This is a genomic window from Burkholderia sp. JPY481 (assembly GCF_038900515.1).
Classification (GTDB): Bacteria; Pseudomonadota; Gammaproteobacteria; order Burkholderiales; family Burkholderiaceae; genus Paraburkholderia; species Paraburkholderia youngii.
Window position 1 is genome coordinate 1 of the sequence record NZ_JAYMRT010000009.1, and the last position, 55,817, is coordinate 55,817.

Sequence of the window (55,817 nt, forward strand, 5' to 3'; positions counted from 1 at the left end):
ATCGATGAGCTCCTCTGGAATCGCGGGCAGCTCAGGCGGGGGCGCAGACCCTGCTTTTGGTTTGCTTGGCATACATGCTCCTTTGGGTACATGTTATGCCTTGAACACAAAATTTCTGACAGGCTCACACAAGAACAAAAACAAAAAAGCGCCCCGCCCTGCAAAAAGGACAATCCCGCACCGTCAATGATCCACAGCGCCCGTGCCGCCAGGCACATCAGTAGCAACGACATCCACCACATCCTGCGGGCCAGCGCTCCCCCCCTCATGAGCCGTCTCAACATCGGCCCCACTCTCGAGCCGATGCAACCAGGCCAGCAACTCGGCAACAGCCTGATAAAGCTCCGGAGGAATCCGCGCATCCAGATCGACTTGCATCAACAGCGACACCATCTCGGGCGCTTCGTGCACATACAGCCCTGCTTCCTTCGCGCGCTGCACGATCATGTCGGCAAGCAGCCCATACCCCTTCGCGACCACACGCGGCGCGGGCTCCCCGCCATGAGCGTCATAAACGAGCGCAGCCGCGCTGCGACGATGGGTGCGGCTCATCAGATATCCCAATCGAAGTCGTCGCGCGGAGCGGTGCTCGCCGCCGCCGACTCGGTTACAGCCGCCGACGCCGACCGTGCATACGCGCCCGCCGCCTGCGCCCCAGCCGCCGAGGCGCCAGCCGCAGCAGCACCTGGCGCACCGCCGCCAATCTCCCGAATCGTCAATCCCTGCAACTCGATCCCGGCCGCCGCGAGCCGCTGACGAAAACCGTCCCCCTGCGTCGCGAGCCGCGCGGCGCCCCGCGGGCTCGCCTGCACGCGCGCGCTCAGCCGCGTGCCGACCAGCGTCAGCTCGGCATCGACGGTGCCGAGCGACGGCAGCGACAGCGTCAGGCGCGTGCGCCACGGCTGATCGTCCTCGCTCGCGAGGCCGCCGCCGCTGCGGTCCCATTCGTCGCCATCCTGCTCGATGGTCCAGTCCAGACGCGCGCCGGGCCACGCCTCGCCGGTCCAGCGAAACTGTCCGGTCGCAAGCAGATCGAGCTGCTGGCGCACGAGCGACGCCGTCGCCGGATGCACCGCCGCCGCCATCGCCTGCGCGCTCTGCGATGGACCGGCATCGGCCGCCTGCGACGCCGCGCCGTGCGGCGCCGTATGCGTGGACTGGCCGTTCAGATCGGACACCGAACTGGCCAGCAGCTCGCCCGCGACGAGGCGCGCGGCCTGCGCGGTCAGGATCGACGGCATCGCGTGCGAGGCAGGGTTGTTGTCGGCAGCGTTCGGCGTGCCAGCCGGTGTGCCGTTCGGTGTGCCGGTCGGCGCGCCGCGTGGCGTCGCCTCGGAGGCTCCGTTCGCCGAAGCGGACCGCGTGCTCGCATCGCCAGCGTCGGCGCTCCAGCCGGGGGGCAATTGAGAATCTGCGACGAGCTGATTCTGTGCCTCGTTCGCCAGTTGAGCCGGCGAACGCTGGCCGACCAGCCACGCCGCGAGATGCGCCTCGTAGAACAGGCCGCTGTCAGCCACTGTCTTTTGCAGCGCGGCCGCGAGCGCCGCGACCGGCACTTCGGTGGCCGCCACGCTCGCGGTGGTAGCCGCGGTTGCGTTGGCAGCAGCGTTGGGGTTGGTATTGATATTCGCGGAAGCGGCGGAATCGCCAGTAGCGGCGCCCGCATTGGTCAGCGGCAAGCTCTCGATGGCGACGTCGAGCGCCGGCGCGGCCGCCCAGATCGGCTCGCGGCCGAGCACCGCCGGTGTCGCCTCGCCGCCCGAGTGCGCGATCGCATTCAGCGTCAGCGCGACAGCCGACAGCGCGGTTTGCGCGGACGACTGCGGCGCGGGCGTCGCGTTCGCTGGCGCCGCGGGAACCTTGGTATCGACGCCGGCTGCGCCGGTCTGCGAGGTGGTCGCGGTTCCCGGCGCGATGTTGAGCAGGCTGTCGATCCGGCTCGACAGCACCGAAGCGAGGGCCGAATCGATTCCGTTCATACCGGTTCCTTGGTCGCATCGGCGGCAACGCGCGCGATGCTCTGATTGCTGCGATCCTTCAGATGCGCACGGTGTGGCGCCTGCTCACCCGCGTGCCCGCGCGCACTCAGCGCGCCCCGTACAGCTCCTTGAGCACACGCGTCGGCCGGCCGGCGAACAGCGCCGACAGATGCGCCATGGTCGGATTCGCGAGGTCGCGGATCGCGGCGTCGTCGGCGAGGATCTGGCGGATCAGCGCGTACTTGCGCAGGCGCTCGGCCTCGTCGAGCTTGACGCCCACGTCGGCTTCGCGCAGCGCTTCGACCAGATGCCGATACTCTTCCTGCAAGTGCACCAGGTCGTCCCACAGTGCACGGCGGGCCGCGATCAGCATGCGGCAGGACAGCGCGGCGACCGCTTCATAGCGGGCAAAATATTCTGCGTTCGATGTCATCTCAGGCTTTCCGCGGCTGGCTGTGCCGCCATCCGCGCGATCTCCGGGGCAATCCCGATCCATGCCTCTTCGAGCGTCGCGAGCAGTCGGTCCACTTCCACGAGCATCGCCTCGCTCTGATTGATATTGGCTTGCAACAGCCGACGCGCCATATAGTCGTACAACGCATTGAGCCGTTCGGCGATTTCGCCGCCTACCTCGAGGTTGAGCGACGCCTGCAGCCCGCTTTCGATGATCCGGATCGCCTTGCTGATCGCCATGCCACGCTCTGCCACGTTGCCCTGCTGCAAATGCAGGCGGCTTTGCGCGATCGCCTGGCGTGCACCCTGGTACAGCAACACGATCAGACGATGCGGACTTGCGCCCATCACGGATGTCTCGATACCGACACGCGCGTACGCGTTGGCTCCAGCGTGTCCTTGGGAAAACATCGGCGCTCCTCCTCTGATACTGGCTGCGGTTAAGTCGTGGCGTGGCCGCGCTGGCGCGTCGCCGCGCCAATCGCTGACATGTAATTTGGTTATCGGATGCGCGACGACAAAGCTTTAGTCCGGTGCAAGGAGGATCGAAAGCGCCGCTGGGCGGGCACGGAAGACGCGGCGCGAAGCCGTCGGCGCAAGCGCCGGCAGCGGCTTGCCGGATCGTCGGACGGGACTCATGCGGACCTTCGGGCAATCCTTCATGCAGTCCCAGGCGATCCCGCTCAGATCGACATCTGCGCGATGTCGTTGTACGCGGCGACCAGCTTGTTGCGCACCTGCAGTCCGAACTGGAAGCCGACGTTCGCCTTCTGCATATCGACCATCACGTCGTTCAGCGACACATTGGACGCGCCGAGTTCGAACGCCTGCGACTCACCGATCGCCTTCTGCTGGTCGCTGCTGATCTTGTCGAGCGAGGCCTTCAGCGCCGCCGCGAAGTTGGTCGGCGTCGCCGCGCCGGATTGCTCCGCCACGGGGCTCGCGCCGCCGGCCGCCTGCGCCGCCATCGCCTGCATCTGTTGCAGCGCCGACGATAGCGCGTTCACGGGCATGGTCATCTTTTTCTCCGTTGGATAGGCGATCGGAGCACCGGAAGGTGTATCGATCTGGACGAAAGCATAGCAGCGGCCCCTCGCGGAAAGTCCCGAAACTAGGGGGGAAACCCGGCTCTATTCAAGCAATCGGGTTGAGCGGCGCTGCGGATAATTTCAAAGGTGAAAGTCTCTGTCCGTCCGCCGAGCCCCGGCGCGGCATCACGGCAGAACGCCAAGGCATCCCCCGGAGAAACCCGACGCATGGATTCGTCAGCCAACTCGTTGATCAACCCCGACGCCCGCATGGGGCTCGCCGGCGCGCAGCCCGCAGCCGCTCAGACCGCGAGCGGCCCGGCCGGCGGCACGGCCGACCTCGGTGGCCTCGGCGGCCTCGGAGGTCTCGGCGGCAATTTCGGCCAGCGTCTGTCCGGACTCGCGCAGATGCGCGGCAACCCGCGCGCCCCGCTCGTGTTCGCGGTCGCGCTGCTGGTGGCGGTCGTCGCCGGTCTGTTCCTGTGGTCGCGCGCGCCTAGCTACAAGGTGCTCTACAGCAATCTGTCCGACCGCGACGGCGGCTCGATCATCGCCGCGCTGCAGCAGGCCAATATCCCATACAAGCTGTCCGAAAGCGGCACCGCGGTCCTCGTGCCGGCCGAGCAGGTCCACGAGACCCGCCTGCGCCTCGCCTCGCAGGGACTGCCGAAGAGCGGCTCGGTCGGCTTCGAGCTGATGGACAACCAGAAGTTCGGCATCAGCCAGTTCGACGAACAGATCAACTATCAGCGCGCGCTCGAAGGCGAACTCGAACGCACGATCGGATCGATCTCGAGCGTCAAATCGGCGCGTGTGCACCTCGCGATTCCGAAGCCGAGCGTATTCGTGCGCGACAAGGAACCGCCGTCGGCGTCGGTGCTCGTGAACCTGTACCCGGGCCGCGTGCTCGACGAAGGGCAAGTGGTCGCGATTACGCACATGGTGGCGTCGGCGGTGCCGCAAATGCCGGTGCGCGGCGTGACGATCCTCGACCAGGACGGCAACCTGCTCACGCAGCCAACCAACGGCAGCGGCCTCGATGCGACCCAGCTGAAGTTCCGCCAGCAGATCGAACGCAACACGCAGCAGCGCATCGACACGATCCTCGCGCCGCTGTTCGGCGCCGGCAACGCGCGCTCGCAGGTCAGCGCCGACATCGACTTCTCGCACAGCGAGCAGACTTCGGAGAAGTACGGCCCGAACGCCAATCCGCAGGACGCTGCGATCCGCAGCCAGCAGACGAGCAGCGCCACCGAAATGTCGCAGGGCGGCGCCTCGGGCGTGCCGGGCGCGCTGTCGAACCAGCCGCCGCAGCCGGCCTCCGCGCCGATCGTGGCCGGCAACGGCGCGAGCTCGGTGAGCACGACGCCGATCAGCGATCACAAGGATTCGACCACCAACTACGAGCTCGACAAGACCGTGCGTCACATCGACCAGCCGATGGGCGGCATCCGCAGGCTGACGGTCGCGGTGGTCGTCAACTATCTGCGGGTCGTCGATCCGAAGGGGCACGTGACGATGCAGCCGGTCAGCGCCGACAAGCTCGCGCAGATCACGCAGCTCGTGAAGGACGCGATGGGCTACGACGCGTCGCGCGGCGACTCGGTCAACGTGGTCAACAGCGCGTTCACCACCGACCTCGATCCGAACGCCGACCTGCCGTGGTGGCGCACCCCGGACATGCTCGCGCTCTACAAGCAGATCGCGACGTACCTCGGCATCGGCGCGGTGGCCCTGTTCCTCTACTTCGTGATGGTGAAGCCGGCGCTGCGCCGCGCCTTCCCGCCGCCCCCCGAGCCGGTGCCCGCGCTGATGTCGCCCGACGAGCCGGTGCTGCTCGACGGCATCCCGGCCGAGCAGCGCGACGGCGCGGTGGTCGAAATCGAAGCGGATAGCGAGAAGCTCGCGCTCGAAAACGCGAAGCACAAGTACGAGCGGAACCTGGAGTTCGCGCGCAACATCGCGCGTCAGGATCCGAAGATCGTAGCAACCGTCGTCAAGAACTGGGTGTCCGATGAGCGCTGAAGGCGTAGTGAAGAGCGCGCTGCTGCTGATGTCGATCGGCGAGGAAGAGGCGGCGCAGGTGTTCAAGTTTCTGGGCCCGCGTGAGGTCCAGAAAATCGGCGTCGCGATGGCCGCGCTGAAAAACGTCACCCGCGAGCAGATCGACGAGGTGCTGCAGGAGTTCGTGCGCGAGGCCGAGCAGCACACCGGCATGTCGCTCGATTCGAGCGATTACATCCGCTCGGTGCTGACCAAGGCGCTCGGCGACGACAAGGCCGGCGCGATCATCGACCGGATCCTGCAGGGCAGCGACACGAGCGGCATCGAAGGCCTGAAGTGGATGGACTCGTCGGCGGTCGCGGAACTGATCAAGAACGAGCATCCGCAGATCATCGCGACGATCCTCGTGCATCTGGACCGCGATCAGGCCTCGGAGATTGTGTCGTGCTTCCCGGAGCGCCTGCGCAACGACGTGCTGCTGCGGATCGCGACGCTCGACGGCATCCAGCCGGCCGCGCTGCGCGAGCTCGACGACGTGCTGACCGGCCTGCTGTCGGGCAGCGACAACCTGAAGCGCAGCCCGATGGGCGGCATCCGCACGGCGGCCGAGATTCTGAACTTCATGTCGAGCAACCACGAGGAAGGCGTGATCGAGAACGTGCGCCAGTACGACGCGGAGCTCGCGCAGAAGATCATCGATCAGATGTTCGTGTTCGAGAACCTGCTCGAACTCGAAGACCGCGCGATCCAGCTGCTGCTGAAGGAAGTCGAATCCGAGGCGCTGATCATTTCGCTGAAGGGCGCGGCGCCCGCGCTGCGTCAGAAGTTCCTGTCGAACATGTCGCAGCGCGCGGCCGAGCTGCTCGCCGAAGACCTCGACGCACGCGGCCCGGTGCGCGTGTCCGAAGTCGAAACGCAGCAGCGCCGCATCCTGCAGATCGTGCGCAACCTGGCCGAGAGCGGGCAGATCGTGATCGGCGGCAAGGCGGAAGACGCATATGTCTGATTCGAACGCCCCGGCAAAGGACAGCCTCTCGGCTTACCAGCGCTGGGAGATGGCGTCGTTCGACCCGGCCCCGCCGCCGCCCCCGCCGGCCGAACCCGAGTTCGACGAGCGCGCGTTCGAAGCCGAACTGGAGCGCCGCCGCGAAGCCGCGCATGCGCAGGGCGTCGCGTCCGGTCACGTTGCCGGCCAGGCGCTCGGCTATCAGGCGGGGTATGACCAGGGGCACGCGCAGGGTTTCGCGCAGGGCCAGACCGAGGCGCGCGAAGAAGCGATGCGGCTCGCCGCGCTCGCCGAAACTTTCAAGACCGCGCTCGATGGCGCGCAGCACGCGATCTCCGAAACGCTGATCGCACTCGCGCTCGACATCGCGCAGCAGGTCGTGCGCCAGCACGTGCAGCACGACCCAACCGCGTTGATCGCGGCCGCGCGCGAGGTGCTCGCGGCCGAGCCCGCGCTCTCCGGCGCGCCGGCGCTGATCGTGAGTCCCGCCGATCTGCCGGTGGTCGAGGCATATCTGCTTGAAGAATTGCAAACGCGCGGCTGGACCGTGCGCACCGATGCAGCGGTGGAGCGTGGCGGTTGCCGCGCGCAGGCCGGCACCGGTGAGGTCGACGCGGGCATCGACACGCGCTGGCAGCGCGTCGCCGCCGCGCTCGGCAAGGTGAGCACGTGGTGAAGCCGACACTCGACGAGATCCGCGCGAGCGACCTGACGCCGCTCGAACGCGAGCTCGCGTTGGCGTCGTTCGGCGCCGAGGCGCTGGCCGATGTCGATTCGTCCGGGTTTCCGGAGCCACCGGATGCGGCATTGCACGCTCCCGCGAGTGCGCATCTCGCAACAGGCGCGGCGGTGAGCCGCCCGTCCGCCGCGACGGACCACGCCGCTCACGCCCCGCACGCACCGTCCTACGATCCCGCGCTCGACAGCAATCCGCACGTGCAGGCATGGCGCGGCCAGCTCGACGCGCTGCGCGCGCGCAACGCGATCGCCAAGCCGCTGCGCGCGTGCGGACGTCTGACGCGCGCGGCCGGTCTGGTGCTCGAAGCGGTCGGGCTGCGTCTGTCGGTCGGCGCCGAAGTGATGATCGAGCTGCCGCCCGGCAGTTCGCTGCCGATGGCCGAAGCCGAAGTGGTCGGCTTCTCCGGCGACAAGCTGTTCCTGATGCCGACCACCGAGGTGATCGGCCTGTTGCCCGGCGCGCGCGTGTTTCCGCTCGAAAGCGCGCCGATCGCCGACCCGCTCGCCGGCGCGAAGCGTCTGCCGGTCGGCTGGGAATTGCTCGGCCGCGTGCTCGACGCATCGGGCCGTCCGCTCGACGGGCTCGGCCCGCTCGGCACGCAAACCGATGCGCCGCTTTCCGCGCCGGTCATCAATCCGCTCAATCGCGAGCCGATTCACAAGGTGCTCGACGTCGGCGTGCGCGCGATCAACTCGCTCTTGACCGTCGGCCGTGGTCAGCGCATGGGGCTGTTCGCGGGTTCGGGCGTCGGTAAATCGGTGCTGCTCGGCACGATGGCGCGCTACACCAGCGCCGAGGTGATCGTGATCGGCCTGATCGGCGAACGCGGCCGCGAAGTGAAGGAGTTCATCGAACAGATTCTCGGCGAGGAAGGTCTGGCGCGCTCGGTCGTGATCGCCGCGCCGGCCGACGTGTCGCCGCTGCTGCGGATGCAGGCCGCCGCGTACTCGACCTCGCTCGCCGAATACTTCCGCGATCAGGGCAAGCACGTGCTGCTGCTGATGGATTCGCTGACCCGTTACGCGATGGCGCAGCGCGAGATCGCGCTGGCAATCGGCGAGCCGCCCGCCACCAAGGGCTATCCGCCGTCGGTGTTCGCGAAGCTGCCGGCGCTGGTCGAGCGCACCGGCAACGGACCGGCGGGCGGCGGCTCGATCACCGCGTTCTACACGGTGCTCACCGAAGGCGACGACCAGCAGGACCCGATCGCCGACTCGGCGCGCGCGATTCTCGACGGCCACATCGTGCTGTCGCGCTCGCTCGCCGAAGCCGGCCACTACCCCGCGATCGATATTGAAGCGTCGATTAGCCGGGCAATGACCGCGTTGATCGACGATAACCATCTGAATAAAACGCGTATGTTCAAGCAGATGCTGTCGCGCTATCAGCGCAACCGCGATCTGATCAACGTCGGCGCCTATTCGGCCGGGCGCGACGCGCTGCTCGATCGCGCGATCGCGCTGTATCCGCGGATGGAAGCGTTCCTGCAGCAAGGCTTTCGCGAGTGCGCGAACTTCCAGCCGAGCATCGACATGCTGAACGCGCTGTTTGCTTAGGGCCGAGGAGGCTGACGATGTCGAAACACTTCCCGATCAAGACGCTGATCGGTCTCGCGCAGGACGACGTGGACGCCGCCGCGCAGCGGCTCGGCCGCGCGCAGCGCGAGCGCAACGACGTACAGGCGCAACTCGATGCACTCGTGCAGTACCGCAACGAATACTACGCACGCTTCACCGAGAGCGCGCAGTCGGGCATGCCCGCCGGCAACATGCGCAACTTCCAGGCGTTCCTCGACACGCTCGACGGAGCGATCGAGCAGCAGCGCAACCTGCTCGCGGCGGCGAGCGCGCGCGTCGAGATGGCGAAGCCCGACTGGCAGCGCCAGAAGCAGAAGCTCGGCTCGTACGAAGTGCTGCAGGCACGCGGCGAGGCGGCCGAGGCGAAGGTTGCGGCGCGGCGCGAACAGCGCGACGCCGACGAATTCGCGGCGCGAAGTCTGCGCATGCGAGCCGACGGCGCGTGAGGCCTCGCCTCACGGTTAATGCCTGACGGCACACCCGTTTGACCGATTCACAGGATTCTTTATGTCGCTTCTTTCACAGATCGGTTCGCAACTGAGCACGCTGCTCGACGCGAGCAGCAATGGGTCGAGCAACGCAGCCTCGAACGCCGCCAGCTCGACCCCGTTCGCGCAGACCTTGCAGCAAAGCATCGACCAGCAGAACAGCGCGAATCAACAGCAAACCAGTTCAGCGACGGCATCGCAAGCCTCGGCACCGCGCGCGCCCAGCGGACCCAGCGCAGCCGCGCCCGCTCCTTCGCGGCAGAGCGCGAGCAGCAGCCAGAACGCCAGCGGCACGACGAGCAACGCGTCGAGCAGCAGCGCGTCATCGTCGTCCACTACGTCGACCACGCCCACGCAGCAGGCATCGAACAGCCAGTCGACCACGACGCAGACGAAGCAGCAAGACACCAAGGCGCAGACCGACGCCGGCGCGCTCGCCGCCGCGGCGGCTGCCGCCCAGGCCCAGGCGCAAGCGCAAGCGCAGGCACAGGCCCCCGTCAACAACGCCGATGCGAACGCGACCACCGCGACCGATGCCGCAAGCTCCGCGGCTGACGCGGTGAGCGCGCTGGCCGGCACGGCCACGAGCGCGCTCACGGCCGCCACGGCGAGCGGGAAAGGCGCGGTCGATCCGAAGTCGCTGCAGGATGCGTTGCAAAGTGCGCTGTCCGCGCTATCGAGCGGCCAGGGCGCGGTGCCTGGGGCGGCGCTCGCAAGCGGCGCGGCTGCGAAGGCCGCGAGCGTATCGAGCGCGGTACGCGGCCTTAGCAACCCGAAAAACGACCTGAACGGCACCGCGGACGACAAGACGCCCAGCACCGGCAAGGGCGCCTCGACCACCCATACGACGCCGGCGACCGCAACGGCCGCCGCGACCGCGCTGGCCGATCCGTCGACAGCGAAGTCGGCCGCCGACGCAATGAGTGCCGCGGCCGCGACGAACGGTCAGGCGGACAACGTTGCCTCGGCGCGCAGCGCGTCCGAGGCGGCGAACACCGCGCTGGCCGCGGCGCAAGCGGCAGCGAACGCCGCCAGCACGACGGCGGCGGTGCAGACCACCGGCAACGCGAGTGCTGCCGCAGCCGCGAACGCGTTGACACCGCAGGTCGGCACGAGCGCGTGGGAAGAAGCGCTGAGCCAGAAGGTGGTGTTCTTGTCGAATGCGCATTCGCAGAGTGCTGAGCTGACGCTCAATCCGAAGGATCTGGGGCCGTTGCAGGTCGTGTTGCAGGTGGCGGATAACCATGCGCATGCGCTGTTCGTGTCGGAACACCAGTCGGTGCGGGAGGCAGTGGAGGCGGCGTTGCCGAAGCTTCGCGAGGCGATGGAGTCCAATGGGATTGGGCTTGGCAGTGCCAGTGTGAGTGATGGGTTTGCCCGGCAGAGCGGGCAACAGCAGCAGCAGAGCGCTGGCGCGGGTGGGGGGAATGGGAAGGGAGGCGGTGGTGGTAGTGGTGGCTCCCTTGCAGGGGACGGCTCGGGGGACTCCAGCGATGCCATCGCTAATGTTGCCGTGCGGCAGCAGGTTGGATTAGTCGATACGTTTGCCTAGAGCGAGGCGGGCGCTTCTTTTTCGTTGTTCTGGCTTTCTTGGCCTTTCCTTGCTTTGTTATCGGTCTATTGGCGTTGCCCCTGTGCGGGGCGGCACCTACTTTCTTTGCTGCTGCAAAGAAAGTAGGCAAAGAAGACAGCTCAAACCGCAAGCTCATAAGCGGGTCCCCTGGCTTGGCAGGGGTAGTGGTGCATCTGGAATCCGTGCCCCCGCACATTCCCCGTTCGTGACAAAGCATCATCCTTCCCACTCCGCACTACGTGCGTCGCGGACGAGTCTGCCTGGGAAACCAATGGTTTGGCCCGCGCAGCGGGGCCGTTGGCTGCGCCTCGGCGATGCGCTGAAACAACCGGTGATTTTGGAGCGGGGCTTCGGCGCGCATGACGCCGCCGGAAGAATGACTGCCTTGTCACTAGCGCGGAATGTGCGAGAGCACGGATTCCAGATGCACCACTACCTCACGCACACCGAGGGACCCGCTTAAGAGCTAGCGGTTTAAAGCTGTCTTCTTTGCCTACTTTCTTTGCAGCAGCAAAGAAAGTAGGTGCCGCCCCGCACAGGGGCAACGCTAATAGACCGATAACAAAGCAAGGAAAGGCCAACAAAACAAAGAACAAAGCCAAGAAAAACAACCAAAAACTAGAAACAGCCAGAAATAGCCAGAAATAGCCCTTCTTTTCGACCCATAGCGCCGCAGGCAAATCAACAACAATCACCCTAACCCTTACTACGCCAGCACCAGGCTGGCAAACCAAATGGCAACCACGACCGCCCCGCAACAAGCCGCGCCCGCCTCGCCGGGCCCCATGAAGCGCATCATCCTGATCGTCCTCATTGCGCTGATCGCAGCGGGCGCTGCCGGTGCCGGCATGTGGTTCTTCATGTCGAAGCGCGCACCCGTCGCCGTTTCGGCCGAAGCCGCGCCGGCGCTGTCCGCCGCGCCGCTGTTCTTCCCGCTCGAATCGATGACCGTCAACCTGCAATCGGACGACGGCCAGCAACACTTCCTGCGCATCGGCCTCACGCTGAAGCTCGGCGACGCCGGCACCCAGCAGGCGCTCACCGATCACATGCCGGAAGTGCGCAGCCGCATCCTGCTCGCGCTGTCGAACAAGCACCCCGAAGAACTCGCGCCGCTCGAAGGCAAGCGCGCGCTCGCCGAAGAGCTAAAGACGCTGATCACCGAGCCGACCGAGCGGGGCGCCGCACCGATCCGCGTGCAGGACGTGCTGTTCACCGAGTTCGTCGTGCAGTGACGTGACCTTGTCCAGCGCTGCCATCATCAATCGCCACGGGACGCACGAGGAAAAGCAATGAGCCACGAAGAGTTCATGTCCCAGGAGGAGGTCGATGCCCTTCTGAAGGGCGTCACCGGCGAATCCGACACGGAATCCGAGCAAAACGATCGCACGGGCGTACGCCCGTACAACATCGCGACGCAGGAACGCATCGTCCGTGGCCGGATGCCGGGCCTCGAAATCATCAACGACCGCTTCGCGCGCCTGTTGCGCGTCGGCATTTTCAACTTCATGCGGCGCTCGGCGGAAATCTCCGTCGGCCCGGTGAAGGTGCAGAAGTACAGCGAATTCACGCGCAATCTGCCGATCCCGACCAACCTGAACCTGGTCCACGTGAAGCCGCTGCGCGGCACGTCGCTGTTCGTGTTCGATCCGAACCTCGTGTTCTTCGTGGTCGATAACCTGTTCGGCGGCGACGGGCGTTTTCATACGCGCGTCGAAGGACGCGATTTCACGCAGACCGAGCAGCGCATCATCACGAAGCTGCTCAATCTGACGTTCGAGCACTACACCGCGTCATGGAAGAGCGTGCGCCCGCTGCAGTTCGAATACGTGCGCTCGGAAATGCACACGCAGTTCGCCAACGTCGCGACGCCGAACGAAATCGTCATCGTCACGCAGTTCTCGATCGAGTTCGGCTCGACGGGCGGCACGCTGCACATCTGCATGCCCTACTCGATGATCGAGCCGATCCGCGACGTGCTGTCCTCGCCGATCCAGGGCGAAGCGATGGACGTCGACCGCCGCTGGGTGCGCGTGCTGTCGCAGCAGGTGCAGGCTGCCGAAGTGCAGCTGACCGCCGACCTCGCGCAGGTGCCGGTCACGTTCGAACAGATCCTGAACATGCGCAAAGGCGATGTTCTGCCGATCAACATCCCCGAGCACATCACTGCGAAAGTCGACGGCGTGCCGGTGATGGAATGCGGCTACGGAATTTTCAATGGTCAGTACGCGTTGCGGGTCCAGAAGATGATCAGCGCAGCCGACACGATGAAGGAAGGTGGATATGAGTGACCTGAACGCAAAGCCCGAGAGCGATCTCGAGGCCGCCGAGCAACTCGCCGCCGGCGCGCTGTCCGCCGCGGAAGACGACGCGGCGATGGACGACTGGGCCAGCGCGCTCGCCGAGCAGAACGGCAACGCCGAGGTCAACCCGGCCGCGGCCGGTGTGTTCCAGCCGCTGTCGAAGGTCGAACCGACCACGACGCACAACGATATCGACATGATCCTGGACATCCCCGTCCAGATGACGGTCGAGCTCGGCCGCACCAAGATCGCGATCCGCAATCTGCTGCAGCTCGCACAGGGCTCGGTCGTCGAGCTCGACGGCATGGCGGGCGAGCCGATGGACGTGCTCGTCAACGGCTGTCTGATCGCGCAGGGCGAAGTGGTGGTCGTCAACGACAAGTTCGGTATCCGGCTGACCGACATCATCACGCCGTCCGAACGCATCCGGAAACTCAATCGATGAAACGTTTGGCAGGTCGCGGCGTGTTGCTCGCGGCGCTCATCGCGTCCAGCGTCGCGCACGCCGCCGACATGAACGCGGTCAACAACGCCGCGAAGATCGCCTCGGGTGTCGGCGCGGGTAGCGCGGTGCCGGCGCTCGGCGTCGGCGCGGTGCTGCAAACCTTCGTCGGGCTCGCGGTCGTGATCGGCCTCGTGTTCGGCTGCGCATGGCTCGCGCGACGCTTCGGCCTGCAACCGGGCCAGCGCGGCGGCCTCGTGAAGACGGTCGGCGGCGCTTCGCTCGGCGGCAAGGAGCGCGTCGCGGTCGTTGAGATCGGCGATACGTGGCTCGTGCTCGGCGCCGCGCCCGGCAACGTGCGGCTGCTGCATACGATGCCGGCGGGTTCCGTCGCAGCCGATACGGTTGTCCCTTCGGCCGCGCCGCTTTCCGGCACCTTTGGTCAACGCTTTCGCGACGCCCTGAAGGGCGAAGTGGGCAAACGTTTCAACGCGCACCGCGGCGGGGATCGGTAATGCAGGTCAGTTTCAGGCAGTCAGGTTGTTTCTTCACGCTAATGCGCGGTGCGGCGCGCGCGCTCCCCGCAGCGCTTCGACTCGCGCTGCCGGCACTGCTGGTCGCGCTGCCGACGCTGTCGTTCGCGCAAACCGCCGGCCTGCCGGCCTTCACGACGAGCCCCGGCCCGAACGGCGGCACGACCTACTCGCTGAGCGTGCAGACGATGCTGCTGCTCACGATGCTGTCGTTCCTGCCCGCGATGGTGCTGATGATGACGAGCTTCACGCGCATCGTGATCGTGTTGTCGCTGCTGCGCCAGGCGCTCGGCACGACCACGACTCCGCCGAACCAGGTGCTCGTCGGTCTTGCGCTGTTTCTGACGTTTTTCGTGATGTCGCCGGTGCTCGATAAGGCCTATAACGAAGGCTACAAGCCGTTTTCGGAAGGCACGCTGCCGATGGACCAGGCGGTCTCGCGCGGCGTCGCGCCGTTCAAGACCTTCATGCTGCGTCAGACCCGCGAAAGCGACCTCGCTCTGTTCGCGCGCATCTCGCACGCGGCGCCGATGCAGGGGCCCGAAGACGTGCCGCTGTCGCTGCTGGTGCCGTCGTTCGTGACGAGCGAGTTGAAAACCGGCTTCACGATCGGCTTCACGATTTTCATTCCGTTCCTGATCATCGACATGGTGGTCGCGAGCGTGCTGATGTCGATGGGTATGATGATGGTGTCGCCGGCGACGATCTCGCTGCCGTTCAAGCTGATGCTGTTCGTGCTCGTCGATGGCTGGCAGTTGCTGCTCGGCTCGCTCGCGCAGAGCTTCGTCTGATTATTTTCGACTCCTCGTTCTTGAGGTACCCACGATGACACCCGAAGCAGTCATGACGCTGGCCCACCACGCCATGTACATCGGCCTCATGATGGCCGCCCCGCTGCTGCTCGTCGCGCTCGTCGTCGGTCTGGTCGTGAGCCTGTTTCAGGCGGCCACGCAGATCAACGAGAGCACGCTGTCGTTCATCCCGAAGCTGCTCGCGATCGCGGCCACGCTGGTGATCGTCGGTCCGTGGATGCTGACCACGATGCTCGACTATCTGCGCCACACGCTCACCAGCATTCCGACGCTCGTCAACTGAGCGCCGCTCGCACGTCCGCCCTCCCCGCTCCATGTTCACGGTCACCTACGCGCAACTGAACGTCTGGCTGACCGCGTTCCTGTGGCCGTTCGCGCGCATCGCCGCGCTGATCGCGACCGCGCCGGTGTTCGGAAATACGTCGCTGCCCTCGCGCGTGAAAATCGGCCTCGCCGCGTTCACGACGATCATCGTCGCGCCGACGATCGGCGCGCTGCCGCAGGTCACCGTGTTTTCGGCGGACGGCGTGTGGATTCTCGCCAACCAGTTCCTGATCGGCGTCGCGCTCGGCGTGACGATGCAGATCGTGTTCCAGGCGATCGACGCAACCGGCTACTTCATCGGCCTCGGCATGGGTCTCGGCTTCGCGACCTTCTTCGACCAGCAGGCGACCGGCTCGGGCGTCGTGATCTCGCGCTATATGACGACGATCGCGACGCTGGCGTTTCTCGCCGTCGATGGTCATCTGCAGATGATCGCCGCGCTCGTCACGACGTTCCAGTCGGTGCCGGTGTCGGCCAACCTGCTCGCGCCGCACGGCTGGCAGACGCTGGCGAACTGGGGCAGCTCGATCTTTTCGGCGGGGCTGCTGCTGTCGTTGCCGGTCGTCGTCGCGCTGCTGATCGCCAACCTGGCGCTCGGCATTCTCAATCGCGCGGCGCCGCAGATCGGCGTTTTCCAGATCGGCTTTTCGCTGACGATGCTGGTCGGTCTGCTGCTCGTGCAACTGATGCTGCCGAACATGATCCCGTTCTTCGTGCGGCTGTTCGATAGCGGCATCGATGAGATGGGACGGGTCGCGGCGGCGCTGAAATAACCCGGAAAATCCCGGACATAAAAAAAACCGGCTCGAGTTCATCGCGCCGGTTTTTTTTATTGCGCCGCCGAAGCGGCATCAGTTGTTGATGTACTGGAACAGCGACATGTTCTGGATTTGCACGAACGCTTGCTGCGAAGCCTGCAAGGCCGCCTGCTGCATCGTGTACTTGCTGATCGTCGAGACCATGTCGGTCTGCGTCAGGTCCGCGAGATTGCTTTGCGTTTGCAGCGAGTTGGTCTGCGTGACCGTTTGCAGCGCCTTGACTTCCTGCTCGCGGCCGCCCACCGATGCCTGCACCGCGGTGATGTTGTCCAGCGTGTTGCCGAGCTGCGACAGGCCCGTGTTCAACGCGTTCTGCAGCGTCGCCGCGGCCGCGGGGTTGCCGTTCACCGGCTGCTGGAGCGCGGTGATCATCGCGTTCAGGTTCGCGAATACGTTGGTGCCCGCCTGGTTGGCCGGCTGCACGGTGAATGTGTCGTTGGCGGCCGGTGTGCCTGTGATCTGGACCTTTTGGCCGGCGATCGTGATGTCCGAGCCTGACGTGTATGGCTGGGCCGTAGCAACCGGGGCGTTGGTGGTCGTGTCGGTGATCGTGTACGTGAGCGAGCTGCCGCTGCCGCTGAACTGGATCTGGTAGGCGTCCGCATTCCCCGCGTTGGTCGGATCGTTGACCGACACCGCGCCGATCACGCCGCTGCCCGTATTGGCCGAATTGCCCGAGGCGATCGACTGCGCGTTGGTCGCGCCGACGCTCATGAACACCGCCAGCCCATTGTCGCCGGTCGCGACCGCGTTGCTATCGGTGACCTGCACGGTGCGCGAGCCGGTGTCGCCCGTATAGGTGACGTTGCCGGCCGCATCGGTCGTGAAGGCCTGGGTCGAATTCTGGAAGCCGGCGAACAGCGCATTTCCGGAGCCGTCGGTCGCATTCGCGTAGGTGAGGAGCTGGTCGCGCAGCGTGGTCAGCTGCGCGGCGATCGCCGTGCGGTCGGCGTCGTTCAAAGCGCCGTTGCCGGCGCGCAGGCCCAGCGTGTTCGCGCTTTGCAACGTCGTGATGACGGTGGACAGCGTCGAGTCCTCGGCCTGCAACGACGTGAGCGCCGCGGTCTGGTTCGTCGTGTACTGCGACAGCGCGGCCGCCGTCGAGCTGAGCTGCACGGCCTGCGCGGCGCCGAGCGGATTGTCGGCGGGCGTGGTGAGGCTCTGGCCGCTCGAAATTTCCTGATAGATCTGCGACAACTGAGCCTGCTGATTGCTCATGTTCGCGACGTTCATGCTGAAGTACTGCTGGGAAGAAATTCGCATGGTTCAACGCCTTACGAAAAGATGCCAAGCAAAGTCTGGAACAGCGTCTGCGCCGTCTGGATGACCTTGCTGTTAGCCTGATAGAGCTGCTGGTATTGAAGCAGGTTAGCCGCTTCCTCATTGATATTGACGCCCGACACCGACTGCTGCGCCGACGTGATCTGCGTGACGAGCGAGGTTTGCGTCGTCGCCATCGCCTGGATCTGCGTGGCCTGGTTGCCGATGTTGTTGACGTAGCTCGCGTACGCGCTCGTCAGGGTCGCGGTGCCGCCCGCGAGCACCTGTGCCTTCGTCAGGTTCGACAAGAGTTGCGCGTTGCGGCCGTCGTTGGTCGCGCCGGTGTTCGGTCCGATCGTGAACGAGTCGCCGTTGGCTGGCGTGCCGCTGATCGTGACCGTCACGTTGTTCATCACGCCCGCGTTCGTCGAGTTGGTCGGGTTGGTGATGGTCAGCGTCGCGCCCGAATTCGGCGAGTACGGCACTGCGTCCGCTGCCGTGTTGATCGTGTACGACGTGGACGGCGAGCCGGCGACCGTCACCACCGAGCCGATCGGGAAACCGGTGAGGCCGGTGCCCGCGGTGTAGATGATCTTCGACGCGCTGGTCGGCGCGCTGTAGCCGGCCGATACCGTACCTTGCGTAATCGTCGCGCTGCCGGTGTTCGACGTCGACGCCGACGCGAGCACCGGCGCCGCGGCCGCGATCGCCGAGCCCGCCGTGGTGGTCAGCGCGAAGCCGTTCAGCGCGCCGCGGGTCGGCTCGACAGTGAACGAGTCGCCGGCGTTCATCGTGCCGCTCGCGACCGAGAACTGCAGGCCGCCGATCGGGTTGGTCAGGGCCGCCGCCGAACCGACGATGCTGCCCGTCTGGTTGTCGGTCAGCGTGTAGGCGCTGCCGTTGTACGACAGCGTGTAGTCGCCCGTGGTCGGCTGGCTCGCGTTGGCGAACGAGACGCCGAGCGTCGCGGTGCCGCTGTTCTGCGAGTTCGCGTACACGGTCGGCGAGCCGACGGTGAACAGCGCGCCGCCCGCGGTGCCGTTCAGCGTCAGGCCGAGTTCGTTCTGCGCATTGACCTGCGCGGCGAAGCTGGTCGCGATCGCACCGAGTTGCGCCTCGGCCGGATCGAGCGTTTGCGAGCGGAATTGCACCAGGCCGCCCAGCGTGCCGCCGGACACGCTGCTGTCGGACAGCGTCTGCGGAGTCGGGGTGGGCTTCGCGCCAACCTGGCCGAGATACTGGACCGACAGCTCGGTCGGATCGGCCGACGAAGTCGCCGTGCCGAGGTTGAAGCTGTTGCCGGCCAGCACGAGCGGCTGTCCGTTCGACATGAACAGGCTATAGCTGCCGTTGTCCTGCACGACCGACACGCCGATCAGCTGCGATAGGTTCGACACCGCCAGGTCGCGTTGGTCGAGCAGCTGGTTCGGCGGTTGGCCCTGGCTGCTCGCCTGCGTGATCTGCGTATTCAGCGACGCGATCTGCGCCGTGAAGGTGTTGATCTTCGTGACCGCGTCGCTCATCTGCGTGTTGACGCTCGCGCGCAACTGGTCGTATTGCTGGCCAGCCGCGTTGATCTGGTTCGCGAGCGTCTGTGCGTCGCTGATCGCGGTTTGTCGCGTCGCCACGCTCGACGCGTCGTTGGCGACGTTCTGCAGCCCCGTGAAGTAACCGCTGATCGCGCTCGCGATCCCCCCAGTCGGACTGCCGACGAGGTTGTTGAGCTGGCTGATCATCGTGTTGTACGTGCTGAGCGAGCTGCTCCACGACTGCGCGTTGTTGAGCTCGGTCGTCAGGTACTGGCTATACGCGCGCGTTATGGTGTCGGTGGAGACGCCCATCGGCATGTAGCCGGAGCCCGTATAGTTGCCGCCCACCTCCGAATACACCGGAGTTTCCATCGTATAGCCGGGCGTCGACGCATTGCTGATGTTCTCACCAGTCGTCGTCAAACCCCATTGGGCCGCGTTGAGTCCGCTAAGGCCGATATTCAACAGATTGCTGGACATGCGTCATCCTGAAGGGCGGCATCGCAGACATGCCACCGTGTTAGTGGAACATCCTCTTTAACGGCCCGTGGTGCGAAAAATTGAGGGCCATTCCACCTCGTTTGCGCTCGCCGCGATGTTGCCGCGCGATTGCGTCCACTGCTTGTGCAACGTTTGCTTCGCCGGCCAAAAAACGTTCGCGCGGTGCCGCGCGTCTCGCGCACGGCCGCCGCGCGTTCGGCTCGCGGCTCAGCGCGCGAGCGAGCGGCGCTTCATTTCGAGCTGGGTGATCAGCCGCTGCAGCGTGTTTTCCGCGCTGCCCGGCAGCGACAGGAAACGGAAGCCGAGCTGATAGCGCTGCGTGCCGTTCGGCATCGCGAGCGAGCGATGCGACACGAGCTGCAAATCGAGCGACAGACGGCCGAGCGCGCCCAGCGTGAGCTCGCAGTCCATCAGGCGGGCGCCCATCGGCAGTTCGGCAACGCGCAGGTCGGCCGTGCGCATGCCGACGCCGCCGAGCGACAGGTCGTGCACCTCGAAGCGGAACGTGTCGCCGTCGGGCAGACGGCCCGTACACATGAACGGGTCGAGAATCGGCGCGGCGACGCGGAAGTATTCGCGGCGCTGCACGTAGAACAGCACCTCGGGGAAGTCGGCCTCGAACGCCGGCATTCCTTCGAAGCGCGTCTCGCGCGGCGTCGGCGTCGCGAACTCGACGCGCACGCCGTCGGGCGACGCGTGGAACTGGCAACGCGGGGCGCTGAGCAGCCCCTTGTTCTGCTCGGGGAGCGCGCCCCAATCGAAGGTGAAGGTGCGCTCGCGCACGTCGACATCGAGCAGGCGCGTGACGAGCTGGCCGCCCGCATATTCGACCGTGAGGAAATCGCCGCGATTGACGATATTGCGCAGCTGCACGCCGATTTCCAGCGGATTGCGGCGGCCGAAATCGGAAGGGCTCTCGTCTTGCGGGACGTGCGGCTGACCGTTCGTGTCAATCAGGCCGTTCGACTGGTTCATATCCATGGGCTTGCCGGTAAGCATGTTCTTGCGGGCACGTGCCAGGGCCTAGCCATCGACTCTGAGGGTCTTCATGCAAAGCCGCAGCACACGCGTTCGACCGGACCTTGCAGCGCTGTTCCGGTATCGGGTCTAACTCGTTAGCGGCAGCATGGAGCCAAAATTTAGGGGCTCAATTTAAATATTCGCCGGAAAAGTTCGCGCAAACGTTAAAAGCGTATCCGCCCCATTTCCGGCGTTCAATCAGCCCATTTTCTGCATGATTGACAGCAGCTTTTTCGCGTAATGCGGGTCGGTCGCATAACCGGCGCGCTGCATGCCGTTCGCGAAACCGTTCACGTCGCGCGACGAATTGAGCACCTGTGCGTAACGCGGATTGTTCTTCAACAGGCGCGCGTAATCGGTCATCGCTTCCTCGTACGAGTCGTACGCGCGGAATTTCTCGACCGTGCGATGCGGCTTGCCGTTCACGTATTCGGTCGTGGCCGTCGACACGGTCTTGCCGGTCCAGTCGTTGCCCGCCTTGATGCCGAACACGTTGTGGCTGGTCGAGCCATCGGCCTTCTTGATCTCGCTCTTGCCCCAGCCCGATTCGAGCGCGGCCTGACCGATGATGAAGCGCGCCGGAATGCCGGTCGCCGCGCTCGCGGCCTGCGCCGGCGCGGCGAGCTTGTCGACGAACGCATCGACCTTCGGCGAGCTGCCGTCGCCGCGCGTCGGCGGCGTCAGCGCGCTATTGGCCGAGTAGCCGCGGCCCAGCGCGAGCTGGCCGTTGGCTTGGGCGTTGCCGTACGCGCGCGCGAGCGCGTTGAGCGCGGCGCTCTGGCCTTCGTCGCCGCCGCCGCCGACGCCGCCGACGCCGCCGACGCCGCCGCCGAGCGCGTTGGCCATGCCGGCGAGACCACCCGCCGCGCCCGCGCCGTTCGCGCCACCCACCTGCATGCCCTGGTTGCGCATCAACTGCTTGAGCATCGCGTCGGCGACGCCGATGCCTCGCTTGGACAGCTGTTGCGCCATCTGCTGGTCCATCATCGACGTGAAGGTCGCCGTGTCGTGCGAATCGAACGGGCTGTCCTGCGGCGTCGCATCGCGCATGCTCTTCAACATCATCTGCGTGAACACGGCGTCGAACTGCTGCGCGGCCATCTTCATGCCGGCTTGCGGCGAAGCCTTGGCCTGCGCGCTCAGTGCGCCGAAGCCTTGGACGTCGAGCGCAAACCGGCTGGTCAGGTCGCCGGCGGAGTTGATGCCATTGGTCGGATCGGAATTCATCTCGTGTGCTCCTTAGATGATTTCAAGCTCGGCGCGCAAGGCACCGGCTGCTTTCATGGCTTGCAGGATCGACATCAGATCCGCGGGCGTCGCGCCGAGCGCGTTGAGCGCCTTCACCACTTCGGCGAGGTTCGCTCCGGCGTTCACGAGTTTCAGCGAGCCGTTGTCCTGCTTCATCTGGATCTGCGACTGCTGCGCGACCACCGTGCGGCCGTTCGAGAACGCGCCCGGCTGGCTCACCACCGGCTGCGTATTGATCACGACCGACAGATTGCCGTGCGCGACCGCGCAGCTTTGCAGCGTGACCATCTGGTTCATCACGATCGAGCCGGTGCGCGCGTTCAGGATCACCTTCGCGGCCGCCTGCCCGGGGCGCACTTCGAGGTTCTGCAATTGCGCCATGAACGACACCTGCTGCTGCGGATCGGCCGGCGCGCGCAGCTGGATGGTGCGGCCGTCGAGCGCGGTCGCGGTGCCGCTGCCGAACGCGTTGTCGATCGCCGCGACCACGCGCTGCGTGGTGTCGTAGTCCATGTCGTTCAGGTCGAGCTGCATCATGCCCGCCTGCGACACCGCGGTCGGCACCGCGCGCTCTACGATCGCGCCGCCGGTGACGCGCCCCGCGGCCAACTGGTTGACCTGCACCTTGCTGCCGTTCGCGCTCGCGCCCGCGCCGCCCACGGCGACGTTGCCCTGGCCGAGCGCATACACCTGGCCGTCGGCGCCCTTGAGGGGCGTGAGCAGCAGCGTGCCGCCGCGCAGGCTCTTCGCATTGCCGAGCGACGACACGGTGATGTCGATCGCTTCGCCCGGCCGCGCGAACGGCGGCAGCACCGCGGTCACCATCACGGCGGCGACGTTCTTCAACTGGATGTTCGACAGCGACGACTGCGAGTTGCTCGAGCCGGCCGCCTGGTTGTTGATCGAGATGCCGAGGTTCGCGAGCATGTTCGCGAGCGTCTGCGTCGTGAACGGCGTCTGCGTGGTCTGGTCGCCGGTGCCGTCGAGGCCGACCACGAGGCCGTAGCCGATCAGCGGGTTGTCGCGCACGCCCTGGATTTGCGCGAGGTCCTTCAGGCGCTCGGCATGCGCGGGCGTCGCGGCCGGCAGCGCCGCGCAGGCGAGCACGACGAACATCAGTGCGCGGCCCGCGCGCGACAGCGTGTTGAAAACAGTACCCATGATCACCACGGCGCCACGTTGAGGAAGAACCGCTGCAGCCAGCCCATGGTCTCCGCTTCGTTGATGTAGCCCTTCGCGGAGTATTCGATCTTCGCGTCGGCGACCTGGGTCGAGTACACGGCATTCAGGCTCGAAATCGTGTTGGGGTTGACGACACCCGAAAAGCGCACGAACTCGTTGCCCTGATTGATCATCATCTGTTTCTCGCCGCTCACGATCAGATTGCCGTTGGCCTGCACGCCGGTCACAGTCACGGTGATCGTGCCGTTGAACGTGTTCGACGCGTTCGCGCCGCCAGTACCGGCAAAACCGTTGGCGCCGCTTGCGCTCAGGTTGGTCTTGGCGAACAGCCCGCTGAGAAAGCCCGCGGTCGGCACGCTCAAGTTCGTGCTGCCATTGCGACTCGCATTCGCGCCCGAGTTCTTCGTTGCGTTGATGTTCTCGGCGATGACGATCGTGATGATGTCGCCCACGTTGCGCGGCCGCTGATCTTCGAATAGCGGACGGCCCGCGAAGCCCGGGTTGTAGATCGAGCCCGGCGCCTGTGCCTGCGGCGGCACCGGCGGCAGCGCGGTCATCGGCTGCTGGATGATCGGTTGCTTCGGCACGAGCGCGCAGCCGCCGAGCGCGGCGAGCAGCGTGAGCTGCACGAGCGCGACGGCCGTGCGCGAATGAACCGGAGTGCGAGTGGAATGCGACATCATCGTTTACCGCCTTAAATTTCCAGTCCTCAAACCGGCATCTGGCTCAAGGTCTGCAGCATCTGGTCGGAGGTCGTCACGGCCTTGCTGTTGATTTCGTACGCGCGCTGCGTCTGGATCATGTTCACCAGCTCCTGCACGACGTTCACGTTCGACGCTTCCACGTAACCCTGGTTGAGCGTGCCCGCGCCGTTCAGACCCGGTTGCGCCACGTTCGGCGCGCCCGAGGACGCCGTCTCCGCGAACAGGTTCTCGCCCTTCGAGTCGAGGCCGGCCGGGTTGATGAAGGTCGCGAGCTGCATCGTGCCGAGCTGCTGCGTATTGCTCGATCCGGCCACGGTGATCGACACCGCGCCGTCGCTGCCGATCGTCAGCGAGGTCGCGTTGGCGGGAATCGTGATCGCCGGAATCACCTGGTAGCCGCTCGCCGTGACGAGCTGACCCTGCGCGTTGGTCTGGAACGAGCCGTCGCGCGTGTAGGCCGTCTGGCCGTCGGGCATCTGCACCTGGAAGAAGCCCGCGCCGTTGATCGCGACGTCCTTCGAGTTGCCGGTCTGCTGCAGGTTGCCCTGCGTGTACAGACGCTCGGTCGCGACCTGTTGCACGCCGGTGCCGAGCTGAATGCCGGACGGCAGCTCGGTTTGCTGCGTCGAGTTCGCACCCGGCTGGCGGATGGTCTGATACAGCAGATCCTCGAACACCGCGCGCGAGCCCTTGAAGCCGTTGGTGCTGACGTTCGCGAGGTTGTTCGAGATCACGTCCATCTGCGCCTGTTGCGCATTCATGCCGGTGGCGGCGATATAGAGTGAGCGGTTCACTTATGGTTCTCCTGGTCTCGGGGCGAGCCTCGTAGGGCACCCCGTGGCAATCCGTTAGCTGAAGCTGAGAATCTGGTTGGCGGACTGATCGTTCTTGTCGGCGTTTTGCAGCAACTGCGTCTGCATCTGGAACTGGCGCGCGTTGGTGATCATCGAGACCATCGCGCTCACCGGATTCACGTTGCTGCCTTCGAGCGACGCCGGCGCGAGCGTCACGGTCGGATCGGCGTCGGCGGGGTTGCCGTCGGCGGTGCGAAACAGACCGTCATCGCCGCGCGTGATCGACTGCGGATCGGGATTGACGAGCTTCAGCTGATCGATGGTGACGACCGCGGTGGGCGGATCGCCCGGCGTCAATGCCGTCACCGTGCCGTCCTTGCCGATCGTGATCTGCGCGCCCGGCGGCACCGATACCGGCCCGCCGTTGCCGAGCACGACCTGATTGGTCGCGTTCACGAGCTGGCCGTTTTCGTCGATGTGCAGATTGCCCGCGCGCGTGTAGGCCTCGTTGCCGTCGGCGGTCTGCACCGACAGCCAGCCGGCCCCCTGAATCGCGACGTCGAGCGGATTGCCGGTCTGCTGGATCGGCCCCGGCGTGTAGTCGGCGCCCGGTGTCGACGACAGCACGAAGGTGCGGGTCGTGTTGTCGTTGATCGTGCTGCCGTCGCCGAACGACATCGGCACGGCGCGGTAGGTTTCGAGCTGCGCGCGAAAGCCCGTGGTCGACGCGTTCGCGAGGTTGTTCGCGACGATCGCCTGCTGTTCGAGCGCTTGCGCGCTGCCCGACATCGCGGTGTAGATCAGCCGATCCATGAAGAGGTCCCGTTGGCTTACAGGTTGATCAGGGTCTGGTCGACGGCCTGCTGGGTCTTGATCGTCTGCGCGTTCGCCTGATAGTTGCGCTGCGCGGTGATCAGGTTGACCAGCTCGCTCGTCAGATCGACGTTCGAGTTCTCGACCGCGCCGCCTTGCAGCACGCCGTGATTGGTCGAACCCGGCGTCGAGATCTGCGCGACGCCGGAGGCCGACGTCTGGCCGTACTCGTTGTTGCCGAGGTTGACGAGACCGTTCTGGTTCGCGAAGTTCGCGAGCACGATCTGGCCGAGCGCCGCGGTCTGGCCGTTCGAGTAGTTGCCGGTCAGCGTGCCGTCGGCACCGACCGTGAAGCTGGTCAGCTGGCCCGCCGCGTAGCCGTTGGTGGACAGGCTGTTCACGCCGTTCTTGCCGCCGTACTGCGTGGTGCCAGCCATGTTCAGCGTGACGCTCTGCGGCGTGCTCGAACCGTCGGTGTTCGGCAGCGACATGGTGAACGCGCCGAGCGTCGCGGTCGCGAGGCCGGTCGTCGCGTCGGTCGTGCTGACCAGCGTGCCCGACGAATTGAAGTTCGCGGTGCCGATCAGCGAAGCGGTGCCGTTCGACGGGCCCGCGTACACGTTCCACGTGCCCGAGCCCGTCTTCGCGAAATACATGTTGACGGTCTGCGAGCCGCCCAGCGAATCGTAGACCGTCGTGCTCGTCGAGTAGTTGTAGGTCGTCGAGCTGGCCTGGTTGAACGTGGTTGGGTTCGGCGCAACCGTATAGCTGTCACCCGCCGTCGGCGTACCGCTGAAGGTGATGCTCTCGCCGTTGCCGAGCGTGATCGCCGTGCCCGCAGTGAAGGTCTGCGGGGCGCCGGGCGTGCCGGCCCCGACCGTGACCGTATAGTGGGTCGGGTCGGTGAAGTTAATCGTGTACGTGTCCGTGTTGCTGCCCGCGGCCGCGTTAGTAATCGTCGCGCCGGTCGTGCTCAGCCCTGCGCTGTTCCCGGCGCCGGGCGTCACGATCGGCGCGCCGAGCATGATGTCGCCCTGCGCGTTCAGGTTCAGGCCCGCGGTGATCGAGGTGGTCGCCTGCGGCGCGATGTTCGCGGTCGGCACGGTCAGCGGCACGGTCTGCGCGGTGTTGATGATGCCCGAGCTACTGGCCGCATAACCCATCAGCTGCAAGCCCTGCGCGTTCGTGATGTAGCCGTTCTTGTCGAGCTGGAACACGCCGTTGCGCGAATACACCAGCGTGCCGTTGTCCGACAGCTGGTAGAAGCCGTTACCGTTGATCGCGACGTTCAGCGCCTGGTTCGTCGTCGTGATCGTGCCTTGCGAGAACTGCTGCTGCACTTCGGAGAGTTTCGTACCGATGCCGATCTGCTGGCTCGTCGCGGTCGCGACCGAATTGGCGTACATGTCGGCGAATTCCGCGGTGCCGCTCTTGAAACCGACCGTGTTGGCGTTGGCGATGTTGTTGCCGATCACGTCGAGATCGCTCGACGACGCCGACAGACCGCTCAAACCTGTTTGATAGCTCATGACGTACTCCGTATCTGGAAAGTCGTAACTGGATGGATCCGGATTACAGGATCGCGGCGACGCTGGTCAGGCCGACCGTCGTGCCGTTCGACAGCACGAGGCCCGGCGTGCCGCTGCTCTGCTGGACGATGCCTTGGACCGTCGCGCTGGTGAGCGTGGTGGCCGTCGCCTGCTGGCCGTTGATCGTGCCGGTCGCGGTAATCGTGTAAGTGCCGTCGGGCAGCGTGTTGCCTGCCGTGTCGGTCGGTGTCCAGCCAACCGGAACCGTGCCGGCCGACTGCTTGCCGAGATCCAGCGTGTTGACGATCGTGCCGGCCGAGTTCTTTACGACGATCTGCAGGTCGCTCACGGCATTCGCGAGCGTGACGCCGAACTCGTTCGCCTTGCCGCTCGACACCGTGACCGAGTTGCCCGGTGCGAGCACGGTCGAGCCGATCAGCAGCGCGGACTGCGCCTGCTGGCTGGCCGACAGCTGCGTCGACAGCGAGGTCAGCGAGGTATTGAGGTTGCTGATGCCCTGCACCGTGCTGATCTGGGCAAGCTGCGAGGTCATCTGCGAGCTGTCCATCGGATTGGTCGGGTCCTGGTTCTTCAGCTGCGCGACAAGCAGTTGCAGGAAGGTGTTCTGCAGGTCCGAGGCCGAGGTGCCCGAGGTGCCGTTCGTCGAGCTGCTGTTCGTGCCGTTCATCGTGTCGAGCAGCGTCTGCGAAACGGTCGTGCCGTTGCTGCCGATCGTGGTGTTGGTGGTCAAAGGCTCTCTCCTCAGGTTCCGATCGTGAGCGTTTTCAGCATCAGGGTTTTGGCCGTGTTCAGCGTTTCGACGTTGGCCTGGTACGAGCGCGAGGCCGAGATCATGTTGACCATCTCCTGCACCGGGTCGACGTTGGGCAGCGTCACGTAGCCGTTCGCGTCGGCGGCCGGATTGCCCGGGTCGTACGCGGTCTTCATTGGCGACGGATCGTCGACCACGCCGGTCACCCGCACGCCGCCGACCTGCTGGCCGGAGCGCGTGCGCGCGCCGCCGATCGGGTTCACCGCGAATATGACCTGCTTGGCCTTGTACGGCTGACCGTCGGGGCCCGTCGTACTGTCCGCGTTGGCGAGGTTCGACGCCGTCACGTTGAGTCGCTCCGACTGCGCCGACATCGCGGAACCCGCGACACCAAAAATATTCATCAGGGATGGCATGTTTCCTGACCTCTCCTGCCGGTTCGCACCGGCTTCACGTTAAGTCCCGTAGCGTTTCTGTTCGTGCGTGCATGCTGCCTGTGTTCAGCTGCTATGCGCCCTGCTCGTGCGGCGTACTCGTGCCCGGCTTACGACGAGCCCGACGTGATCGCCGACAGCATCGTCTTGATCTGGTTCGACACGACCGTCATACCCGACTGGAAGTGCACCGTGTTGTCGGCAAACTGCACACGCTCGACGTCGACGTCGACCGTGTTGCCGTCGAGCGCCGGCTGCAGCGGCATGCGGTATTGCAGGTTGCCGTAGTCGTCGGGGCTGCCGCCCGTCGGGGTCAGCCTGGCCTTGCCGCTCATGTGGCCGGCCTCGGTCGTGTTCATCGACATGCCGCTCGTCACGCCGGCGGGTTGCGCCATTGCGAGCGTCGTGTTGTTCGACGCGCCCTGCCCGGCGGTGCTGCGGCCCGTTTTCTTCAGCGCGCCGGCGAGCGACGACGCGAAGTCGATATCGCGCGCCTTGTAGCCGGGCGTGTCGGCGTTCGCGATATTCGACGACAACAGTTCCTGCCGGTATGCGCGTACATCCAGCGCCTGCCGGCCGAACGCGAATTCGGCATCGAGTTTGTCCAGCATCGGAATCTCCCGAGAACGTTTCCAAGGCCGTCCCGTGTGCGCATCGTGAAAGACACGCCGTGGGTGCGAAGGCCTTTTTGCATGTGATGCATCTTATTGGCCGGGCGCAAGGGGCAATCGGACGAATAACCGGGAAAGGGGGCTTCTATTCAACGTTTGCGCGAAAGGGGTGCTCACTAGAATGCAAGGCGTACCGAGGCATTCGATGGAGACCCGCGATGGACCAGCCCACCAACACCTTGCCGCAGCGTGCGGGCGGCACGACGAGGCGTCGCGTGGGTGGTGCGGGGGCCGATGAGCATGTCGATGGTTCGGAGGGTGTGCTCGCGCAACCGCTGCCGCGCTCTATCTCGCGGTGCGTTGCGCGTTGCCTGACGCGGGTGGTGATCAACGTCGCCGTATGGGTTGCGGGCGGCATCGTGTTGCTGCCGGCTACGACCAAGGCGCAGGATGCGGCTGGCCCGATCGTGATTCCGGGGCCCGCCGAGAACAACCCCGCCGCGCTGAACGATCTGGCGCAACGGATTCAGACGCCGGCGCAGCGCGGCGCGTCGGCGGCTTCGCTCGCGGCGGCGACCGCGCAGTCGCTCGGCCGCGCACCCGCGTCGCGCGACACCGATACGTTCGGGCGTGCGGCGAGCGCTAGCGGCGCGATCGTCATTCCGGGCGCGGGCGAGCCCGCAGCCGCCGCGCCGGCCATCATTCGCACCAACTTCAAACCGGACGCCAACGGCGTCGTGACGATTCCTCCGGCTGCCAGCACGGGAGCGTCGGGCGTCGCGCGCGTGAATGTCGAAGCGGGCCCGGCCGCCGGCGCCGCGAATTCGCGCGCGGTCGCCGCCAATGCGCCGCAAGGCGATGGCTTCGACAGTCTCGCGGCACGCGGCGAGCCGCCCGAGTTCGGCGCGAATGGCAAGCCGCTCGCGGCCGCTGTCGGCCAGCCGGCGCGTCTGCCAAGTGTGAAAGCGCCCGCGACGTCGCCCGGCGCGCGCCAACCAGCCGCCAACACGTCCACCGCCATTGCACAGAGAACGCCGCAGACCGCTGCCGCACCCGCGCCGCTGCCAGGCCAGCAGGACCCGGAAGCGATTCATGCAGCCGCGCTCGCGTTCCTGAAACAGCAGGCCGTCGGCCTGCCCGGCAAGGTCGACATCACGGTCGCGTCCGCGTTTGCGCGCGGCCTCGCAGCGTGCACGTCGCTCGAACCGTTCATGCCGAGCGGCGGGCGCTTGTGGGGGCGGCTCACCGTCGGCGTGCGCTGCGCAGGCGAGCGGCCGTGGACCATTTATCTGCAGGCGCACATCTCGCTGCATGCAACCTACTACCTCGCCGCCCGCGCGATGGCGCCGGGCGAAGTGCTCACGGCCGCCGACCTCGTCGCGCGCGAAGGCGACCTGACCGGCCTGCCGCAGGCGATCGTCACCGACCCGTCGCAGGCGGTCGGATCGGTCTCGCTGGTGCGGATCCCGGGCGGCATGCCGCTGCGCCGCGACATGCTGAAGAGCGCGTCGGCGGTGGTGTTCGGCCAGACCGTACGGGTCGTCGCAGCCGGCGACGGTTTCTCGATTTCGTCCGAGGGCAGCGCGATGAACAACGCGTCGCCGGGTCAGCAGGTGCGCGTGAAAACCGCAAATGGCCAGATCATCTCCGGCATCGTCAAGGACGGCGGCACGGTCGAGATCCAGATGTGAGCGGACTGGTGGCAACGAGCACCGTCGCAGCTGCTGGCGCCGCGGTGGCCGGAGCAGACAGACGGGTATTGAAAGGGGCAGATGGCCGCCTGCCGGCGGGCCGGGGGTCGAGCGATTGCGCTAAAGTTTTGATCAGCAGTTGCCGTTATCAGGATCAAATCGTAAGGGAAGCCAATCGTGAAAGTCGATCCCACCACCTCTTCGAATCTGCCGTCGTTGAAAGACGCTTTGTCCCGTTCACAGCAGAGCGGCGAAGCCACGCCGGCAACCAGCGCCACGCAGGGCGCGACGGGCACGGCCGCGCGAGCCGCGAGCAGCGCGTCGGGCGACACGAGCGTCAACCTGTCGGGTCTGTCGCAGCATCTGCGCAGCCTCGCGGCGTCCGGCTCGGCCGACATCGACACCGCGCACGTCGAGTCGATCAAGCAGGCGATCAAGGACGGCACGCTGCAGATCGACTCCGGCAAGATCGCCGACGGCGTACTGCAGACGGCGCGCGATCTGTTGCAGAACAAAACCTCGTCGACCGGCAACTGATCGGCATTGCGCCGCGCGGTGATCTGCCGGGCGGCGTTCGACCAACGCGGTTCGCGCGTCGTTCGCGAGCCGGTGTGCGTAGCGAGTTGTTGACATGAAAGACGCCCTGGTTGCTACCCTGATCGAAGAATATTCGACCGTCGAAGCGTTCGCCTCGATCCTCACTCTCGAAACCAAAGCACTGACGGCGGTCTCGCCAATGGAGCAGTTGCCAGCGATCGTCGAGAAGAAAACCGAACTGATCGGCGTGCTCGCGAGGCTCGAAGCCGCGCGCGACGCACACCTGACCGAACTCGGCTTTCCGACCGGCTGGTCCGGCATGGAACTCGCGGCGAGCACCGACGCGCGCATCGCGACGCAATGGAAGCTGCTGCAGAAAGCCGCGGATCGCGCTCGGCGCGTCAACACCAACAACGGCGAGCTGATCCGCGTGCGGATGGACTACAACCAGCGCGCGCTAAAAGCGCTGCAAGTCAACGTGCCGCGCAAGACGAATCTGTATGGGCCGGATGGACGAGTTCCGGCTTATTCGGGACTTTGATCGGCCCGCCTGTCCGGCCCGCAATCGGGCAATATCCGAAATGAATTAAAAGGCCCGTCGATGACGGGCCTTTTCATTTTTCGCCACCGCTTTTTCACCCACTTTCCTCCGCATTCCACGCCGCGTTAGCCGTTCGGCTAGCTGGCGCCAATCGACCTCATCACGTTGAAATGATGACTTCGTTCGAGGTTTCTCAGACGCCGCGGCTTCGAGGGGGGCCGAGCATCGACGGGCGAAATCTTGTCTGCCAGTGATTTTGTGTAGGTGTGTGTATAATGGAGGGTATGAACAGTGCCGAGGTCGTCAAATTGATTCAAGCAAATGGCTGGCAGCTCGTCCGCATAGCGGGCAGTCATCATCATTTCAGGCACGCGGGAAAGCGGGGGCTCGTCACCCTCCCCCATCCGAAACAAGATTTGCCGGCCGGCACTCTGAACAGCATTCTGAAACAGGCGGGGCTCAAATGAAGCATCTGATCTTTCCGATCGCCATCGAACCCGGAGACAACACGCACGCGTTCGGCGTCGTGGTGCCCGATATCCCGGGCTGCTACTCCGCGGGCGACACGCTCGAACAAGCGTATGTGAACGCGAAAGAGGCGATCGAATCGCATCTCGAAACCTTGCTCGACGAAGGCTTGCCGCTGCCCGAGCCGCTCACGCTCGGCGAGCATCGGCGCAATCCCGAGTTCGAGGGGTTCACATGGGGGTTCGTGACAACGCGCAATATTCCGGCGTTGAAGAAGGCGGTTCGCATCAATATCTCGTTGCCCGAGGTGCTGGTGCAGGAGATCGACGCGTATGCGCAGGCGCGCGGCATGTCGCGCTCGGCGTTTCTCGCGCTCGCCGCCGAGCATGAGATGGCGGACGCTTGAGCAACGGTGGGCGGCACCGGCGTGCATCGGCATCGCCGCACCGCCGCATCTGAACGGCAGCGCTTGAAGATCGCCGGCCTGCCCCGCGGTCGCGTCAGTTCGTTTCGGCGTTCGCCCAGGCCATTTCGCGCAACCGGGCGCGCAGGCGTGCCACCGCCTGGCTGTGCAACTGGCATACGCGCGATTCGCTGACTTCCATCACCGCGCCGATCTCGCGCAGATTCATGCCGCGCTCGTAGTACAGCGACATCAGCAGCTTCTCACGCTCCGGCAAGCGGTCGATCGCTTCGATGAGCGCCGAGCGCAAGCTGTCGTCGAGCAGCGCCGACAGCGGATCGGAATGATCGACGCAGTAGCGGTCCAGAAAAGGCTCGTCGTCGGCGGAGCGGTCGAAGTCTTCGTAGTAGATCAGCTGGCTGCCGTGCAGGTCCTGCAGCATCGACTGATATTCGTCGAGCGGCATCTGCAGGTGCTCGGCGACTTCCGCCTCGCTCGCCGAGCGGCCCAGGTTCTGCTCCACCTTGTGCACCGCGGATTCCACTTCGCGCGACGTGCGGCGCAGGCTGCGCGGCAACCAGTCGTTGCTGCGCAGCTCGTCGAGCATCGCGCCGCGAATCCGCTGGCTGGCATAGGTCTCGAACTGTGCGCCCTGGTCTTCCTTGTAGCGGCCGGCGGCATCCAGCAAGCCGATCATGCCGGCCTGGATCAGGTCGTCGAGATCGACGCTCGCCGGCATTTTTGCGACAAGCTGCAAGCCGAGTCGACGCACGAGCGGTGCGTATTTCGTCAGAACGTCGGCCTGAGAAATCTTTCCCTGAGCGTTGTACATCGTGCTCCCCTTATCCTTCGTGCACGCCTTTTAAGCGTGATGCGCGGACGGTTGGTCGGCGTGGTGCGCCGCTGTAACTGTCGCAGGCGCCCGCCAGGGCGTTTGCGACGACATCGCTGGCCGCATCGGCCAGTACTGCAATTCGGCGGCGAGATGGCGGAAGTCGCGCGCGGCCGGGGTCGACGGAAACGCATCGACCACACAGCGCGACAGCTCGAGCGCCCGCGCCATGCGCACGTCGGCCGCGATGCAGCCGGCGCATTCCAACGCGACGGTCAGGTAACGGCCGGCCACGCCGGCGAGCTTCGCGAACGCGGCTTGCGCGTCGTTGGCGCTTTGCACGTGATTGGCGAGCACGCGCAACTGCGCGATCGCGTGCGCGTAGTGCAATCGCTTGATGCACGCATAAGCGTCGGTGATCGCCTCGCCCGACATGCGCGCGACGATCATCACGTCGTGCGCCTGCTTCGCGAGCGGCGACAGATGCCCTTCGACGTCGAGCTGCGCGTCGATCAGCACGATGTCGGCCGAGCCGCCGAGCAGCGCGCTGAGTTCGGCCTCCGTGTGACCCTCGCGGTTGTTGCGCGACGCGGCCAGCACCGAAAAGCCGAGCGGGTGACGCGCGGCGGCGAAGTCGACCGGCGTGTCGCCGCGCATCACCGCCGCGAAGTTGCCCGCGCCGCGCAAGCCGCCAAGCATTGCGCTCACCGAGTTCTCACCGACGCATTCGTCGATCACCAGCACGTCCTTGCCCTGCTGCGCGAGCGCCGCGGCGAGGTTCACCGCCGCTGTCGTATTGCCGACGCGCGACGACGCACCCGCCAGCGCGATCACGCGCGCACCGCCGCGCGCGAGCAACCGCCGTAACCCTTCGGCTTGATCTGAACCGAACTTATCCAAAGCGAACCTCGTGCAGCTCGGCCGTCGAACGTGCGGAAAGCGAGGACAGCAAAGCAGGGATGTCGTCGTCGTGCGGCACGAACGGCGAGTTGTCGCGCGGAATGCAGAAGGTGCTCTTGATCAGGAATTTCTTCGTCGCGACGTACAGGTTCTCCGGCACCTTCTGTCCGGTCGATACGTAATGCACCGGCAGCTTGTAGCGGATCACCGTATCCAGCACGCCGCCGAGGTTGGTCGCTTCGTCGAGCTTGGTCAGGATGCAGCCGGCGAGCGGATGCTGGTCCGGCGCACGCTGATAAGCCTGCACGACTTCGTTCAGCGTGTCGCCGTGGCTCGTTGCGTTGAGCAGCAACAGACGCTGCACCGGCTGGCCGGCGCGGCTCAGCATCGCGATCTGCTCGGACACGAGGCGGTCGCGCTGGCTCATGCCGATCGTGTCGATCAGCACGATGTGCTTGTTGCGCAATTCAGAGAGCGCGAGTTGCAGATCGGCGCTGTCCTTCACCGCGTGCACGGAAACACCGAGAATCTTGCCGAAGATGCGCAGCTGTTCATGACCGCCGATGCGGTAGCTGTCGGTGGTCAGCAGCGCCACCTTGCTCGCGCCGAAGCGCATCACGCAGCGCGCGGCGAGCTTCGCGGTGGTGGTCGTCTTGCCGACGCCGGTCGGCCCCATCAGCGCGAACACGCCGCCGCGCTCCATCAGCGCGTCTTCGTTCTCCATCACCGGCAGGTTCGATTCGAGCACCGAGCGCACCCAGTCCATGCCGCCGTCCATCGTGTCGACGGCTTCGGGCATGTTGTCGACCAGCATCTGCACGAGCTGCGCGGAAAAGCCCGCGGCGAACAGATGCTTGGTGAGCGCGGCGCGTGCCGGACTGCGGCGCTGTCGATCGCCCCACATCAGACCCGCGAATTGCTCTTCCATCATGTCGCGCATCGACGACAGCTCGTTCATCACGGTGTCCCGGACGACCTGCTCCATGCGCCCCTTGATCGCTTCGGCGACGGCGGCCGGCGTGCGGCCCTCGTCGCTAGGGGACGCCGGCGCGATCTTCTGCGCGCTGCGGCGCGCGGCGACTTCGGCCGCTTCGCGCGCCCAGTCGGGCGTGTCGATCACCGGCCGCGCGTCGACCGCGTTGCCGAGGCCTTTGGCGGTCGCGACGGCGGGCGTCATCGCGGCGGGACGTGCGCTGTATTGGCCGTCCTGTTGCTGCTGCTCGGCCGCGATGCGGCGCGCGTGATCGATCAGCCACGGATTCGATTCGGCCATCGTGCGCGGCGCGGCGGCCTCGCTCGCTGCGACGGCCGGCGGTACCGGCACGCCGGCGGCCTTCAGCAGATCCGCGCGGATGTCTTTCGACAGGCGCGTGGATGCGGCGCGGGCGCTCGCGCCGGAAGGCGCGGCGGCAGCGGGCTGGCTCGCGACGGGCGCGGCGCTCGTCGCGATGGCCGCGGACGCGCCGCTCGCGCCCAGCATCGCCGGGCCAACTGACGAACCGGCGGGTAACGAGGCCGGCGCTGCTTCAGTCGCGGACAGCATGTCGGCCGCCTGGCCGACTGCGGAATTGAGCGCAGAATTGAGCGCCGTCCTGTTCGCCGGGCCGCCCATCGAATCCGCGGCTGCCTTCGCAGGCTCGATCGCCGGCATCGCTTCGGCACCCGCTTCCGGGCTCGCGCCGAACACCGACGAAAACACGTCCGGCATGGCACTCGCATACGGATTCATCGGCGCCGCGGACAAGCCTCGCGGGGCCGCCGTCGATGCCGCGCCTTCGCGCGCCTTCGGCGTGATCGCGGCCAGATCGCTATCGGCGAGCGCGACGATTTCGACGCTGCCGTCGTCCATCGTCCGATTCGACAGCACGACCGCATCGGCGCCCAGTGCTTCGCGAACGAGACGCAACGCATCGCGACTGGTAGCACCGACAAATTTACGAATGTTCAAGCTGGACCCCCGATGAGGTATACGGACTGACGGACCGGCAATACACCGCTTCCCATTGCGATCAATTATTGCGAAACGCGTCGGGCGACGATCGATGGATAAAGACCGTTAAAGGCGGGCAATTCGCGCGATGGACACACGGCAGGCATACCGCCTGCGGAGGCCCGCAAAGGCGTTTTTACCGATCCAACGACAGACGGAATCGCAAGCGCAAACAAAAACCGGCGCCCCACTGGAGCGCCGGTTTGCGTCGTATCGACAGTCACGAGCGAGCGGCCTGTATCAGCCGTGCGCGCCGATCAGGTTCACCACCTTGACGTTGCGCGTATCGGGCACTTCCGCATACGACAGCACCTTCAGCTGCGGCAGGCTGCGGCGCAGGAAGCGCGCGAGCATCGGCCGCAGTGCGTGCTGCACGAGCAGCACCGGCGCGAGGCCGAGGTTTTGCTGACGCATCATCGCCTTCTGCGTTTCACTGAGCAGCGTGTTCGCGAGACCCGGTTCGAGACCCGGGTTCGGTCCGGTCGAGAGCGCCTGCGACAGCACCCGTTCGAGGTTCGCGTCGAGGCCCATCACCTGCATGTCGGCGGTGCCGGGGAACCACTGCTGCGTGATCGCGCGACCCAGCGCGAGCCGCACCGCGGCGGTCAGCTCGTGCGGGTCGGTGATCTTGGTCGCGTGCTCGGCGAGCGCTTCGAGGATCGTGCGCATGTCGCGGATCGGCACGCCTTCTTCGAGCAGGTTCTGCAGCACCTTTTGCAGCGTGGTGAGCGGCAGCATCTTCGGCACCAGATCGTCGACCAGCGACGCCGTGTCCTTCTGCATCCGCTCGACCAACGACTGCACCTCGCGGCGGCCAAGCAGCTCCGACGCATGCGTGACGACGAGGTGATTCAGGTGGGTCGCGACCACCGTGCTCGAATCGACGACCGTGTAGCCGTACACCTGCGCCTGCTCGCGCAGGTTCGTATCGATCCAGATCGCGGGCAGGCCGAACGCCGGGTCCTGGGTCGGCGTGCCCGGCAGCGCGGCCGACACCTGACCCGGGTTGATCGCGAGCCACTGGCCCGGGTACGCCTCACCCGAACCGACCTCGACGCCCTTCAACGCGATCCGATAACCGTTCGGCCGCAATTCGAGGTTGTCGCGGATATGAATGACCGGCGGCAAGAAGCCGATTTCCTGCGCGAACTTCTTGCGGATGCTCTTGATCCGCTTGAGCAGCTCGCCGTCCGAATTCTTGTCGACGAGCGGAATCAGCCGGTAGCCGACTTCGAGGCCGAGCGTGTCGATCATCGTCACGTCGTCCCAGCTCGCCTCGGCGTTTTCGACCGGCGCGAGCGCGGCCGGCGCGACGTCGACGAGCGCCGGCGCGTTCTTGCGCTCCTCGTTGCGCTTCTTCATCGTGCGGCCGAGCTGGATCAGGCCGCCGCCCAGAATCAGGAAAGCGAAGTGCGGCATGCCCGGGATCAGGCCCATCAGCACGAGAATGCAGCCCGTGATCATCAGCACGCGCGGGTTCGTGAACAGCTGCCCCGTCAGCTGCGTGCCGATATCTTCGTTGGTCGCGACGCGCGACACGATCACGCCGGCCGCCGTCGAAATCACCAGCGACGGAATCTGCGCGACGAGGCCGTCGCCGATCGTCAGCAGCGTGTAGTTCTTGCCCGCCGCGGCAAAACTCATGTCGTGCTGGACCATCCCGACGATCAGCCCGCCGATGATGTTGATCACCATGATCAGCAGACCGGCGATCGCATCGCCGCGCACGAACTTGCTCGCACCGTCCATCGAGCCGTAGAACTCGGCTTCCTGCGAGATTTCCGTGCGACGCTTACGCGCCTGCTCTTCGTTGATGAGGCCGGCGTTCAGATCGGCGTCGATCGCCATCTGCTTGCCGGGCATCGCGTCGAGCGTGAAGCGCGCGGACACTTCGGCGATCCGGCCCGCGCCCTTGGTGATCACCATGAAGTTGATCACCATCAGGATCACGAACACGACGATACCGACCGCGAAGTTGCCGCCGACGAGGAAGTGGCCGAACGACTCGATCACCTGGCCGGCCGCATCGGGGCCGGTATGGCCTTCGAGCAGCACGACCCGCGTCGAGGCGACGTTCAGCGACAGCCGCAGCAGCGTCGAGAACAACAGCACGCTCGGGAACGCGGCGAAGTCGAGCGGCTTCATCGTGTACATGCTGACGAGCAGCACCATCACCGACAGCGCGATGTTGAACGTGAACAGCAGATCCAGCAGGAACGGCGGCAACGGCAGAATCATCATGCCGAGGATCATGCAGATCAGCACCGGCCCGGCGAGGGCGCGCAGGTTGGTGCTGCTCAGCGCATCCGGCCGTCGGGCGAGGAAACCGGCGCGAGCGTTCATGCGGAGGCTCCGTTGTTGTCGCCGCTAGTGGCGTCGTTGGCGTGGTCGGCGGTCGGGTTCAGCGTGTCGGCGGCTTCTTCGGCGGCGTCCTGGTCCGACACGCCGCCCTTGTCGAGTTCCGGCGGCACGTCCAGTTCGGTCGGCGCGAGCGGCACGTCGCCGCCTTCGGCCTTGAAGCGGCGCAACTGATAGACCCACGCGAGCACTTCGGCGACCGCGCCATAGAGCGGCCCCGGAATCTCGCGATTCAGATCGACGTTGTGATAAAGCGCCCGCGCGAGCGGTGGCGCTTCGAGCAGCGGCACGTTGTTTTCGGTGGCGATTTCGCGAATCCGCGCGGCCACGAGGTTCACGCCCTTGGCGACCACCTTCGGCGCGCGCATCTCGCCGTCCGTGTATTGCAGCGCGACCGCGAAGTGCGTCGGGTTCGTGACGACCACGTCGGCCTTCGGCACTTGCGCCATCATGCGGCGCCGCGCGATCGCGCGCTGCTGCTGGCGAATCTTGCCCTTGATGTGCGGATCGCCTTCGCTCTCGCGATGCTCGCGCTTCACTTCTTCCTTCGTCATGCGCAGCTTCTTGTGGAACGACCACAGCTGATACGGGACGTCGAGCGCGGCCACCGCGAACATGCCGGCCACCGTCATGCCGCAGCACACCGCGATCAGATGCATGGAGTTGGCGAGTGCGACTTCGAGCGGCTGCGTCGCGAGCGCGAGGAATTGCTCGTGGCGATTCCAGATCGCCGTGCCGCCGATCAGACCCACCACCAGCGTCTTCGCGAGCGACATGCCGAGCTGGATCGGTCCGTTGATCGAAAACATCCGGCCGAAGCCCTCGATCGGGTTCAGCCGGTTGAACTTGGGCTCGAGCCCTTTCGCCGACAGCTGCCAGCCGCCCAGCGCCATCGGTGCGAGCAGCGCGGCCAGTCCGGTGACGCCGAGCACTGGCAAGAGCGCATACAGTCCTTCGCGACCGGCCGTGCCCGCGCCGATCAGCATGCGGTTCGTGTCGAACACGCTCGCGTGGTTGAACATCAGCGACGCACGCACCATGTTCTGCAGATGGTCGCCGATGTTGCCCGACATGCCCCATACACCGTAGAACCCGGCCGCGAGCAGCGCGAAGGTCGACAGTTCCCGCGAACGTACGATCTGCCCCTCCTCGCGCGCCTTCTGCAGGCGCCGAGGGGTGGCGGATTCGGTTTTTTCGAGGTCGCTGTCCTCTGCCACATAGCTCTCCAGTCGGCCGAGGCACGGCGCCTCTTTCCAGTGAGAGCGATTATTCCTGCTCGACGCAAGCGCCGATCGGCGGATAAAGAAGGAGAAACGGGGGTATTTCGACGGATGACCGGACGGCTCGCGCGTGTCTCACGCGCGCCGTCCGGCATCGGATAGACGTGCGGCTTTAGTAGCCGACGAATGGGGAAGGACCGCCGCTCGCGGTCTGATCGAGGTGGTAGTACACATGGCGGCCGTAGAAGAACGGCAGACCAAGGTCGAAGCTGGCGTTGCCGCCGATCTGACCGGCGAGGTTGTTGAACGCGAAGTTGCTGCCGTTCGCGAACAGCGTCTGCGCATTCAGAATGCCGATGCTCGCGACCGCCGACACCTTGTTCAATCCCACCAGCGTGACCGTGCGGGTTTGCGCCGACGACGGGCAATAGAAGCCCGCGAACTGGCTGCCGCACAGCGCGATCGAGCTATCGGTGAAGAAATAGCCGTTCGAGCCGGAATCGAGGAACGCCTGGACCGTCGCGCCGTTGAAGGTGCTGTTGTTGAGGTCGCCGAACGGGTCGGTCGTGAAGACCTGCGCAGCGGCGAGCGGGTTGTTCCCCTGCGTGCCGATGCCGAACACCAGCGTGCCGGTCGCCGACGCCTGCCCGAAGTCCGACACGGGTGCCATCTGTACGATCACACCGTTGTTGTCGAGCGGGAAGTTCGCGACCGGGTTGGCCACCTGTTGGTTGAGCGGCACCGCGGTGCGGCTGCACGACGTGCCGTTCGGGCAGGCGAAGTAGTTGCTGTAGGTCACCGCGGTCACCGGGTTCGCACAGGTCGCGCCGCAATCGGTCGGCGCGGTGCCGACGCCGAGAATGCCGTTGGCGCCCAGATCGCTGACCGTGTTTTGGGGCGAACCGCTGCCGCAGCCGCGCGTGGGTACCGTGCTGGTGGGCTTGTCGCCGATGATCTGCAGCGGAATAGCGCCGGTCGTCGTTTCACCGCCGATCGTCACGAGCGCGGTGCGCACCGAGCCCCACGTGAAGCCGTCCGCGAACGTCGCGCACTCGGCGAGCTGCGCGCCGTTGCCGCCGATCGTGCTGACCGGCAGCGCGCCGAGCAGCGTCGAATTGAGTACCGAGCTGACCACGCGCAAGCCGAACGAGCCGGTATCGAGCTGAATGTTGTTGATGGTCTGGCAGTTGGCGGTCGAGCCCGGCGCGCAGATCGTCACGCTGACGGTCGGGATGTTGATGACACCGGCCGCGCCCCGGCCGACCGTGATCGGCACCGTGTTCGACGCGTTCGCGGAAATCGGCTGCTGGGTCGGGCTGGGCGGCAGCGAACCGCCGTTCAGTCCGTTCGACGTGCCGCCGCCATTGTTCGAGTTGTCATCGCTACCGCCACCTCCTCCGCAGGCAACGAGCGTCGCCGTCAGCAGCACGGCAAGGGCGGCCTGCATCCAGCCTTTCAGATTCGCGGTCGTGAGCATGATTCGCATCGTCGTCCTCGCCGTTACTGGATGTCGGAGCCGCTGACGCCGGCCGGTAGCGCTGACGGCAGCCACGCGACGCCGCTGAACGCGCCCATATGGCCGCCCGAATGGACCACGATGTCGCTGTCGTTCACGGCGACCGGCCCCCGCGCGTTGCCGCGCGCGGCCCGAGCGGCCTTCACGCCGGCCACATACTGCGGGAAATAACTGCCGAGCAGATCATTGAGATCGGGCATTTGCGGACCACGCCACGCAATGCCGAATACCGCGCCACTCGTGCTCAGATATTCGCGCACCACGGTGCCGTTGCCAAACGTGGTCTCGCGTACCGTGTAGGAAGCAGGTGTGGAAGAGGTGGACGATGCCCCGCTCGCTTGGGAACGCATCACACTTTGCGATGATCCGCTGGAGGGCTGCACCACGCGGGACGACACCGACGCGTCGGACGGTGGGGTAAGCGGCGCGCTGCCCAGCGCCGCATGGGCTGACTGCGCGGCCGTCAGGGCCAGTAACGAACATGGCAACACGAGCGCCGTAACTCCGGCGCGACGAATACGACTCCACATGAGAAGCTCCTCCCGGGCCGCGGTGCGCTTCGCCGGTTACGCGAAGCGGCCGCTTATAGGCAGATGATACGGCGCCACCGTGGCCGCAATGCCGAGGGATCCCCTCACCACGCGACTGCCCGGCGTTGCGCGGGCCGGGTGCCGTACCGCTTTGACCTCGTAGTATGCCTGCGGATTCTTTCAGCCGGCGCAAGGTGCGCCCGCACGTGCGATTTACCGGCTATTACTAGCAGGAAATCGTAAAGAAGATGTGGAGTCGGTGCCGATTGACCGCGTGTTTGGCATAAATCGCGGAGAAAGCACCAGCCCGGCGCGCTTGCCGGGCCGAATCGTTTGCTCAGAAACCGAGGCTCGCAAGCAGATCGTCGACCTGCGACTGATCCTGGACCACATCGGTCTTGCCTTCCGGATTGATCTGCGGACCGTTGAGCAGATGCTCGGGGCTGCCCGTCGACGACACCTCGGCCTTCAGAGCCGCCGCGTGCGCCGCGAACTGCTCGCGCCGTTCGAGCGCGATGTTTTCGACCAGCACGCCGAGCAGCTGCTGCTCGATCAGATAGACGACCTCGGTGATCTTCTTGATCACCTGGCCGGTCAGATCCTGGAAGTCCTGCGCGAGCATGATCTCCATCAGCTGCGAGTTGGTCGCGCTGGTCGAGTCGGGCACGCCGCGCAGGAAGGTGCGCGTGTCGTTCATCAGCGCGCGCACTTCCTCGCGTTCGATCGGCGCCGCGTACCACTGCTCCCAGCGCGCGTCGAGCGTGCACGCGTCTTTCTGCAACTGCTCCTGGATCGGCTTCGCGATGTCGATCGCCGACAGCACGCGCTCGGCGGCCTGCTCGGTCATGTTGGCGATGTACTTCAGCCGGTCGCGCGCATCGGGCACGGCTTCGGCCGCGCGCTCGACGTGCTTGTCGAGCCCGAGCTCGCGCATCGAATCGCGCAACGTGCGCGTCAGTTGACCGATACGGGCAAGGATGCGGTCCGACGCGAAGTCGCCGCTATCGCTGCCCGCTTCGGCGCCAGGCGTTTGGGTCGGCGGCGTCACGTCAGCTCCCGGCTTTCGCCATCTTCTCGAGGATCTTGTTGAGCTTCTCGTCGAGCGTCGCGGCCGTGAACGGCTTGACGACGTAACCGCTCGCGCCGGCCTGCGCCGCCGCGATGATGTTTTCCTTCTTCGACTCGGCCGTCACCATCAGCACCGGCAGATGCGCGAGGCTCGCGTCGGCGCGAATTTCCTTCAGCATCGCGAGGCCGTCGAGGTTCGGCATGTTCCAGTCCGAGATCACGAACTCGTAGTTGCCGCTGCGCAGACGCGCGAGACCGGCCGCGCCGTCTTCCGCCTCGTCGACGTTCGAGTAGCCCAGTTCCTTCAGCAGGTTGCGGACGATCCGGCGCATCGTCGGAAAATCGTCAACCACCAGAATCTTCATTCCCTTATCCATTTCTTTCCCTTTGCTTGATCCATGTTGCGGCGTTGAACCGCGTCATTCCATCCGGCACGCATCATACCCGCTGAACGCGGTCACCCATCGACGACAAACGCGCCATCACGCGCCGGCTCATGTCCGGCAGCGAGGCGATTTCGTCGGCCGCACCGAGCGCGATCGCCTCGCGCGGCATGCCGAACACGATGCAGCTCGCCTCGTCCTGCGCCAGCGTGTAGGCACCCGCCTTTCTCATCTCCAGCAGACCGGCCGCGCCGTCGCGCCCCATGCCGGTCAGAATCACGCCGACCGCGTTCTTGCCCGCGTGCTGCGCGGCCGAGCGGAACAGCACATCGACCGACGGACGATGCCGGTTCACCGGCGGGTCGTCGGACAGATGCGCAATATAGTTCGCACCGCTCCTCGCGAGCAACAGATGCGCGTGGCCCGGCGCGATGTATGCGTGCCCCGGCAGCACCCGCTCGCCGTGCTCTGCTTCTTTAACGGTAATCCGGCACAAACCATTGAGGCGTTGCGCAAAAGATTTCGTAAAGCCCGGCGGCATGTGCTGCGCGATAAGCACCGCGGGCGCATCGGGCGGCAGCGGCACCAGCACTTCGCGAATCGCCTCGGTGCCGCCCGTTGACGCACCGACGATGACCAGCTTCTCGGTACTCAGCAGCGGGTTGTTGAAAAGCGGCGCGGAGCCGACCGGCGCGTGCGCCGCCTGGGTGGCCTGCTGCGCGGGCGCCGCCTGGCGCACGCGCGCGCGGGCCGCCGCGCGAACCTTGTCGGCGAGCTTTTCCGCGTAGTCCAGCATGCCGTCGCGAATGCCGACCTTCGGCTTGGTCACGAAATCGACCGCGCCGAGTTCGAGCGCGCGCAGCGTGATTTCGTTGCCGCGCTCGGTCAGCGACGACACCATCACGACCGGCATCGGCCGCAGACGCATCAGCTTCTCGAGAAAATCGAGGCCGTCCATGCGCGGCATTTCGACGTCGAGCGTCAGCACGTCCGGGTTGTGCTGCTTGATGAGCTCGCGCGCGACGAGCGGATCGGGCGCCGTCGCCACCACCGTCATGTCCGGCTGGCCATTGATGATCTCGGTCATCAGGCTGCGGATCAGCGCCGAATCGTCGACGCACAATACCTTGATCTTTTGCACAGCGCTCACGCCTCCTCTGTGGTTCTGGCGTTGTTGGAATAAGTCGGGCGCGGGCTCGCGCCGAACAGTTCGATTTTCGGCCGCGCGGCGGCCGGCTTCGCGAACAGCTCGACCCGGCTGCGCGCCGCGGCGAGCCGCTCGGCGCGCGCTTCGGCGCTCTGCCGCACGAGCGCCTGTTCGCGCTCGGCGACGCCCGCTTCCTGTTGCAAGCGCAATTTCTTCACCATCACCTGACCGGTGCGCGGCATGAACGCGACCTTGCGCGGATGCGAGCCCTGCAGGTCCTCGGCGACGATGCGGATCTTTTCGGTGGCCAGATAGCGGCGCACGAACTCCGAGTTGCGGTCGCCGATGTTCATCGTCGTCATACCCGCGAGCACCGCGCCGCCGCCGAACACCTTGGCCTCGAAGCGCTCGCGCCGGCCGCCCGCCTTGATCAGTTCGTTGATCAGCACTTCCATCGCGTACGCGCCGTAGCGCATCGAGTCCGACGCGGCCTGCGCGACGTCCGCGCCGTCGTCCGGCAGCATGAAGTGATTCATGCCGCCGATGCCCGCGGTGCGGTCCTGGATGCAGGCCGCGACGCACGAGCCGAGTACGGTCACGAGCACCATGTCTTCGCTCGTCGTGTAGAACTCGTTGGGCAACAGCTTCACGCCGGGGCGCTGGAAGTGGTTGTCGTAGTACAGGTTGGTAGCGATCGGCAGCGTGCTGCTCATGCGGCCACCCCGCTCGCCTGATGTGCGTCATGCGCGTTCGCGCGCGACGGCGCGCGCGCGCCGCTGGTGTCGCGCGTCAGTTCATAGACGGTCTGGCCGCGCAGTCGAAACGCCTGCGTCACGTACGTGAAGTTCTCCGAATGACCGGCGAACAGCAGGCCGCCCGGCTTCACCAGCGGCTCGAAGCGCGCCAGCACCTGCGCCTGCGTCGGCTTGTCGAAATAGATCATCACGTTGCGGCAGAAGATCGCGTCGAACTGCGTGCGCAACTGGTAATCGCGATCGGTCAGGTTCAGTTGCTCGAAGCGCACGAGCGCGCGCACTTCGGGACGCACCTTGACCATCCCCGCATGCGCACCCGTGCCCTTCAGGAAGAAGCGCTTCAGGCGCTCGGGGGACAGGTGCTTGACCTGATCGAACTGGTAGACGCCGGCCTCGGCCTTCGCGAGCACCTGGGTGTCGATGTCGGTCGCGAGCACCGACGCCTGGCGCGCGCCGGTCTCGCCGAGCGCCTCGATCAGCGTCATCGCGATCGAGTACGGCTCCTCGCCGGTCGATGCCGCCGAGCACCACACGGACACCGGTTGCGACCGGCGCGGCACGAACTCGGCGAGGATCGGAAAGTGATGGGCTTCGCGGAAGAACGCGGTCAGGTTGGTGGTCAGCGCATTGGTGAACGCTTCCCACTCGGCCGGATCGTTTTCCGCTTCGAGCAGATCGAGATACTGGCGGAACGTATCGATGCCGCGCGCCCGCAAGCGTCGCGCGAGGCGGCTATACGCCATGTCGCGCTTGTGGTCCGACAGCGAGATGCCCGCCACGCGATGAATCAGATCGCGGATGCGGGCGAAATCCGCCGCCGTGAATTCGAAATCGCGTCCCGTCTCGACGGACCTGGCCGGCTCGATGCCGTCAGGTGCCGCCCGCACGGGGCGTTGTGTTGCGCGCGTTGCCATCATCAAAATTCCTGTCTGCGATATGAGCCATCACGCTCGCCGCCCAGCCGGACTGGCTGGGAGGTAGGAATTGTCTTCGCGGGGTCGCGCCCTCCCGCGAGTACCATCGACATACGGCCGGCTCGCGACACGCGTGCTGCGCGTGCTTCGATGCTTCGCCCATCCGCGGGCGCGATGCCGGTTGACCACATATCACTCTGCCGTTGCCTAAAACGTTTCCCAGTCCGCGTCCGAGCTTGCCTTCGCCGTGCTCGCCGGAGCGGCGCGCGCGGGCGTGTCGGTCGTCGCGCGAGCCGCTGCTGCGGCCGGCCTGGACTTCAGTGCCGGTTCGACTCGTGCGGCTGCCTCGTGCTGGGCCGGGGCCGCAGCGGTTGCCTTCGCTTCGCTGCTCGCGCCGGCCGGGTTCACCGGCGTCGCCGCGCTCGCTGCTTGCGGTGCGGCCTTGGCGAACTGCGCGGAGGCTTGCGAACGCGGCGTCGCCGGTGCGCTTTGACGCGCCGGTGTGCCGCCGGTCACCTTCCAGCCACTCAGCACCGCCTGCAACTGGCGCGTCTGGTCTTCGAGCGACGCCGCCGCGGCGGCCGCCTGTTCGACCAGCGCCGCGTTCTGCTGCGTGACCGAATCCATCTGCACGACCGCGCGATTGACCTGCTCGATGCCGCTCGACTGCTCTTCCGACGCCGCGCTGATCTCGCCCATGATGTCGGTCACGCGACGCACCGCTTGGACGATTTCGTCCATCGTCGTGCCCGCGCGGCCGACCAGTTCGGAGCCGCTCTTCACCTTGTCGGCCGAATCGCCGATCAGCTCCTTGATCTCTTTCGCGGCGCTCGCGCTGCGCTGCGCGAGGCTGCGCACTTCGCCCGCGACCACCGCGAAGCCGCGGCCCTGTTCGCCAGCGCGCGCGGCTTCGACCGCCGCGTTCAGCGCGAGGATGTTGGTCTGGAACGCGATGCCCTCGATCACGCCGATGATGTCGACGACCTTGTTCGAACTGGTCGCGATTTCCTGCATCGTCGTGACGACCTGGCTCACCACCTCGCCGCCGCGCGTCGCGATGTCCGACGCGTTGACGGCGAGCTGGCTCGCCTGGCGCGCGTTCTCGGTGTTCTGCCGCACGGTGCCGGTCAGCTGATCCATGCTCGACGCGGTTTCCTGCAGCGACGCCGCCTGCTGCTCGGTGCGCTGCGACAGATCGGTGTTGCCCATCGCGATTTCGCGCGCGCCGGTGTCGATCGATTCGGTACCGCTGCGCACTGCGCGCAGCATCGTCGCGAGGCTTTCCTGCATCCGCTTGATGCCCGCGAACAGGCGGCCGATTTCGTTGTTGCTGAATGCCTCGACCGGGGTGGACAGGTCGCCCGCGGCGATCCGCTCGAAGCACGCGGTCGCGTCTTTCAGCGGCTGCACGATGAGCCCGCGCAGCGCGAAGCTGATGCCGACCACCACCAGCAGCGCGAACACCGTAATCACGCTGATCAGCGTGATCATCAGCGATGTGTTCGACTGCGCGCTCGCCTCCTGATCGGCCACGCTCCGCTGCAGCGCCTGGATCACCGCGGCGGCCGCCGCGTCGTAGGCGATGAACATCGGGCTGATCTTGGTGTCCGCGACCGCGTGATACGCGTCGAGATTGTTCGCATTCAACGCGGCGAATTCGACGTCGACGCCGTCGTGCATCACCGTCGTATGTTTGGCGAGCACATCGTCGAGCAAGGGCTGCTCGACGCCGTGCTTCGGCGCGTCGAGATACGCCTGCCAGCTCTGATTGCTCTTGCCGAGCAGCTCCTGCGCGCGATCGAGTGCCTTCTTCGCCTCGTCCGCCTTGCCGGCGGCCGTCAGCGTGTTGAAGCGTTCGATCGCGATGCGCGCGCGCAGCAGAGACGCCGACGCGTCGTCGAGCGCATGAATCGCGACCAGTTCGCCGCGCGCGATGCGTTCGAGCGAGCCGCTCGCGCGATTCAGCGCGGTCAGCCCGAGCGCGCCGACCGCCACGGTCAGCGTCACCAGAAGAATCCCCACCATCGTCAGCGACGTGCGGATCGACCACCTGCTCAGCATGTTGATGCTCCTTGTGCCGGGTTCCGTTGCTGCATGCCGTCAGACGCCGAGCGTCTCGGTCAGCGCCATCTCGGAGCTGGTCATCAGCTTCTCGATGTCCATCAGGATCAGCATGCGGCCGTCGACCGTACCGAGGCCGGTCAGGTATTCGGTCGTCAGCGTCGCGCCGAATTCCGGCGCCGGCATGATCTGGTCGATCGCCAGCGTCAGCACGTCCGACACGCCGTCCACGACCATCCCGACCACGCGATGCGCGACGTTCAGGATGATCACGACGGTCTGATGGTCGTACTCGACGCGGCCCAGATGGAACTTGATCCGCATATCGACGATCGGCACGATGATGCCGCGCAGGTTGATCACGCCCTTGATGAACTCGGGCGCGTTGGCAATGCGCGTCACGTTGTCGTAGCCGCGGATTTCCTGCACCTTCAGGATGTCGATGCCGTACTCTTCCGCGCCGAGCGTGAAGACGAGGAATTCCTGACCGCCGGCGTCCGCCTGCGCGTCGCGGCGGCCATTCGTACCGCTCGCGTTTGCGACGCTCGAATTGATGGATTGGACTTCTGCCACGTTAGCCCCCAAACGGTTGGGATGAATTGAGTTGAAGATGTGTTGCGATGTCTGTCATTGCGGCGTTTGCTGCATGCGTCACGCGAGGCTCATCGCCTGCGCATGCCCATGCGCATGACGCGTTTCGCGGTTCAGCGCCGCGACGTCCACGATCAGCGCGACGCTGCCGTCGCCCAGAATGGTCGCCGCGGAAATGCCGTGTACCTTGCGGTAATTCGTTTCCAGATTCTTCACGACCACCTGCTGCTGGCCGACCAGTTCGTCGATCAGCATCGCGAAGCGCCGTCCCTCGGTCTGCATGATCGTGACGATGCCCTGGGTCGGCTCCTGCTTCGCTTCCGACACGTTGAACACCTCGTGCAACGCGACGAGCGGCAGGTATTCGCCGCGCACGCGCACCACGCGCTCGCCGTTGGCGACCGTGTAGATGTCTTCGGCTTGCGGCTGCAGCGACTCCATCACGAAGTTCAGCGGCAGGATGAAGATCTCGTTGCCGACCTTCACCGACATGCCGTCGAGAATCGCCAGCGTGAGCGGCAGCACGATCCGCGTGGTGCTGCCCTTGCCCGCGTGCGACGTGATCTCGACGTGACCGCCCATCGACTGGATGTTGCGCTTCACCACGTCCATGCCGACGCCGCGGCCGGACACGTCGGTGACCTGCTCGGCGGTCGAGAAGCCCGGCAGGAAGATCAGGTTCCAGACTTCCTCGTCGGTCATCGTTTCGCTGACCTGCATGCCCTGCTTGGCCGCCTTCGCGAGAATCTTGTCGCGGCGCAGGCCCGCGCCGTCGTCGCTGACCTCGATGACGATGTTGCCGCCATGGTGGGCCGCCGACAGCACCAGCTGACCGGTCGAATCCTTGCCCGCCGCGCGCCGCGCCTCGACGGTTTCGATGCCGTGGTCGAGACTGTTGCGCACGAGGTGCGTCAACGGATCGATGATCCGTTCGATGAGGCTCTTGTCGAGTTCGGTCGCCTGACCGAAGGTGACGAGTTCGACCTCCTTGCCGAGTTTCGCCGCGAGATCGCGCACCAGACGCGGGAAGCGGCTGAATACGTAATCCATCGGCATCATGCGGATCGACATCACCGCTTCCTGCAGATCGCGGGCGTTGCGCTCGAGCTGCGCCATGCCGTTGAAGAGCCGGTCGTGCAGCGCCGGATCGAACGTGCTGGTGGTCTCCGCGAGCATCGCCTGCGTGATCACCAGTTCGCCGACCAGGTTGATCAGCTGATCGACCTTCTCGACGCCGACGCGAATCGAGCTGCCTTCGCCGCTCGCCGCCGCGGCGGCCGGGCGGGCCGCCTTGCGGTCGTGTTCGGCGGACCCGGCCGAAGCGGGTTTGGCTGCCGCCGGAGCCGCCGCGGGCGGCGCTGGCGGCGGCTCGATGCTGTCGGCGTGACTGGCCGCGCTTGCGGGCGCCGCGGCGTGAGCCGCCGGAGCCGACGATGCCGGCTGCTCCGCATGAACGACCGGCTGCGCCTGCGCTTGCGCCGCGGGAGCGGCGGGGGCGACAGGCGCGCTTTGCGCCGGTGCCGGAGCGGCGGCAGCGGCGGGCGTTCCAGGTTCGCCCTGCTGCGCGTCGTCCGCCGGCGCGGTGCCGCGGCCGATCGTGATCTGACTTTCGTCGATCACGAAGCAGCACACGGCGATGATGTCGTCGGAGGGTACGTCGCTCGAGAGCCACAGCATCAGATCGCCGCCGCTCTTGACCTGCCCGACGATATTGCCCAGGTTGCCCAGCTCTTCGGCGAGCAGTTCCTGGTCTTTCTCTCCCACGCCCCGTAGCGTGATTTTCAGATGTGGGCCGGCGCTGTCGTCCGTGCCCGCGGCTTGCCCGGTCTGTGCCGGTTCGCCGTCCATCCATTCGCCCGCCATTTGCACCGCCTGTTCGACGACGTGCTCGGGCGGGGTGCCGCCTTGCTGCTGTACCGCGGTTGTTGCTGTTGTTGTTTGGGTTGCCGCCTGCGCCGCGACCGGCGCGGGCTCGACGGCTGCCGCTGCCGGCGCGCCGCCCATGCGGCTTTCCGCGTGCAGCTGCTCGAGCTTCGCGCAGATCGCGCGCGCCACCTCGGCGTCGGGCTCGGCGCTCGCGCGGTAGTCGGCGAGCTGGCCGGAAAGCACGTCCTTGGTTTCGAGGAACGTGTCGATCATGTCCTTGCGCAGCACCAGCTCGTTATTGCGCGCGCGATCGAGCAGCGACTCGAGAATGTGCGTGGTCTCGGTGAGCGCGGTGAAGCCGAAGGTCGCCGCGCCGCCCTTGATCGAATGCGCGGCGCGAAAGATCGCCGCGAGGTCTTCGGGGTCCGGGCGGGCCACGTCGAGATTGAGCAGCAATTGCTCCATCTGCGCGAGCAGTTCGTCCGCTTCGTCGAAGAACGTCTGATAGAACTGTGTGATGTCGAGTGTCATGCCTGGTTCACCGCGAGAGTGCCTGTCTGGCGTGAGTTGCCGGAGAGGCGCGTCGAGAGCTATCTGTACTGTGTCTAAAGGTATTGAATGCGCGGATCAATCCGGGTCCGGTTCGGCCAGCGCCGCCACCAGCTCGGTCAACATGTCCGGGTCGAGCGGCTTTTCGATCCAGCCGGTCGCACCCGCTGCGCGCGCCGCCTCTTTGAAGGGCTCGCCCGATTCCGTCGTGAGGACGAGGATGGGCGTCGCCTGGTAGGCTGGATTTCCGCGCAGCGCGGTGATCAGATCGAGACCGGTCTTGCCGGGCATATGCTGGTCGGTCAACACTAGATCGAACGCCATCGCGAGCGCGTTTTCGAGCCCTTCGTTGCCGTCCGCCGCGAGCGTGACCTCATAGCCGGCGCCTGTCAGCGTCGCGGCGAGGATCTGCCGCATCGATGCCGAATCGTCGACTGCCAGGATGTGCCTGATCATGAAAACCTCGCTGCGCTAAACACTGGGCCGCCCTGGCGGGGCGCGCCGCTCGGGCGCGGGCCCCGGCCCGGCGGCCGCGGTCTGTTACTTTGCCGGCGGCGCCGCCGCCGGCAACTTCGGTGCAGCCGTCACCGGCTGCGCAAGTTTTTGCAGCAGCGGCTTCGAGCCGGCTGCGTCGTCCGACAGCGTGGTCGTCGTCGAATCGTCGTGATCGAGCGCCGCCTCGGACTTCTTGTTCAACACGATGATGCTGATGCGACGGTTCTCCGGATCAAGGGGGTCCGCCTTGTTCAGGTTCTGCGTCGACGCGAGGCCGAGCACGCGCATCACCTTCGCTTCGTCCATGCCACCCGCGACCAGCTCGCGCCGCGACGCGTTCGCGCGGTCGGCCGACAGCTCCCAGTTGCTATAGCCCTTCTCGCCGCCCGCGTACGGCACGGCGTCGGTGTGGCCCTGGACGATGATGCGGTTCGGCACGTCGTTCAGCGTGTGGCCGATCTCGCGCAGAATGTCGCGCATGTACGGTTCGACGACGTCGCGCGCGGTCGCGAACATCGGCCGCTTCTGCGAGTCGACGATCTCGATGCGCAGGCCGGTCAGGGTCGAGTCGATGCGGATCTGCTGCTTGAACTGGCGCAGCACCGGGTTCGCCTCGATCGCGGCCATCAGCTTGACCTGCAGGTCGTGCAGGCGCACCTGCTCGCGGCGTTCGAGCTCGCCCTGCAGCTGCTTCACCGAGTCTTCGTTGTTGCGCGACGCGGTGCGCTCGGCGCGGTTGCTGCTGCCGTCGGTCGAGCGGGTCACGCCCTGCGCGTCGGTCGAGATGTCACGCCCGCCGCCCTTCAGGATGCTCGAGTCTTCGGCGCTGCGATCGCCGCCCCACAGCGTGATCTTTAGCGGCTGGTTGAAGTACTCGGCGATGCCCTTCAGCTGCACGGTCGAGGCCGAGCTCAGCAGCCACATCAGCAGGAAGAACGCCATCATGGCGGTCATGAAGTCCGCGTAGGCGAGCTTCCATGCGCCACCGTGATGACCGTGCTTCCTCGGTGCCGAGCGCTTGACAACGATTGCGCGGTCTTTGTCCTTGCTGCTCATCGATTCGGTTCCCGTCGCCGCCTTATTTCGCCTTGACGCGGCGCACGTGCTCTTCGAGCTCGGCGAACGACGGGCGCTCGGTCGAGAACAGCACCTTGCGGCCGAACTCGACCGCGATCGCCGGCGCGTAGCCGTTCAGGCTCGCGAGGATCGTCACCTTGATGCACTGGAACATCTTGGTGGACTCGGTCACGCGCTGTTCGGCGACGCTCGCGAGCGGTCCGATCAGCCCGTACGAAAGCAGAATGCCGAGGAAGGTGCCGACCAGCGCCTGCGCGATCATCTCGCCGAGCACCGCGGGCGGCCTGTCGGCCGAGGCCATCGTGTGCACGACGCCCATCACCGCGGCGACGATACCGAACGCCGGCATCGCGTCGCCGACCTTGCTCAGCGCCTGGGCGGGCGCCTCGCCTTCCTGATGGTGCGTTTCGATCTCCTCGTCCATCAGGCTTTCGATCTCGAACGCATTCATGTTGCCGCCGACCATCAGCCGCAGGTAGTCGGTCAGGAACTCGATGATGTGCTTGTCGGCGAGGATCTTCGGGTACTGCGTGAAGATCGGGCTCTTCGACGGATCGTCGATGTCGGCTTCGAGCGTCAGCGTGCCTTCCTTGCGCGCTTTCGCGAGCAGCACGTACAGGAGCCCCATCAGCTCCATGTAGACGTCCTTGTTGTACTTCGCGCCCTTGAACAGGGTCGGAATGACGCGCAGTGTCGCCTTGATCGTCTTCATCCCGTTACCGAGAATGAACGCGCCAAGTCCGGCGCCGGCGATCATCAGCACCTCAACGGGTTGCAGCAGCGCGCCGAGATGGCCCCCTTCCAGCGCGTAACCGCCGAAGACGGACAACAGCGTCACGAGTGTTCCCACGAATATCAGCACTGCCGAGCCCTCACAAAAATGCGACGGTCACCGTCGTTAGTCAGGTTTACGGCACCGAGGCGGAAAACTTTGGGGAAAAAGACGGCGCTCGCGTCCGGTGTAAACCAGAGGCTTGCGCTGCCTCAACGTGCGCCGCTCAAACTTCGGCGGTGGCGAGGGTGTCGAGCGTGGGAGCGGTGCGGCGGACCTCGTGAGCCCGCGTGTCGGCCACCTGCGGCACTCCGGCCGGGATTCCGGCGACGGCGGTTTGCCGCTCGGCCCGCGTTTGCGCTGCTTTTTTCGTTTTGCCCGCGCGCGACGGCGGCTGACACAGCCCGCAAACGAACGCGTGCTGCGGATCGTGCGCGTGCGCGACGAAGTGGCCGCCGCAGCGGCGACAGGCGCTCAGCTGCAGCATGCCCGAGTCGAAGAAGCGCACCAGCGTCCACGCGCGCGTGAGACTGAGCACCGGCTCGTCGTCGTGCAACTGCACGTGCTCCAGATACAGCCGGTAGCTCTTCACGATCGATTCGATCGCGCGGCAGCCGCCGTAGCCGGCCATGAAACGGTAGATGTTGTAGAACAGCGATGAATGAAAGTTCGGCTGCCAGGTCATGAACCAGTCGGTCGAAAACGGCAGCATGCCCTTGGGCGGCGACACCCCTTTCAGTTCCTTGTACAGCTTGATGAGCCGGTCGCGCGACAGGCTGGTTTCAGCCTCCAGCAATTGCAGACGCGCGCCCAGTTCGATCAGCTCGATCGCGAGGGTGATTTGTTGGGCTTCGAGTACGACGCTCTTACTGGCCATCAGCCGAGCTGCTCGACCGGCTGGCTCGCCATCAGGATGGCCGAATGAGCTTGCGCGATCGCGCTCGACTTGTCCTTGTCCGCGAGGGCGGACAGTACCGCGTGATCGTCGAAGCGGAAGCGGCACAGCATCTGGTTGGACGCCGCGAGCTTGACGGTCTGCGCCAACGACAGGTTGGCGAGCACGTCGGCCAGCTGGTCCGAAATACCCATGCGGAACATGCCCATCGGCTTGTCTTCGCGCAGCAGACGCTGGGCGAGCAGCAGATAGGACAGGTTGACTTCTCTGATCTCACTGAGCATGTGGCTGGTCGTGCTCATGATTCCCCCGTTCGTATGCCCGGCTGGTCAGGCCGATTTTTTTTGCGGAAACGTTTGCTCGAACGCGCGCGCTTAACCCGCGCGAATCGACTCGTCTCTGGTCTTGCAAGCATTGTCTCGAAAGGGGGCACAGCCGAAAATCGGAGAGACACCCCACCGGGATGACGGATTAATCCGTCATTTGTGTAGGAATAATTCCTACAAGTCAGGGTGCGGCGAGTCCCAAATTGGGACGAATTGAGGCGCTGGGCGGGACCGATGATGCGCGCTGGGAATATTTACGGCTGCGGCGTGTACCGGTTGGTGAGTTTTTAGAATTTCACCACCGCACCGTAAAACGGTGAAAAAAGAATTATAAGACGTTTTCACCCGCCTGCCATCCGCCTCCGTTACCCGCGTTTTCCATTCATCCGACCCCCGGGTCCGCTGCTTGCTACGGTGCATTTCGCCCTGTGGCGCGCTCGATTGAGTCGGCGCAATTGCGTTTGCCGATCATGGGACGGTTGCGATTGGACTGTGTATCCAGGCTGTAACGGTCCATGTTTCGCGCTGTAACAACATTAAGCGTTTGAAAAATGACTCGAATTACCGCGGTCGATCCCGATAATGGAGGCTAAGGGATTACCCGATACCTATTTCGGACCACCCTTCGGGCGGGGAGAAACCGCGCCCAACCGCCCGTTAGGGCTACGTACCTCGAGCGGTCCCGCCGTCGTGCGAAGCCCCGGTGAGATCAAAAATCTGCATGGGATTCGGGTCAGCGCCCCTCGCGCTAACTCCAATCGATACAGGAGAAAACGCATGCGAATCGCACAAATCGCGCCGCTCTACGAAGCTGTCCCTCCGAAACTCTATGGCGGCACCGAACGTGTCGTGTCGTATCTGACCGAAGCGCTCGTCGACCTCGGCCATGACGTCACGTTGTTCGCGAGCGGCGACTCGGTCACGTCCGCCAATCTCGAGGCGTGCTGGCCGCGCGCGCTGCGCCTCGATCCGACGATTCGCGATGCATTGGCGCCGCACGTGCTGATGATGGAAAAGGTCCGCAAGGTCGCGCACGAGTTCGACGTGCTGCACTTCCATCTCGACTACATGCCGTTTCCGCTGTTCACGACGATGGACACGCCGTTCGTGACCACGCTGCACGGCCGTCTGGACCTGCCGGAGTTGCAGCCGGTGTTCGACGCGTTCTCGCATGTGCCGGTCGTGTCGATTTCGGATTCGCAGCGTCTGCCGCTGCAGCAGGCCAATTGGCTCAGCACGATCTATCACGGTCTGCCGGACCAGCTGTTGACGCCGCAGCCTCACAAGAAGCCCGAATACCTCGCGTTCCTCGGCCGCATCTGCCCGGAAAAACGCGTCGATACAGCCATCAAGATCGCCGCGCAAAGCGGTCTGCCGCTGAAGATCGCCGCCAAGGTGGACAAGGTCGACATGGAGTACTTCAAGCGCGAAATCGAGCCGCTGCTGTCGATGGCGC

57 protein-coding genes (1 of these 57 running past the window's edge) are annotated in these 55,817 nt (G+C 65.7%); 19 read left to right on the plus strand and 38 right to left on the minus strand.

Annotation, left to right across the window (positions count from 1 at the left end; genetic code table 11):
- Positions 1-183: 183 nt before the first annotated feature.
- From VSR82_RS21320 to fliE, 5 genes are all read right to left on the minus strand, one after another.
- Positions 184-552, minus strand: a complete 369-nt coding sequence (locus tag VSR82_RS21320) for an EscU/YscU/HrcU family type III secretion system export apparatus switch protein (RefSeq protein ID WP_368587569.1) — start codon at positions 550-552, stop codon at positions 184-186.
- Positions 552-1,979: a flagellar hook-length control protein FliK gene (fliK, locus tag VSR82_RS21325; protein ID WP_498858043.1), complete on the minus strand. Its 1,428-nt coding sequence runs from the start codon at positions 1,977-1,979 to the stop codon at positions 552-554. The genes VSR82_RS21320 and fliK overlap by 1 nt, the downstream gene beginning before the upstream one ends.
- Positions 1,980-2,085: 106 nt before the next feature.
- Entirely contained in the window at positions 2,086-2,412 is a 327-nt protein-coding gene (locus VSR82_RS21330; RefSeq protein WP_368587567.1) for a flagellar protein FliT, read from the minus strand.
- On the minus strand, positions 2,409-2,843 hold the full coding sequence (fliS, locus tag VSR82_RS21335; protein ID WP_013090844.1) for a flagellar export chaperone FliS: 435 nt from the start codon (positions 2,841-2,843) through the stop codon (positions 2,409-2,411). Before fliS ends, VSR82_RS21330 begins: the two co-directional genes overlap by 4 nt.
- Before the next feature lie 272 nt (positions 2,844-3,115).
- A complete protein-coding gene (gene fliE, locus VSR82_RS21340; RefSeq protein ID WP_368587566.1) occupies positions 3,116-3,451 on the minus strand; it encodes a flagellar hook-basal body complex protein FliE in 336 nt (111 codons plus the stop codon).
- 237 nt (positions 3,452-3,688) lie between these two features.
- Between fliE and fliF the strand changes: the two genes are divergently transcribed.
- The 6 genes from fliF to VSR82_RS21370 all read left to right on the plus strand — a co-directional run bounded on the left by fliF (position 3,689) and on the right by VSR82_RS21370 (position 10,826).
- The gene (gene fliF, locus VSR82_RS21345; RefSeq protein WP_429461224.1) at positions 3,689-5,485 is read left to right on the plus strand and encodes a flagellar basal-body MS-ring/collar protein FliF; all 1,797 of its coding nucleotides are present in this window, start codon (positions 3,689-3,691) and stop codon (positions 5,483-5,485) included.
- Positions 5,475-6,470 (plus strand): flagellar motor switch protein FliG, encoded by a 996-nt coding sequence (fliG, locus tag VSR82_RS21350; RefSeq protein WP_368587564.1) that lies wholly within the window; start codon positions 5,475-5,477, stop codon positions 6,468-6,470. Before fliF ends, fliG begins: the two co-directional genes overlap by 11 nt.
- Positions 6,463-7,146 (plus strand): flagellar assembly protein FliH, encoded by a 684-nt coding sequence (fliH, locus tag VSR82_RS21355; RefSeq protein ID WP_429461226.1) that lies wholly within the window; start codon positions 6,463-6,465, stop codon positions 7,144-7,146. The genes fliG and fliH overlap by 8 nt, the downstream gene beginning before the upstream one ends.
- Positions 7,140-8,765, plus strand: coding sequence for a flagellar protein export ATPase FliI (gene fliI / locus VSR82_RS21360; RefSeq protein ID WP_429461228.1), 1,626 nt, complete (start codon positions 7,140-7,142; stop codon positions 8,763-8,765). Before fliH ends, fliI begins: the two co-directional genes overlap by 7 nt.
- A 17-nt stretch (positions 8,766-8,782) precedes the next feature.
- Complete coding sequence (gene fliJ / locus VSR82_RS21365) at positions 8,783-9,232, plus strand: flagellar export protein FliJ (protein WP_013090850.1); 450 nt, start codon at positions 8,783-8,785, stop codon at positions 9,230-9,232.
- A gap of 61 nt (positions 9,233-9,293) precedes the next feature.
- Complete coding sequence (locus VSR82_RS21370) at positions 9,294-10,826, plus strand: flagellar hook-length control protein FliK (protein ID WP_429461230.1); 1,533 nt, start codon at positions 9,294-9,296, stop codon at positions 10,824-10,826.
- Positions 10,827-11,284: 458 nt separating this feature from the next.
- Here VSR82_RS21370 and VSR82_RS21375 read toward each other — a convergent pair whose 3' ends face one another.
- The gene (locus VSR82_RS21375; protein ID WP_429461232.1) at positions 11,285-11,542 is read right to left on the minus strand and encodes a hypothetical protein; all 258 of its coding nucleotides are present in this window, start codon (positions 11,540-11,542) and stop codon (positions 11,285-11,287) included.
- Between the two features lie 39 nt (positions 11,543-11,581).
- Here VSR82_RS21375 and fliL point away from each other — a divergent pair, with 39 nt between their 5' ends.
- The 7 genes from fliL to fliR are packed head-to-tail and all read left to right on the plus strand — an operon-like array spanning position 11,582 to position 16,034.
- The gene (gene fliL / locus VSR82_RS21380) at positions 11,582-12,082 is read left to right on the plus strand and encodes a flagellar basal body-associated protein FliL (protein WP_368585684.1); all 501 of its coding nucleotides are present in this window, start codon (positions 11,582-11,584) and stop codon (positions 12,080-12,082) included.
- Between the two features lie 57 nt (positions 12,083-12,139).
- Entirely contained in the window at positions 12,140-13,138 is a 999-nt protein-coding gene (gene fliM, locus VSR82_RS21385; protein ID WP_013090865.1) for a flagellar motor switch protein FliM, read from the plus strand.
- On the plus strand, positions 13,131-13,595 hold the full coding sequence (fliN, locus tag VSR82_RS21390; RefSeq protein WP_368585683.1) for a flagellar motor switch protein FliN: 465 nt from the start codon (positions 13,131-13,133) through the stop codon (positions 13,593-13,595). The genes fliM and fliN overlap by 8 nt, the downstream gene beginning before the upstream one ends.
- Positions 13,592-14,107, plus strand: a complete 516-nt coding sequence (fliO, locus tag VSR82_RS21395; protein WP_429461236.1) for a flagellar biosynthetic protein FliO — start codon at positions 13,592-13,594, stop codon at positions 14,105-14,107. Before fliN ends, fliO begins: the two co-directional genes overlap by 4 nt.
- 41 nt (positions 14,108-14,148) lie before the next feature.
- Entirely contained in the window at positions 14,149-14,916 is a 768-nt protein-coding gene (gene fliP, locus VSR82_RS21400) for a flagellar type III secretion system pore protein FliP (RefSeq protein ID WP_368585686.1), read from the plus strand.
- A 34-nt stretch (positions 14,917-14,950) separates the two neighbouring features.
- The gene (gene fliQ, locus VSR82_RS21405; RefSeq protein WP_368585681.1) at positions 14,951-15,220 is read left to right on the plus strand and encodes a flagellar biosynthesis protein FliQ; all 270 of its coding nucleotides are present in this window, start codon (positions 14,951-14,953) and stop codon (positions 15,218-15,220) included.
- A 31-nt stretch (positions 15,221-15,251) separates the two neighbouring features.
- Positions 15,252-16,034 carry a flagellar biosynthetic protein FliR gene (fliR, locus tag VSR82_RS21410; RefSeq protein ID WP_410852513.1) on the plus strand — a complete coding sequence of 261 codons (783 nt, stop codon included), beginning with the start codon at positions 15,252-15,254 and terminating at the stop codon, positions 16,032-16,034.
- Positions 16,035-16,112: 78 nt separating this feature from the next.
- On the opposite strand, the gene flgL is transcribed toward fliR, so the two are convergent.
- The 12 genes from flgL to flgB form a co-directional block, all read right to left on the minus strand.
- A complete protein-coding gene (gene flgL / locus VSR82_RS21415) occupies positions 16,113-17,342 on the minus strand; it encodes a flagellar hook-associated protein FlgL (RefSeq protein ID WP_368585679.1) in 1,230 nt (409 codons plus the stop codon).
- An 11-nt stretch (positions 17,343-17,353) separates the two neighbouring features.
- Positions 17,354-19,348, minus strand: coding sequence for a flagellar hook-associated protein FlgK (flgK, locus tag VSR82_RS21420; protein ID WP_429461239.1), 1,995 nt, complete (start codon positions 19,346-19,348; stop codon positions 17,354-17,356).
- Between the two features lie 228 nt (positions 19,349-19,576).
- A complete protein-coding gene (locus VSR82_RS21425; RefSeq protein WP_498858087.1) occupies positions 19,577-20,344 on the minus strand; it encodes a flagellar brake protein in 768 nt (255 codons plus the stop codon).
- A gap of 243 nt (positions 20,345-20,587) precedes the next feature.
- Positions 20,588-21,616, minus strand: coding sequence for a flagellar assembly peptidoglycan hydrolase FlgJ (flgJ, locus tag VSR82_RS21430; RefSeq protein WP_429461243.1), 1,029 nt, complete (start codon positions 21,614-21,616; stop codon positions 20,588-20,590).
- A gap of 12 nt (positions 21,617-21,628) precedes the next feature.
- The gene (locus tag VSR82_RS21435) at positions 21,629-22,798 is read right to left on the minus strand and encodes a flagellar basal body P-ring protein FlgI (protein WP_429461245.1); all 1,170 of its coding nucleotides are present in this window, start codon (positions 22,796-22,798) and stop codon (positions 21,629-21,631) included.
- Positions 22,799-22,800: 2 nt separating this feature from the next.
- On the minus strand, positions 22,801-23,499 hold the full coding sequence (flgH, locus tag VSR82_RS21440) for a flagellar basal body L-ring protein FlgH (RefSeq protein WP_498858044.1): 699 nt from the start codon (positions 23,497-23,499) through the stop codon (positions 22,801-22,803).
- Positions 23,500-23,528: 29 nt separating this feature from the next.
- Entirely contained in the window at positions 23,529-24,317 is a 789-nt protein-coding gene (gene flgG / locus VSR82_RS21445) for a flagellar basal-body rod protein FlgG (RefSeq protein ID WP_429461249.1), read from the minus strand.
- Between the two features lie 54 nt (positions 24,318-24,371).
- Positions 24,372-25,130, minus strand: a complete 759-nt coding sequence (gene flgF, locus VSR82_RS21450) for a flagellar basal-body rod protein FlgF (RefSeq protein ID WP_368585673.1) — start codon at positions 25,128-25,130, stop codon at positions 24,372-24,374.
- A gap of 17 nt (positions 25,131-25,147) precedes the next feature.
- Entirely contained in the window at positions 25,148-26,659 is a 1,512-nt protein-coding gene (locus tag VSR82_RS21455; protein WP_429461252.1) for a flagellar hook protein FlgE, read from the minus strand.
- Between the two features lie 43 nt (positions 26,660-26,702).
- The gene (locus tag VSR82_RS21460) at positions 26,703-27,410 is read right to left on the minus strand and encodes a flagellar hook assembly protein FlgD (protein ID WP_368585671.1); all 708 of its coding nucleotides are present in this window, start codon (positions 27,408-27,410) and stop codon (positions 26,703-26,705) included.
- A gap of 11 nt (positions 27,411-27,421) precedes the next feature.
- Positions 27,422-27,847: a flagellar basal body rod protein FlgC gene (gene flgC, locus VSR82_RS21465; RefSeq protein WP_013090881.1), complete on the minus strand. Its 426-nt coding sequence runs from the start codon at positions 27,845-27,847 to the stop codon at positions 27,422-27,424.
- A 128-nt stretch (positions 27,848-27,975) separates the two neighbouring features.
- Positions 27,976-28,476: a flagellar basal body rod protein FlgB gene (gene flgB / locus VSR82_RS21470; RefSeq protein ID WP_368585670.1), complete on the minus strand. Its 501-nt coding sequence runs from the start codon at positions 28,474-28,476 to the stop codon at positions 27,976-27,978.
- A gap of 218 nt (positions 28,477-28,694) precedes the next feature.
- Between flgB and flgA the strand changes: the two genes are divergently transcribed.
- The 5 genes from flgA (at position 28,695) to VSR82_RS21495 (ending at position 32,119) form a co-directional block, all read left to right on the plus strand.
- Entirely contained in the window at positions 28,695-30,167 is a 1,473-nt protein-coding gene (gene flgA, locus VSR82_RS21475) for a flagellar basal body P-ring formation chaperone FlgA (protein WP_429461254.1), read from the plus strand.
- 177 nt (positions 30,168-30,344) lie between these two features.
- Entirely contained in the window at positions 30,345-30,704 is a 360-nt protein-coding gene (gene flgM, locus VSR82_RS21480; RefSeq protein ID WP_368585668.1) for a flagellar biosynthesis anti-sigma factor FlgM, read from the plus strand.
- Between the two features lie 94 nt (positions 30,705-30,798).
- The gene (locus VSR82_RS21485; protein WP_368585667.1) at positions 30,799-31,245 is read left to right on the plus strand and encodes a flagella synthesis protein FlgN; all 447 of its coding nucleotides are present in this window, start codon (positions 30,799-30,801) and stop codon (positions 31,243-31,245) included.
- A 284-nt stretch (positions 31,246-31,529) separates the two neighbouring features.
- A complete protein-coding gene (locus VSR82_RS21490; RefSeq protein ID WP_498858045.1) occupies positions 31,530-31,712 on the plus strand; it encodes a type II toxin-antitoxin system HicA family toxin in 183 nt (60 codons plus the stop codon).
- Positions 31,709-32,119 carry a type II toxin-antitoxin system HicB family antitoxin gene (locus tag VSR82_RS21495; RefSeq protein ID WP_013090887.1) on the plus strand — a complete coding sequence of 137 codons (411 nt, stop codon included), beginning with the start codon at positions 31,709-31,711 and terminating at the stop codon, positions 32,117-32,119. Before VSR82_RS21490 ends, VSR82_RS21495 begins: the two co-directional genes overlap by 4 nt.
- A gap of 94 nt (positions 32,120-32,213) precedes the next feature.
- Here VSR82_RS21495 and VSR82_RS21500 read toward each other — a convergent pair whose 3' ends face one another.
- The 20 genes from VSR82_RS21500 to flhD all read right to left on the minus strand — a co-directional run bounded on the left by VSR82_RS21500 (position 32,214) and on the right by flhD (position 54,337).
- Positions 32,214-32,948: an RNA polymerase sigma factor FliA gene (locus tag VSR82_RS21500; protein ID WP_368585665.1), complete on the minus strand. Its 735-nt coding sequence runs from the start codon at positions 32,946-32,948 to the stop codon at positions 32,214-32,216.
- 30 nt (positions 32,949-32,978) lie between these two features.
- On the minus strand, positions 32,979-33,848 hold the full coding sequence (locus tag VSR82_RS21505; RefSeq protein WP_368585664.1) for a MinD/ParA family ATP-binding protein: 870 nt from the start codon (positions 33,846-33,848) through the stop codon (positions 32,979-32,981).
- Complete coding sequence (flhF, locus tag VSR82_RS21510; RefSeq protein WP_429461260.1) at positions 33,841-35,796, minus strand: flagellar biosynthesis GTPase FlhF; 1,956 nt, start codon at positions 35,794-35,796, stop codon at positions 33,841-33,843. The genes VSR82_RS21505 and flhF overlap by 8 nt, the downstream gene beginning before the upstream one ends.
- Before the next feature lie 282 nt (positions 35,797-36,078).
- Complete coding sequence (flhA, locus tag VSR82_RS21515) at positions 36,079-38,181, minus strand: flagellar biosynthesis protein FlhA (protein ID WP_410852152.1); 2,103 nt, start codon at positions 38,179-38,181, stop codon at positions 36,079-36,081.
- Positions 38,178-39,413: a flagellar biosynthesis protein FlhB gene (flhB, locus tag VSR82_RS21520; protein WP_429461262.1), complete on the minus strand. Its 1,236-nt coding sequence runs from the start codon at positions 39,411-39,413 to the stop codon at positions 38,178-38,180. Before flhB ends, flhA begins: the two co-directional genes overlap by 4 nt.
- A 175-nt stretch (positions 39,414-39,588) precedes the next feature.
- Positions 39,589-40,902: a DUF3443 domain-containing protein gene (locus VSR82_RS21525; RefSeq protein WP_429461264.1), complete on the minus strand. Its 1,314-nt coding sequence runs from the start codon at positions 40,900-40,902 to the stop codon at positions 39,589-39,591.
- A 14-nt stretch (positions 40,903-40,916) separates the two neighbouring features.
- Entirely contained in the window at positions 40,917-41,462 is a 546-nt protein-coding gene (locus VSR82_RS21530; protein WP_368585659.1) for a DUF2844 domain-containing protein, read from the minus strand.
- Positions 41,463-41,799: 337 nt separating this feature from the next.
- Positions 41,800-42,510 (minus strand): protein phosphatase CheZ, encoded by a 711-nt coding sequence (cheZ, locus tag VSR82_RS21535; protein WP_176109974.1) that lies wholly within the window; start codon positions 42,508-42,510, stop codon positions 41,800-41,802.
- Between the two features lies 1 nt (position 42,511).
- On the minus strand, positions 42,512-42,907 hold the full coding sequence (cheY, locus tag VSR82_RS21540) for a chemotaxis response regulator CheY (protein ID WP_368585658.1): 396 nt from the start codon (positions 42,905-42,907) through the stop codon (positions 42,512-42,514).
- 61 nt (positions 42,908-42,968) lie between these two features.
- Positions 42,969-44,054 carry a protein-glutamate methylesterase/protein-glutamine glutaminase gene (locus tag VSR82_RS21545; protein ID WP_429461955.1) on the minus strand — a complete coding sequence of 362 codons (1,086 nt, stop codon included), beginning with the start codon at positions 44,052-44,054 and terminating at the stop codon, positions 42,969-42,971.
- 5 nt (positions 44,055-44,059) lie between these two features.
- Entirely contained in the window at positions 44,060-44,773 is a 714-nt protein-coding gene (gene cheD, locus VSR82_RS21550) for a chemoreceptor glutamine deamidase CheD (protein WP_368585657.1), read from the minus strand.
- Complete coding sequence (locus tag VSR82_RS21555) at positions 44,770-45,732, minus strand: CheR family methyltransferase (RefSeq protein WP_368585656.1); 963 nt, start codon at positions 45,730-45,732, stop codon at positions 44,770-44,772. Before VSR82_RS21555 ends, cheD begins: the two co-directional genes overlap by 4 nt.
- Before the next feature lie 204 nt (positions 45,733-45,936).
- A complete protein-coding gene (locus VSR82_RS21560; protein WP_429461267.1) occupies positions 45,937-47,790 on the minus strand; it encodes a methyl-accepting chemotaxis protein in 1,854 nt (617 codons plus the stop codon).
- Between the two features lie 39 nt (positions 47,791-47,829).
- Positions 47,830-48,363, minus strand: a complete 534-nt coding sequence (locus tag VSR82_RS21565) for a chemotaxis protein CheW (RefSeq protein WP_368585654.1) — start codon at positions 48,361-48,363, stop codon at positions 47,830-47,832.
- A gap of 78 nt (positions 48,364-48,441) precedes the next feature.
- Positions 48,442-50,778 carry a chemotaxis protein CheA gene (gene cheA / locus VSR82_RS21570; RefSeq protein ID WP_368585653.1) on the minus strand — a complete coding sequence of 779 codons (2,337 nt, stop codon included), beginning with the start codon at positions 50,776-50,778 and terminating at the stop codon, positions 48,442-48,444.
- 96 nt (positions 50,779-50,874) lie between these two features.
- Positions 50,875-51,252 (minus strand): response regulator, encoded by a 378-nt coding sequence (locus tag VSR82_RS21575; RefSeq protein ID WP_176109968.1) that lies wholly within the window; start codon positions 51,250-51,252, stop codon positions 50,875-50,877.
- An 84-nt stretch (positions 51,253-51,336) separates the two neighbouring features.
- The gene (gene motB, locus VSR82_RS21580) at positions 51,337-52,347 is read right to left on the minus strand and encodes a flagellar motor protein MotB (RefSeq protein ID WP_013090903.1); all 1,011 of its coding nucleotides are present in this window, start codon (positions 52,345-52,347) and stop codon (positions 51,337-51,339) included.
- Positions 52,348-52,369: 22 nt separating this feature from the next.
- Positions 52,370-53,230: a flagellar motor stator protein MotA gene (motA, locus tag VSR82_RS21585; RefSeq protein ID WP_368585652.1), complete on the minus strand. Its 861-nt coding sequence runs from the start codon at positions 53,228-53,230 to the stop codon at positions 52,370-52,372.
- 136 nt (positions 53,231-53,366) lie between these two features.
- Positions 53,367-54,017, minus strand: a complete 651-nt coding sequence (flhC, locus tag VSR82_RS21590) for a flagellar transcriptional regulator FlhC (RefSeq protein WP_410852147.1) — start codon at positions 54,015-54,017, stop codon at positions 53,367-53,369.
- A complete protein-coding gene (flhD, locus tag VSR82_RS21595; protein WP_176109964.1) occupies positions 54,017-54,337 on the minus strand; it encodes a flagellar transcriptional regulator FlhD in 321 nt (106 codons plus the stop codon). Before flhD ends, flhC begins: the two co-directional genes overlap by 1 nt.
- Before the next feature lie 801 nt (positions 54,338-55,138).
- Here flhD and VSR82_RS21600 point away from each other — a divergent pair.
- On the plus strand, positions 55,139-55,817 hold the 5' portion of the coding sequence (locus VSR82_RS21600; protein WP_152852578.1) for a glycosyltransferase family 4 protein. Its footprint extends 386 nt past the window's final position; the window shows 679 of its 1,065 coding nt (coding positions 1-679); its start codon is at positions 55,139-55,141; its stop codon lies off the right edge, out of view.

What these genes read in the sequence shown, in the direction of transcription:
- VSR82_RS21320 (WP_368587569.1), bottom strand. Translation starts at nt 552, where the DNA reads ATGAGCCGCACCCATCGTCGCAGCGCGGCTGCGCTCGTTTATGACGCT.
- fliK (WP_498858043.1), bottom strand. Translation starts at nt 1,979, where the DNA reads ATGAACGGAATCGATTCGGCCCTCGCTTCGGTGCTGTCGAGCCGGATC.
- VSR82_RS21330 (WP_368587567.1), bottom strand. Translation starts at nt 2,412, where the DNA reads ATGACATCGAACGCAGAATATTTTGCCCGCTATGAAGCGGTCGCCGCG.
- fliS (WP_013090844.1), bottom strand. Translation starts at nt 2,843, where the DNA reads ATGTTTTCCCAAGGACACGCTGGAGCCAACGCGTACGCGCGTGTCGGT.
- fliE (WP_368587566.1), bottom strand. Translation starts at nt 3,451, where the DNA reads ATGACCATGCCCGTGAACGCGCTATCGTCGGCGCTGCAACAGATGCAG.
- fliF (WP_429461224.1), top strand. Translation starts at nt 3,689, where the DNA reads ATGGATTCGTCAGCCAACTCGTTGATCAACCCCGACGCCCGCATGGGG.
- fliG (WP_368587564.1), top strand. Translation starts at nt 5,475, where the DNA reads ATGAGCGCTGAAGGCGTAGTGAAGAGCGCGCTGCTGCTGATGTCGATC.
- fliH (WP_429461226.1), top strand. Translation starts at nt 6,463, where the DNA reads ATGTCTGATTCGAACGCCCCGGCAAAGGACAGCCTCTCGGCTTACCAG.
- fliJ (WP_013090850.1), top strand. Translation starts at nt 8,783, where the DNA reads ATGTCGAAACACTTCCCGATCAAGACGCTGATCGGTCTCGCGCAGGAC.
- VSR82_RS21370 (WP_429461230.1), top strand. Translation starts at nt 9,294, where the DNA reads ATGTCGCTTCTTTCACAGATCGGTTCGCAACTGAGCACGCTGCTCGAC.
- fliL (WP_368585684.1), top strand. Translation starts at nt 11,582, where the DNA reads ATGGCAACCACGACCGCCCCGCAACAAGCCGCGCCCGCCTCGCCGGGC.
- fliM (WP_013090865.1), top strand. Translation starts at nt 12,140, where the DNA reads ATGAGCCACGAAGAGTTCATGTCCCAGGAGGAGGTCGATGCCCTTCTG.
- fliN (WP_368585683.1), top strand. Translation starts at nt 13,131, where the DNA reads ATGAGTGACCTGAACGCAAAGCCCGAGAGCGATCTCGAGGCCGCCGAG.
- fliO (WP_429461236.1), top strand. Translation starts at nt 13,592, where the DNA reads ATGAAACGTTTGGCAGGTCGCGGCGTGTTGCTCGCGGCGCTCATCGCG.
- fliP (WP_368585686.1), top strand. Translation starts at nt 14,149, where the DNA reads ATGCGCGGTGCGGCGCGCGCGCTCCCCGCAGCGCTTCGACTCGCGCTG.
- fliQ (WP_368585681.1), top strand. Translation starts at nt 14,951, where the DNA reads ATGACACCCGAAGCAGTCATGACGCTGGCCCACCACGCCATGTACATC.
- fliR (WP_410852513.1), top strand. Translation starts at nt 15,252, where the DNA reads ATGTTCACGGTCACCTACGCGCAACTGAACGTCTGGCTGACCGCGTTC.
- flgL (WP_368585679.1), bottom strand. Translation starts at nt 17,342, where the DNA reads ATGCGAATTTCTTCCCAGCAGTACTTCAGCATGAACGTCGCGAACATG.
- flgK (WP_429461239.1), bottom strand. Translation starts at nt 19,348, where the DNA reads ATGTCCAGCAATCTGTTGAATATCGGCCTTAGCGGACTCAACGCGGCC.
- VSR82_RS21425 (WP_498858087.1), bottom strand. Translation starts at nt 20,344, where the DNA reads ATGAACCAGTCGAACGGCCTGATTGACACGAACGGTCAGCCGCACGTC.
- flgJ (WP_429461243.1), bottom strand. Translation starts at nt 21,616, where the DNA reads ATGAATTCCGATCCGACCAATGGCATCAACTCCGCCGGCGACCTGACC.
- VSR82_RS21435 (WP_429461245.1), bottom strand. Translation starts at nt 22,798, where the DNA reads ATGGGTACTGTTTTCAACACGCTGTCGCGCGCGGGCCGCGCACTGATG.
- flgH (WP_498858044.1), bottom strand. Translation starts at nt 23,499, where the DNA reads ATGTCGCATTCCACTCGCACTCCGGTTCATTCGCGCACGGCCGTCGCG.
- flgF (WP_368585673.1), bottom strand. Translation starts at nt 25,130, where the DNA reads ATGGATCGGCTGATCTACACCGCGATGTCGGGCAGCGCGCAAGCGCTC.
- VSR82_RS21455 (WP_429461252.1), bottom strand. Translation starts at nt 26,659, where the DNA reads ATGAGCTATCAAACAGGTTTGAGCGGTCTGTCGGCGTCGTCGAGCGAT.
- flgC (WP_013090881.1), bottom strand. Translation starts at nt 27,847, where the DNA reads ATGCCATCCCTGATGAATATTTTTGGTGTCGCGGGTTCCGCGATGTCG.
- flgB (WP_368585670.1), bottom strand. Translation starts at nt 28,476, where the DNA reads ATGCTGGACAAACTCGATGCCGAATTCGCGTTCGGCCGGCAGGCGCTG.
- flgA (WP_429461254.1), top strand. Translation starts at nt 28,695, where the DNA reads ATGGACCAGCCCACCAACACCTTGCCGCAGCGTGCGGGCGGCACGACG.
- VSR82_RS21485 (WP_368585667.1), top strand. Translation starts at nt 30,799, where the DNA reads ATGAAAGACGCCCTGGTTGCTACCCTGATCGAAGAATATTCGACCGTC.
- VSR82_RS21490 (WP_498858045.1), top strand. Translation starts at nt 31,530, where the DNA reads ATGAACAGTGCCGAGGTCGTCAAATTGATTCAAGCAAATGGCTGGCAG.
- VSR82_RS21495 (WP_013090887.1), top strand. Translation starts at nt 31,709, where the DNA reads ATGAAGCATCTGATCTTTCCGATCGCCATCGAACCCGGAGACAACACG.
- VSR82_RS21500 (WP_368585665.1), bottom strand. Translation starts at nt 32,948, where the DNA reads ATGTACAACGCTCAGGGAAAGATTTCTCAGGCCGACGTTCTGACGAAA.
- flhA (WP_410852152.1), bottom strand. Translation starts at nt 38,181, where the DNA reads ATGAACGCTCGCGCCGGTTTCCTCGCCCGACGGCCGGATGCGCTGAGC.
- VSR82_RS21525 (WP_429461264.1), bottom strand. Translation starts at nt 40,902, where the DNA reads ATGCGAATCATGCTCACGACCGCGAATCTGAAAGGCTGGATGCAGGCC.
- VSR82_RS21530 (WP_368585659.1), bottom strand. Translation starts at nt 41,462, where the DNA reads ATGTGGAGTCGTATTCGTCGCGCCGGAGTTACGGCGCTCGTGTTGCCA.
- cheY (WP_368585658.1), bottom strand. Translation starts at nt 42,907, where the DNA reads ATGGATAAGGGAATGAAGATTCTGGTGGTTGACGATTTTCCGACGATG.
- cheD (WP_368585657.1), bottom strand. Translation starts at nt 44,773, where the DNA reads ATGAGCAGCACGCTGCCGATCGCTACCAACCTGTACTACGACAACCAC.
- VSR82_RS21555 (WP_368585656.1), bottom strand. Translation starts at nt 45,732, where the DNA reads ATGATGGCAACGCGCGCAACACAACGCCCCGTGCGGGCGGCACCTGAC.
- VSR82_RS21560 (WP_429461267.1), bottom strand. Translation starts at nt 47,790, where the DNA reads ATGCTGAGCAGGTGGTCGATCCGCACGTCGCTGACGATGGTGGGGATT.
- cheA (WP_368585653.1), bottom strand. Translation starts at nt 50,778, where the DNA reads ATGACACTCGACATCACACAGTTCTATCAGACGTTCTTCGACGAAGCG.
- VSR82_RS21575 (WP_176109968.1), bottom strand. Translation starts at nt 51,252, where the DNA reads ATGATCAGGCACATCCTGGCAGTCGACGATTCGGCATCGATGCGGCAG.
- motB (WP_013090903.1), bottom strand. Translation starts at nt 52,347, where the DNA reads ATGAGCAGCAAGGACAAAGACCGCGCAATCGTTGTCAAGCGCTCGGCA.
- flhC (WP_410852147.1), bottom strand. Translation starts at nt 54,017, where the DNA reads ATGGCCAGTAAGAGCGTCGTACTCGAAGCCCAACAAATCACCCTCGCG.
- flhD (WP_176109964.1), bottom strand. Translation starts at nt 54,337, where the DNA reads ATGAGCACGACCAGCCACATGCTCAGTGAGATCAGAGAAGTCAACCTG.